This window comes from Bifidobacterium leontopitheci (genome assembly GCF_009193355.1).
GTDB classification, from domain to species: Bacteria; Actinomycetota; Actinomycetes; order Actinomycetales; family Bifidobacteriaceae; genus Bifidobacterium; species Bifidobacterium leontopitheci.
In genome coordinates, this window is sequence record NZ_WBVT01000006.1 from 57,672 (window position 1) to 112,777 (window position 55,106).

General features: G+C 66.1%; 37 protein-coding genes, 4 tRNA genes and 1 pseudogene. 9 read left to right on the top strand and 33 right to left on the bottom strand.

All coding sequences use genetic code 11. From position 1 onward, the window contains the following. Positions 1–228 precede the first annotated feature (228 nt). The gene (gene adhE, locus F7D09_RS03180; RefSeq protein ID WP_152233982.1) at positions 229–2,961 is read right to left on the bottom strand and encodes a bifunctional acetaldehyde-CoA/alcohol dehydrogenase; all 2,733 of its coding nucleotides are present in this window, start codon (positions 2,959–2,961) and stop codon (positions 229–231) included. Positions 2,962–3,390: 429 nt separating this feature from the next. Here adhE and F7D09_RS11355 point away from each other — a divergent pair, with 429 nt between their 5' ends. Both F7D09_RS11355 and glgX read left to right on the top strand, forming a co-directional pair. Continuing rightward, a complete protein-coding gene (locus F7D09_RS11355) occupies positions 3,391–4,800 on the top strand; it encodes an ROK family protein (RefSeq protein WP_226835904.1) in 1,410 nt (469 codons plus the stop codon). A 34-nt stretch (positions 4,801–4,834) separates the two neighbouring features. Beyond that, positions 4,835–7,075: pseudogene (gene glgX / locus F7D09_RS03190) on the top strand (glycogen debranching protein GlgX); the annotation flags it as partial. Positions 7,076–7,775: 700 nt separating this feature from the next. On the opposite strand, the gene rpsI reads toward glgX, so the two are convergent. From rpsI to F7D09_RS03220, 6 genes are all read right to left on the bottom strand, one after another. Then, positions 7,776–8,267 carry a 30S ribosomal protein S9 gene (gene rpsI, locus F7D09_RS03195; RefSeq protein ID WP_152233984.1) on the bottom strand — a complete coding sequence of 164 codons (492 nt, stop codon included), beginning with the start codon at positions 8,265–8,267 and terminating at the stop codon, positions 7,776–7,778. A gap of 21 nt (positions 8,268–8,288) precedes the next feature. Beyond that, on the bottom strand, positions 8,289–8,738 hold the full coding sequence (gene rplM, locus F7D09_RS03200; protein WP_152233985.1) for a 50S ribosomal protein L13: 450 nt from the start codon (positions 8,736–8,738) through the stop codon (positions 8,289–8,291). 238 nt (positions 8,739–8,976) lie between these two features. After that, positions 8,977–11,145 (bottom strand): 4-alpha-glucanotransferase, encoded by a 2,169-nt coding sequence (gene malQ, locus F7D09_RS03205; RefSeq protein WP_152233986.1) that lies wholly within the window; start codon positions 11,143–11,145, stop codon positions 8,977–8,979. A gap of 149 nt (positions 11,146–11,294) precedes the next feature. Continuing rightward, the gene (locus F7D09_RS03210) at positions 11,295–11,969 is read right to left on the bottom strand and encodes an AbrB family transcriptional regulator (protein ID WP_152233987.1); all 675 of its coding nucleotides are present in this window, start codon (positions 11,967–11,969) and stop codon (positions 11,295–11,297) included. Between the two features lie 56 nt (positions 11,970–12,025). After that, on the bottom strand, positions 12,026–12,670 hold the full coding sequence (locus F7D09_RS03215) for an IMPACT family protein (RefSeq protein WP_152233988.1): 645 nt from the start codon (positions 12,668–12,670) through the stop codon (positions 12,026–12,028). Further along, positions 12,651–14,024, bottom strand: coding sequence for a CapA family protein (locus tag F7D09_RS03220; protein ID WP_376863125.1), 1,374 nt, complete (start codon positions 14,022–14,024; stop codon positions 12,651–12,653). Before F7D09_RS03220 ends, F7D09_RS03215 begins: the two co-directional genes overlap by 20 nt. A gap of 985 nt (positions 14,025–15,009) precedes the next feature. Here F7D09_RS03220 and F7D09_RS03225 point away from each other — a divergent pair. Continuing rightward, positions 15,010–15,597 carry a hypothetical protein gene (locus F7D09_RS03225; protein WP_152233989.1) on the top strand — a complete coding sequence of 196 codons (588 nt, stop codon included), beginning with the start codon at positions 15,010–15,012 and terminating at the stop codon, positions 15,595–15,597. Positions 15,598–15,611: 14 nt separating this feature from the next. Then, a complete protein-coding gene (locus tag F7D09_RS03230; RefSeq protein WP_152233990.1) occupies positions 15,612–16,094 on the top strand; it encodes a hypothetical protein in 483 nt (160 codons plus the stop codon). A 1,993-nt stretch (positions 16,095–18,087) separates the two neighbouring features. On the opposite strand, the gene F7D09_RS03235 is transcribed toward F7D09_RS03230, so the two are convergent. The 5 genes from F7D09_RS03235 to F7D09_RS03255 all read right to left on the bottom strand — a co-directional run bounded on the left by F7D09_RS03235 (position 18,088) and on the right by F7D09_RS03255 (position 23,043). After that, the gene (locus F7D09_RS03235; RefSeq protein ID WP_152233991.1) at positions 18,088–19,467 is read right to left on the bottom strand and encodes a YfjI family protein; all 1,380 of its coding nucleotides are present in this window, start codon (positions 19,465–19,467) and stop codon (positions 18,088–18,090) included. Positions 19,468–19,508: 41 nt separating this feature from the next. Then, positions 19,509–19,784, bottom strand: coding sequence for a MerR family transcriptional regulator (locus F7D09_RS03240; protein WP_152233992.1), 276 nt, complete (start codon positions 19,782–19,784; stop codon positions 19,509–19,511). Positions 19,785–20,335: 551 nt separating this feature from the next. Then, complete coding sequence (locus F7D09_RS03245) at positions 20,336–21,667, bottom strand: tyrosine-type recombinase/integrase (protein ID WP_152233993.1); 1,332 nt, start codon at positions 21,665–21,667, stop codon at positions 20,336–20,338. 209 nt (positions 21,668–21,876) lie between these two features. Continuing rightward, positions 21,877–21,964, bottom strand: a tRNA-Ser gene (locus F7D09_RS03250). A gap of 143 nt (positions 21,965–22,107) precedes the next feature. Next, on the bottom strand, positions 22,108–23,043 hold the full coding sequence (locus F7D09_RS03255; protein WP_152233994.1) for an EamA family transporter: 936 nt from the start codon (positions 23,041–23,043) through the stop codon (positions 22,108–22,110). A gap of 136 nt (positions 23,044–23,179) precedes the next feature. Here F7D09_RS03255 and dinB point away from each other — a divergent pair, with 136 nt between their 5' ends. Next, positions 23,180–24,472 carry a DNA polymerase IV gene (gene dinB / locus F7D09_RS03260; RefSeq protein WP_152233995.1) on the top strand — a complete coding sequence of 431 codons (1,293 nt, stop codon included), beginning with the start codon at positions 23,180–23,182 and terminating at the stop codon, positions 24,470–24,472. A 280-nt stretch (positions 24,473–24,752) separates the two neighbouring features. Here dinB and dapC read toward each other — a convergent pair whose 3' ends face one another. The 4 genes from dapC to F7D09_RS03280 form a co-directional block, all read right to left on the bottom strand. After that, positions 24,753–25,949, bottom strand: a complete 1,197-nt coding sequence (gene dapC / locus F7D09_RS03265; protein WP_152233996.1) for a succinyldiaminopimelate transaminase — start codon at positions 25,947–25,949, stop codon at positions 24,753–24,755. Positions 25,950–25,961: 12 nt separating this feature from the next. Beyond that, positions 25,962–26,285, bottom strand: coding sequence for a ferredoxin (gene fdxA, locus F7D09_RS03270; RefSeq protein ID WP_152233997.1), 324 nt, complete (start codon positions 26,283–26,285; stop codon positions 25,962–25,964). A gap of 183 nt (positions 26,286–26,468) precedes the next feature. Then, on the bottom strand, positions 26,469–27,986 hold the full coding sequence (locus F7D09_RS03275) for an amino acid permease (protein WP_152234017.1): 1,518 nt from the start codon (positions 27,984–27,986) through the stop codon (positions 26,469–26,471). 301 nt (positions 27,987–28,287) lie between these two features. Further along, a complete protein-coding gene (locus tag F7D09_RS03280) occupies positions 28,288–29,511 on the bottom strand; it encodes a UDP-N-acetylmuramate dehydrogenase (protein WP_376863128.1) in 1,224 nt (407 codons plus the stop codon). Between the two features lie 87 nt (positions 29,512–29,598). Here F7D09_RS03280 and F7D09_RS03285 point away from each other — a divergent pair, with 87 nt between their 5' ends. Next, complete coding sequence (locus F7D09_RS03285; RefSeq protein ID WP_226835906.1) at positions 29,599–30,291, top strand: HAD family hydrolase; 693 nt, start codon at positions 29,599–29,601, stop codon at positions 30,289–30,291. 435 nt (positions 30,292–30,726) lie between these two features. Here F7D09_RS03285 and rpmG read toward each other — a convergent pair whose 3' ends face one another. The 12 genes from rpmG to F7D09_RS03345 all read right to left on the bottom strand — a co-directional run bounded on the left by rpmG (position 30,727) and on the right by F7D09_RS03345 (position 45,003). Next, complete coding sequence (rpmG, locus tag F7D09_RS03290; protein WP_003814458.1) at positions 30,727–30,897, bottom strand: 50S ribosomal protein L33; 171 nt, start codon at positions 30,895–30,897, stop codon at positions 30,727–30,729. A gap of 49 nt (positions 30,898–30,946) precedes the next feature. After that, positions 30,947–31,020 (bottom strand) — tRNA-Met (locus F7D09_RS03295). Positions 31,021–31,024: 4 nt separating this feature from the next. Next, positions 31,025–31,096, bottom strand: a tRNA-Thr gene (locus tag F7D09_RS03300). A 1-nt stretch (position 31,097) separates the two neighbouring features. Continuing rightward, positions 31,098–31,179 (bottom strand) — tRNA-Tyr (locus tag F7D09_RS03305). Between the two features lie 133 nt (positions 31,180–31,312). Continuing rightward, positions 31,313–32,392 carry a histidinol-phosphate transaminase gene (locus tag F7D09_RS03310; protein WP_152233999.1) on the bottom strand — a complete coding sequence of 360 codons (1,080 nt, stop codon included), beginning with the start codon at positions 32,390–32,392 and terminating at the stop codon, positions 31,313–31,315. A 108-nt stretch (positions 32,393–32,500) separates the two neighbouring features. Next, positions 32,501–37,303 (bottom strand): transglutaminaseTgpA domain-containing protein, encoded by a 4,803-nt coding sequence (locus F7D09_RS03315; protein WP_193312302.1) that lies wholly within the window; start codon positions 37,301–37,303, stop codon positions 32,501–32,503. Positions 37,304–37,611: 308 nt separating this feature from the next. Continuing rightward, on the bottom strand, positions 37,612–38,661 hold the full coding sequence (locus F7D09_RS03320; protein ID WP_152234001.1) for an AAA family ATPase: 1,050 nt from the start codon (positions 38,659–38,661) through the stop codon (positions 37,612–37,614). Positions 38,662–38,916: 255 nt separating this feature from the next. Next, positions 38,917–39,954 carry a serine hydrolase gene (locus F7D09_RS03325; RefSeq protein WP_152234002.1) on the bottom strand — a complete coding sequence of 346 codons (1,038 nt, stop codon included), beginning with the start codon at positions 39,952–39,954 and terminating at the stop codon, positions 38,917–38,919. A gap of 1 nt (position 39,955) precedes the next feature. Then, positions 39,956–42,043, bottom strand: coding sequence for a serine hydrolase (locus F7D09_RS03330; RefSeq protein WP_193312303.1), 2,088 nt, complete (start codon positions 42,041–42,043; stop codon positions 39,956–39,958). A gap of 366 nt (positions 42,044–42,409) precedes the next feature. Beyond that, positions 42,410–42,703: a co-chaperone GroES gene (gene groES / locus F7D09_RS03335; RefSeq protein WP_152234004.1), complete on the bottom strand. Its 294-nt coding sequence runs from the start codon at positions 42,701–42,703 to the stop codon at positions 42,410–42,412. 257 nt (positions 42,704–42,960) lie between these two features. After that, entirely contained in the window at positions 42,961–44,343 is a 1,383-nt protein-coding gene (locus F7D09_RS03340) for a hypothetical protein (RefSeq protein WP_152234005.1), read from the bottom strand. 24 nt (positions 44,344–44,367) lie between these two features. After that, complete coding sequence (locus F7D09_RS03345; RefSeq protein ID WP_376863139.1) at positions 44,368–45,003, bottom strand: GNAT family N-acetyltransferase; 636 nt, start codon at positions 45,001–45,003, stop codon at positions 44,368–44,370. A gap of 132 nt (positions 45,004–45,135) precedes the next feature. On the opposite strand from F7D09_RS03345, the gene F7D09_RS03350 reads away from it, so the two are divergent. The 3 genes from F7D09_RS03350 (at position 45,136) to F7D09_RS03360 (ending at position 47,275) form a co-directional block, all read left to right on the top strand. Then, positions 45,136–45,963, top strand: a complete 828-nt coding sequence (locus F7D09_RS03350; RefSeq protein WP_152234007.1) for a 5-formyltetrahydrofolate cyclo-ligase — start codon at positions 45,136–45,138, stop codon at positions 45,961–45,963. Positions 45,964–46,199: 236 nt separating this feature from the next. Next, entirely contained in the window at positions 46,200–46,397 is a 198-nt protein-coding gene (locus tag F7D09_RS03355) for an FmdB family zinc ribbon protein (protein ID WP_152234008.1), read from the top strand. Between the two features lie 134 nt (positions 46,398–46,531). Next, positions 46,532–47,275 (top strand): flagella basal body P-ring formation protein FlgA, encoded by a 744-nt coding sequence (locus tag F7D09_RS03360; RefSeq protein WP_193312304.1) that lies wholly within the window; start codon positions 46,532–46,534, stop codon positions 47,273–47,275. Positions 47,276–47,381: 106 nt separating this feature from the next. Here F7D09_RS03360 and F7D09_RS03365 read toward each other — a convergent pair whose 3' ends face one another. The 5 genes from F7D09_RS03365 to rplJ all read right to left on the bottom strand — a co-directional run bounded on the left by F7D09_RS03365 (position 47,382) and on the right by rplJ (position 54,591). Next, complete coding sequence (locus F7D09_RS03365; RefSeq protein WP_152234019.1) at positions 47,382–47,576, bottom strand: hypothetical protein; 195 nt, start codon at positions 47,574–47,576, stop codon at positions 47,382–47,384. 80 nt (positions 47,577–47,656) lie between these two features. Continuing rightward, complete coding sequence (locus F7D09_RS03370) at positions 47,657–51,289, bottom strand: helicase (protein WP_152234010.1); 3,633 nt, start codon at positions 51,287–51,289, stop codon at positions 47,657–47,659. Positions 51,290–51,297: 8 nt separating this feature from the next. After that, entirely contained in the window at positions 51,298–53,136 is a 1,839-nt protein-coding gene (locus F7D09_RS03375) for a variant leucine-rich repeat-containing protein (protein WP_152234011.1), read from the bottom strand. Between the two features lie 450 nt (positions 53,137–53,586). Next, the gene (rplL, locus tag F7D09_RS03380; protein ID WP_152234012.1) at positions 53,587–53,970 is read right to left on the bottom strand and encodes a 50S ribosomal protein L7/L12; all 384 of its coding nucleotides are present in this window, start codon (positions 53,968–53,970) and stop codon (positions 53,587–53,589) included. Positions 53,971–54,069: 99 nt separating this feature from the next. Further along, positions 54,070–54,591: a 50S ribosomal protein L10 gene (gene rplJ, locus F7D09_RS03385; RefSeq protein ID WP_152234013.1), complete on the bottom strand. Its 522-nt coding sequence runs from the start codon at positions 54,589–54,591 to the stop codon at positions 54,070–54,072. Positions 54,592–55,106 lie beyond the last annotated feature (515 nt).

Below are 55,106 nucleotides of genomic sequence, written 5' to 3' on the forward strand. Positions count from 1 at the left end.
AAAGACCGGACCGCGGTGTGACGCTCCCCCAGTCAGCCTGCGGCTGACAGCCCCCTCCACCGAGGGGGCCGAGGGCCTACGACAGCCGGGATGTTCAGTTCCACCGCTGAGGGACCGAGAGTGCATGGTTCACGGCGGCGCATATGCGGGTGGGGGTTCCGCACGGTGTGTGCGGAACCCCCACTGGGTGAGTCATCTGCCACCGGCATCAAGCCGGCACGTCAGTCGTCACAGACGCTCGGAAGCCTCCTCGGTGGCCGCCTCGCCCTCACGCTCGACGCGGATCCTGTGGCCCTCTTCCTGGGAGACGCCATAGTATGCGCCGACCGCGATGTCCTTCATGTCGTTGATGAGCGGGATGCGCGGGTTGGCCGGGGTGCACTGGTCCTCGTAGGCGCGCATGCCGTACTGGTCGAGGATGCTCCAGAAGAGATCTTCGTCCACGCCGGCGTCCTGGAAGGACTTGTTCATGCCGAGCTTGTTGTCGCGGTAGTCCTCGACGGCCTTCGCGAGGTTCTCGACGCCTTCGGCCGGGGTCTTGCCCGGGTCCACGCCAAGGTTCTTCGCGAGCTCCTGGTAACGCTCCGGCGCGATGTACTTGTTGTACTTCGGCCAGCTCGTGGGCTCTTCGGGGATGGAGCCGTTGTAGCGGATCACGTACGGCAGCAGGATGGAGTTCGTGCGGCCGTGGGCGATGTGCAGCAGCGCGCCCAGCGTGTGGGCCATGCCGTGGCACATGCCGAGGAACGCGGAGCCGAACGCCATGCCGGCCATGGTGGCGGCGTTGTGCATCTTCTCCTGCGCGTCGGTCTTGGCCAGGCCCGGCTCGCCGTTGACGGACTCGGCGAGGTTGTCCCAGATCAGCTTGGCAGCGTGCAGCGCCATCGCGTCGGTGAAGTCGTTCGCGTAGACGGACACGAACGCCTCGAAGCTGTGGGTCAGGGCGTCGAAGCCGGCGTCGGAGGCCAGCTTGCGCGGCTGCGTGCGGGCGAGCACCGGGTCGACGATGGCCACGGACGGGGTGAGCGCATAGTCGGTGATCGGGTACTTGTAGCCGGTCTTGTGGTCGGTGATGACGGCGAACGGCGTCACCTCGGAACCAGTGCCGGAGGAGGTCGGCACGCACACCAGCTTGGCCTTCTTGCCCAGCGGCGGAATCTTGAACGCGCGCTTGCGGATGTCGAAGAACTTCTCGCGCACGTCGCCGAAGTGGATTTCCGGGTGCTCGTAGAGCAGCCACATGATCTTGGCGGCGTCCATCGGGGAGCCGCCGCCGACCGCGATGATCGTGTCGGGCTCGAACTCCTCGCGCATCATCTCGGCGCCGCGCTCGACGGTCTCGACGCTCGGCTCCGGCTCGACGTAATCGATGATGCGGAAGGTGACGCGGTTGGAGCGGGCGCGCAGCTGGTCGATGACCTTGTCGACGATGCCGAGCTGCTCCATGACCTTATCGCACACGATCACGGCCTTCTCGATGCCGTACATGTCGCGCAGGTAGCGGATCGCGTTCGGCTCGAAGTACGTCTTGGCCGGGATCTTGAACCACTGCATGTTGTTGTTCCTCCGAGCGATGCGCTTGATGTTGATGAGGTTCACTGCCTGGACGTTGCCGGAGACGGAGTTGCCGCCGTAGGAGCCGCAGCCGAGAGTCAGCGACGGGGCGATGGAGTTGTAGATGTCGCCGATGCCACCCAGCGAGCTCGGCTGGTTCCAGATGATGCGGCAGGCATGCATCCGCAGGCCGTACTCGCGCACGAGCGCCTGGTTGTTGGTGTGGATGGCGGCGGTGTGGCCTGCGCCGAGCTTGAGCATGGCCTCGCACATCTCGAACGCCTGCTCCTTGGAGGTGGACTTGAGCACGGCCTGCACCGGGGCGAGCTTCTCGTGGGTGAGCGGCTCGTCGTCGGAGACCTCGGAGCACTCGGCGGCGAGGATCGTGGCGTCCTCGGGGATGTCGAAGCCGGCGGCGTGCGCGATGAACTGCGGCGACTTGCCGGGCACCACGGAGTTGAGCTTCGGGGTCTGGCCGGATCCGGCGGTGCAGCCGAACATGTACTGCTCGAGCTTGGCCTTCTCCTCCTTGTTGACGAAGTAGGCCTTGCGGCGCTTGAGCTCGGCGACCAGACGGTCGTAGACGGCGGCGTCGGCGATGATGGCCTGCTCGGTGGCGCAGATCATGCCGTAGTCGAAGTGCTTGGAGAGGATGAGGTCGTTCGCCGCGCGCACGACGTCCACGTCGGCGTCGACATAGGCGGGGGCGTTGCCGGCGCCCACGCCGAGGGCTGGCTTGCCGGACGAGTACGCGGCCTTGACCATGCCCGGGCCGCCGGTCGCCAGGATGGTGGCGATGCCCGGGTGCTTCATGAGCGCGCCGGTCGCCTCGATGGACGGATGCTCGATCCACTGGATGCAGTTCTCGGGGGCGCCTGCCGCGATGGCGGCGTCGCGCACGATGCGCGCGGCCTCGACGGAGCACTTCTGGGCGCCCGGGTGGAAGCCGAAGATGATCGGGCAGCGGGTCTTGAGCGCGATGAGCGACTTGAAGATCGCGGTGGAGGTCGGGTTGGTGACCGGGGTGACGCCCGCGACCACGCCGACGGGCTCGGCGACCTCGTCGATGCCCATCACGTCGTCTTCGCGGATCAGGCCGACGGTCTTCTGCCCGGCCATGTAGTGGGTCACGTGCTCGCAGGCGAAGATGTTCTTCGTGGCCTTGTCCTCGACGAGGCCACGTCCGGTCTCCTCGACGGCCATCTTCGCGAGCACCAGGTGCTTGTTGAGCGCGGCGACCGACGCCTTGGCGACGATGTGGTCGACCTGCTTCTGGTCGAGCTTCTCGAACTCGTCCAGCGCCTTCAGCCCCTTGGCGACCAGCGCGTCGACTTCGGCCTGAGCGGCCGCGAGCTTCTCCTCGGGGGTCGGCTTGACCGGCTTGTCGTTGTTCTGTTCCTCCGCCATGAATCCTCCTTGACTTGTGGTTGACCGTTGCGTCGGTTTCGTTATCCATATGCCGGCGCACCTTGCGCCGGACGTCTGCGACCGCATGGCCATACGGCCTCGATGTGGTCTACGTCACAGGCTATCGGAAGTACGAGCGCTTCGCACATGAACAAAAACCACGGCGTTTCGTGATTGGTTTCGTGCTGTTTTTGTTATTTTTTGTGTGTTTTATCGCGAAAACAGGCCCTTTTGAGCGGTATTTGTGCTGTTTTGTCATGTTTTTCGCACCATCGCACAGTATTGCGCACACGCACCAAGCATTACTTTTATAAAGTCATTTTATCTAAGTTGTCCAATGAGCCAAACTTATATAAAATCCTTTACCAAAAGTGCTGCAGCATATCACCGCAACACTGCCGCGCACCCCGCTCGGAAAGGACCGTCACCGTGGACGACATCATCCCCGCCACCGCCGGCAGCAACGTACCCGACAGCAACGTACCCGGCAACGTCGCACCCGGCAACGTCGCGCCTAACGGCAACGCCGTGCTCCGGTATCTGCTCGAGCATCGGCAGGCCACCAAGGCACAGCTGGCGCAGGACCTGCACCTGAGCGCGCCGACCATCACATCCACCCTCAACGGCCTCGAACGCGACGGCATCGTGCAGCCCGGCCCACAGCTGAAATCCACCGGCGGCCGCAAGGCACGCACCCACCGGTTCAATCCACGGCACCGCACCGCCGTCTCGGCGACGATACGCCGGCACACGCTGGAGCTCAACGCCCTCGACCTCGACGGCACCGTCGTCGCGACCGTCAGCCGCGCGCTGCCGTACCGTGACGTCCCCGCCTACTGGCAGCGGGCGTACCATGCCATCGATGACTTCACCGAGACGGTCGGCAGACGGCACGGCAAGGTCCTCGGCGTCATGATGACGCACGACGGGACGATGTCAGCCGCCGAAACGGCGCATGCAGACCGCACCGGCGGCACCGGCGGCGACGCAACCAGCGGTCTCACTGCCGGCACAGACCGTCCGGCCAGCGCCGGCAGCGCACCCACCGCAACCGGCAGCGCGACAGCCCTAGCGTCCACCGGCACATCCTTTGCGGCCGGCAACACACCGAGCATCGGCACCAGCGCAACCAGCCCCACCAACCCAACCACCGCAACCGGCACCGCGCCGGCCGACCCCAGCGACATTCTCCGCACGCACTGGCCGATCCTGCACACCCGTCCGTGCGACGCGGCGGCAACCGCCGAACTCTGGCACGACCGGAACCTCGCCAACGCGATCTTCCTGTATCTCGACCGCACACCGAGCTGCGCCATCGCGCTCGACCGGCACACGCTCGGCGGCGACGCCGCTGCCACGGGACTCGCCACGCCGCCGTACGACGCCATCGCCCACATGACGCTCGTGCCGCAGGGACGCCCATGCCGGTGCGGGCGTCTCGGCTGCATGGCGGCATACTGCTCCCCCGAAAGCCTGACCGAGGATTACGAAAGCATCCCCGGCTTCTTCAGCGTGCTCGAGCAGGGCGAGACGCATCACCGCGCGCGCATGGACGAATGGCTTGGATGGGTGGCGCTGTGCATCGCGAACCTGCGGCGCATCATCCCCGCGGACGTCATCATCGCCGGCGAGGCCGCGCAATACCTTGACGACGACGACATGGCCGACCTTCACGCCCGCATCCGGCTGCTGCAGCCGGCCGCACTGCAGGACTTCACGCTGCGCACAGGGCGGTGCGGCGCCAGGGAATGCGGCACGGACCCGGTGGCCGAGGGCGCCGCGCTGCGCCTCGTGCAACGGTATCTGGAGACGATCGCCGGGGGCGGGGCCGGCATCTGAGCCACGACAAAAACGACAACGCTACAATGGGTGTATGAAACACGCGATACCACAACGGTATGCGATACCCCATCGCTACTCGACACGTCCAGGACTCTACTTCACCGAAGATGGCGGCGCCGACGCCGTGGTCCGTTCCGAAACCGCCGATCAGGTCTGGCTGTGCGTCTACGAGGCCGTCGACCAGCCGACCGCGTTCTTCAACGACGCGATCCGCATCTTCGACGACTCCACCACCCCGTTCATCCAGGAAATCCACGAACACGCCGTCTGCACGCGCATCATCGAATCGATGTACGTGCGCGAGACGATCTTCCGCATGGAGGGGCCGAACTACGGCCTGTGGTACGTGCACCTGCCCAAGGCGTGGGACGGCATGCGCTACGCCTACCGCGTGGACGGCGCGTGGGACCCTGCCAAGGGGCTGCGGTTCAACCCGTACAAGCTGCTGCTCGACCCGTACGGCAAGGGCATCGACGGGGCGATGCAGCTGTGCCCGGCCGCGTTCTCGTACGAGTGCGAGATCGGCGACGACGGACGGGTGCACGGCTCGGCGTTCGGCGCGATGAGCACCGTGGACGCGCTCGGCAACATGCCGGTTTCCGTGGCGATCGACGACCGCGACGAGACGAAGCACGACGCTGACCCGGTCCACCCGCACGTGCCGTGGAGCAAGACCGTGCTCTACGAGCTGCACGTCAAGGGGTTCACGGCGAACGCGCCATGGCTGCCGAAGGAACTGCGCGGCACGTACGCGGGGCTCGCGCATCCGACCACGCTCGCCTACCTGCAGGGGCTCGGCGTCACGTCGATCGAACTGCTGCCGATCCAAGCCAAGCAGGACGAGCTGTTCCTGCAGGAGCGCGGACGGCACAACTACTGGGGGTATTCGACGCTCGGCTACTTCGCGCCCGAGCCGTCGTACGCCACCGCGGCCGCCCAGCAGGCGGGCGCAAGGGCGGTGCGCGACGAGGTGATCGACATGGTCCGCGCCCTGCACGAGGCCGGGTTCGAGGTCATCATGGACGTGGTGTACAACCACACGTGCGAAGGCGGCGTGGAGGGGCCGACCGTCTGCTGGCGCGGGCTCGACGCGATCTCGTACTACCGGCGGCAGCGGGGCAACATCGGCCGGCTGGAGGACACGACCGGCTGCGGCAACACGTTCGACTTCACGAACACGCATGTGGTGACGTTCGCCGTGGACTCGCTGCGCTATTGGGCGAAACGCATCGGCATCGACGGGTTCCGCTTCGACCTGGGCGTCTCCCTGGCCCGTCTCGACGGCGAGTTCACCAAGCATCATCCGTTCCTGTACGCGCTGCGTTCCGACCTGCTGCTCGGCAACCTCAAGCTCATCATGGAGCCGTGGGACCTGGGACCGCAGGGATGGCGCACCGGCGGTTTCGGCATGCCATTCAGCGAGTGGAACGACCGGTTCCGGGATGCGACCCGACGGTTCTGGCTGACCGACACGCAGCCCGGCGTTCCCGCAGGCAGCGGCGTCGGCATGCAGGAGATGGCCACCCGACTGTGCGGTTCGGCGGACCTGTTCGCCACCGAACCGGGCCGCGGATGTGTGTCGTCGATCAATTACGTGGCCTGCCACGACGGGTTCACCATCACCGATCTGACACGGTACGCGGTCAAGCACAACGAGGCGAACGGCGAGAACAACAACGACGGCTCGAACGTGAACCATTCGGTCAACTTCGGCGTGGAAGGGCCGAGCAGCGACCCCGCGGTCATCCGCCGCCGCGAGCAGGCCGTGATGAACATGCTGGGCACGCTCATGCTCTCGCTCGGCACGCCGATGATGCTGGCCGGCGACGAGTTCGGCAACACGCAGCACGGCAACAACAACGCCTACGCGCAGGACAACGACATCACCTGGCTGGACTGGGACTGGCTGTACCAAACCCGCAAGACCCTGCAGATGCACCGGCTGGAGACCGTCTCGCGGCTCATCGCCATGCGCAAGTCGCTGGACCTGTACCATCACGAGGAGTTCTTCACCAGGCTGACCCAGCTGGGGCTGTTCAAGCCGTCGAGCCGGGTGCAATGGTATCTGCCGGACGGCACCACGCCGATGGACAGCGACTGGTTCAACCCGGCCGTGCGCAGTTTCGCGATGCGGCTGGTGTCGCAGGGCGAGTCGCGTGACGAGACGGACGTGCTCATCGTGATCAACGGCGTGGATGAGGACAGGCCGTTCCGTCTGCCGCGCGACTGCGATTGGAAGTGCACATGGAGCTCGGCGATGGCGATCGGCAGGTGGCCTGCGGTCGGCGGCGTGCGCGGCATCGGCAGCGCCGGGGCGAACGACAGCAACTGGACGATGTCCGTGACGCCGAAGGACCAGATCAGCGAGGTGGTGCGCTCCGTGCAGGCGACGCTGGCGGCCCAGTCGAAGCTGGACCTGCTCGGCGCCAAGGTCGAGCATGCCGACGTGCTGTTCGAGAACGGGACCGACAATCATGACCGCGTCTCGCGGTGGAGCGCCAGCCGCAGTGCCGGCGCCAACACCGCGGACGCCGGGATCGTGGACGCCGCGGCAGGCGGCGCCGTTGCGAACGGCCCTGCCGGAGCCGGGGCGGTCCAGACGGGAACCGGTGCTGCCGGTGCCACCGCTGCCGCCGCCAGGACAGTCAGCGCATCGCCGGCCGGTCCGCAGGACGCCACGCAGGACGCCACGCAGGACGCCACAGCCGCGACGGCTGAAGCGGATACCGGCGCTGCGCCGGACGGGACCGCAGCCGCCGAACCGCAGGCTCCCAGTGATGACCGCTGGTTCGTCCCCGCGTTGAGCATCAGCGTCATGTGCAAGACGCAGTGAGCGTTGCAGGGGTTGCGTCACTCTGCTCGGGCGAGCAGAGTGACGAGGTGCATGGCTTACGAAAAAGGCTCCCCGTGGAATGGAATCCACGGGGAGCCTTTTTCGTAAGCCATGCACCCGCCATGATGGCGGGACACAATCAACGCTTCGAGAACTGCGGAGCGCGACGTGCCTTGTGCAGACCAGCCTTCTTGCGCTCGACGACACGGGAGTCGCGAGTCAGCATGCCGGCCTTCTTCAGGGTGATGCGGTTGGCGTCACGGTCGATCGCGTTCAGCGCGCGGGCCACGCCGAGGCGGATGGCGCCGGCCTGGCCGGTGGTGCCGCCACCGTCGACGAGGACGACGACGTCGAACTTGCCCTCGAGCTTGAGCAGCACGATCGGGGAGTTGACCTCACGCTGCAGCAGCTTGGAGGGGAAGTACTCCTCCAGGGTGCGGCCGTTGATGGTCCACTTGCCGGAGCCCGGGATCAGACGCACACGGGCGACGGCTTCCTTGCGACGGCCGGTGCCGTAGCCGGGAGCGATCGCGGAGGTGCCGGTGCCGGCACCCGCGTTGGTCTCGGTGGTGTAGGTGGTGAGCTCCTCTTCGGTTGCCTGAACCGCGGAGTCGTTGGTGTTTTCAGCCATGATTCTCTATCTCCCTTCGGTTCACTTGGACTGCTGCGAGATCTGCTTGATCTCGAAGACCTGCGGCTGCTGAGAGGTGTGCGGATGCTCGGCACCACGGAAGATGCGCAGGCGATCCAGCTGCACCTTGGCCAGACGGTTCTTCGGCAGCATGCCCTTGACGGCAGCCTTGATGATGCGCTCCGGCTTGTTCGCCAGAAGCTCCGCGTAGCTGTCGCGACGCAGGCCACCGGGACGACCGGAGTGCGAGTACAGTTCCTTGCCCATCTTGTTGCCGGTCAGAGCGATCTTGTCGGCGTTGATGATGATCACGTAGTTGCCGGAATCGGCATGCGGGGCGTAAGTCGGCTTGTTCTTGCCGCGCAGCAGGTTGGCGACCTGAGTGGACAGGCGGCCCAGCACCACGTCGGTGGCATCGATGATGTACCAGTCATGGGTCAGATCGGCTGGTTTCGGAGTGAAAGTTTTCACTGGTATACCTTTTCTTGATTATTGTGTTCCGGGCCCGAACCGCACGCTGGTTAGACGTGGCTGTTCCGGCCTCATTATCCGTGGGCTCCCTGAAAGTCCTCGATGGCGAGTGGGAAAGCGCTTTGAAGGACCCCTTAGGGAAACACAACAATCCTTTATAATAACGCGGGCGTTGACATTTCGCAACGCCCGCGCGGCATACCATTGCGGCAGGGCCTCCGACGGCCCCGCCGGATGGTCATCGACCCTGCATGACCCTGGTCAGCGAGAGCAGGCGCGGGTTGGAGAACAGCTCCTCCAGCGGCACCACGTTGCCCTTGCCGTCGGCCAGCGGAATGCGCCAGTTCGGGTACTCGTTGTTGGTGCCCGGCTGGTTCTGCGCACGACGCTCGCCGACGCCGTCGACGATGGAGGCCGCAAGCAGCTTGCAGTGCGAGCCGCGAAGGCCGCGGTAGAGCGCCTCCACGATCTGCTGCTCGTTGCCCTTCTCGTCCTCCAGCAGCTCGGGGTCGAGGTAGCCGTTCGCCACGAGCATGTCCATCATGGCCTTGTGCTCGGCGCGCGCATGCTCCTCGAAATCCTCGGTCGACCCTTCGATCAGGCCCAGACGCTCGCGCAGCTGCACATGCTCGTAGGCGAGGTAGCCTGCCGCCGGCGGCAGGTCGTGCGTGTTGACCGAGGCCAGCGCGTACTCGCGCCAGTCCTTCGGCGCGCGGAACTTGCCGTCCATCTGCTCGAACCATTCGACTGCGCAGCCCAGCACGCCGTGCGAGGACAGCGACTCGGCGACGTAGCTCGGTACGACGCCCAGGTCCTCGCCGACGACCACGCCATGCGCGCGCTCCGCCTCGATGGCGAGGACGCCGAGCATGATGTCGGAATCGTAGTGCACGTAGGAACCGTCTTTCGCGGTGTGTCCGGACGGGATCCACCACAGCCGGAACAGGCCGAGGATGTGGTCGATGCGCACGGCGCCCGCGTGGGCGAACATGCCATGCACCATGTGACGGTAGGCCAGATAGCCGGTGTTCTGCAGGTCGATGGGGTTGAGCGGTGGCTGGCTCCAGTCCTGGCCCTGCTGGTTGAAGTAGTCCGGCGGCGCGCCGACCGTGGCGCCCTTGGCGAAACGCTCCGGGTTCCACCACACGTCGGAGCCGGACGGGTGCACGCCGACGGCCATGTCGGCCATGATGCCGATGTGCATGCCGGCGTCCTTCGCGGCGCGCTGGGCGGCGTCGAACTGCTCGTTGGCGATCCATTCCATCCAGCGGTAGAAGTCGAGCGTGTCGGGGAACTGGTTGCGCAGCCCGATCACCTCGTCGGAGTTCTTGTCGAGCCGCTTCTCCCAGCTGTCGGGGGCGCCGGTCGGAGCACCCCACTTGTCGTAGCACAGGCACCAGGTGGCATAGGCTTCCAGCCCCTCGCCCGTGGTGCGCTTGTACTCGTCGAACGCCTGCTGGCGCTCATGGGTGCGGCCGGCCTTGAAGATCAGCCACAGCGCATGCATCTTCACGCGCCACATCGAATCACGGTCGATGATCTGCGCGTCGCCGTTGAGCGGGTCGGCCTGCGCGTGCAGCTCGTCCACCTGGCCGCGCGTGTCGTTGTCGAGCGTCGCATATTCGGGGATGGACTCCGGGCGGATGTACGTGAAGTTGACGAACCTGCGGGAGATCGGCAGGTACGGCGACGGGGTGAGCGGCGCGACCGGCTCGCCCGCGTGCAGCGGGTTGATGAGCATGAAGTCGGCGCCTGTCTTCTTGCGCGACTCGACCAGCAGCGTCTTGAGGTCCTCGAAGTCGCCCACACCCCACGAACCGGAGGAGCGGATGGAGTAGAGCTGGGCCATCCATCCCCACAGCTGATCCTTCTGCATGGCGGGCAGCGTCGGGATGCGCTGCGGCGCGCTGATGAGCGTGGCATCCTCGGTGCGGTCGCCGACGGTGACGTGCAGCGTGTGGTAGCCGACCGGCACGTCGGCGGGGATGATGATGAGCGCTGTGGCGACGAACCGGCCGCCCACCTCGTACGCCTGCGAGCCGTCGCCGGGACCGGGCTCCAGCGTGCCCTCGTACGCCGTGCCGTCCTCAAGCGTCAGCGTGGCCGAGGGGATGTCCATGATGCCGGTGTTGACCAGCACACGATCCTCGGTGTCGGCGATGTGCAGCACGGTGGGCGCGACGAGACGTCCATGGCGCTGGTCCAGAATGCGGACAATTGATGCGTCGATGGCCTCGTCGTCATGCGCATCGACTCCCAGAGCGCCCAGCAATGCCACCAGGACATCATCGTCGATCTCGTGGTAGTCGTTGGTCATTCCCACATAACTCGTGGCCAAACCGACCAGCTGAGCCAGATGGATCAGCGGCCGGGCAAGGCGCTCCGCACTTTCAGTACTCTCTGTCATACCTTCAGTGTAAGCCAGCGTGCACCCGGCACGCTGCCATACGCCGCGAATTTACGTCATTTTTTGCCGCAGATAACGAGCCTGTGACATGACGCCAATGCACTGAGAGCGCTCTCACCGGCCATAGGCGGCGAGCGGCATGCGGGGCGTCAGCTCGCGCTCGCCCGTTTCGCGGCCTTCGCGACCTCCGGCGCCGGGTCGCCGCACAGCTTTTCCAAAGTCTCAGGAGCGACCTGCGGGTTGAGCGCGACGGCCCGGCGGACCATGGTCGCCAGGATCACCGGGGCGTCAGGCTCGCTCGATACGCCGAGATCGGAAAGGAAGTCCAGCGTCTGCGCGTCCACGTCCGGGTTCTGCGCACCCTCCAGCCGCATCTTCCACGACGTGCGCTTGTTGCGCAGCGCCGCGTCGCGCACCTCGGGCACCGCGTCCTTAGTGAGGCGGCCCACCAGCCAGTTCTTGTCGTCCTCGTTGGCGGCGACGGCCCGGCGCACGTCCGCCTCGGGGTCGGACGAGAGCTTCACCAGGATGTTCGGGAACGGCATGGTGCTCGCCAGCATGATGCGGTCCTCCACCGGCGTGTTGAGGTTGCCGGCCACGGCCTCCAGCAGTGCGGTGGCGCGCGAGAACGCCGCCTGGTCGGAACGGTCGGGCAGCGGCCGTCGTGCGAACTCGGACAGTTCGGCGCTGTCAGTCGAGTGCCGCAGCCTCTCGTATGTCGTCGTCAGCGGCTCGAAGTCGGGCGCGGCCTGCTGCCCGGCCGCAGTCGTGTCGGTGGCCTGCGCCGCGTCCGGCGCGGCGTTCTTCTCATTCGTATCAGTCATACCCTCACCTTACCGCGCGTGTGCGGAAGGGAACCATATGTTCCCCTCCGGCGCGCTCACGCCACCGGGACCGGGCGGCTCACCTGCTCGAGCGGCCGCGGCGTGACGGCCGCGTTGAACGACTCGCGCACGCGCCGCAGGAACTCGCCCTCCCTCGCCTGCGGCAACACCACGTCCAACGCGACGCGGTCCGTGTACTGTTCGTTCTCCAGCCGGCCGTCGCAGGACGCCGCGATCTGCTGGAACACGGCGAGCTGCGGATACTGCAGGTCGACCGCATACCTGCGGCAGGCGACGATATCGGCCAGCCGAGCGGCCTTCACCCCCAGCGACGCGGCCGACGAATACGCACGGATCAGGCCGCCGGAGCCGAGCAGGATGCCGCCGAAATACCTGGTGACCGTCACCACGCAGTCGATCAGGTCGCCCTGCCGCAGCACGTCGAGAATCGGCTTGCCTGCGGTGCCGGACGGCTCGCCGTCATCGCTCATGCGCTCGCTGACGCGCCCGTCGCCGTCCACGCACATGGCCGCGTACGCGACGTGCCGGGACTTGGGATGCCGCTCGCGGATGGTCTCGACGAATGCGAGCGCCTCGTCGAGCGTGTCGGCATGGCAGGCGTCGGCGATGAACTCGGACTTCTTCTCGACCAGCGAGTCGTGCGCCGGCGAGTCGGCGGCGTCAAGAACGGTTCGTCTCATCGGTGATGTTCCACTCCCTTACCACGTTACTGTCCGCGCCCATGGCGTAGATGACGTTCCATATCCGCTGGCGCACCTGGGCATCCTGGTCGGCAGACCAGCATGTGCCGTCCGGATGGTCGGACGAGATCGGGCACCAGCGGTATTCGCCCTGCCGCATGTTCGCGGTCGGCACCCAGTCGATGCGGTTCACCCGCCAGCTGCCCGCCTGGCCCTTGCGGCCGGCGAACTGGATGCGCGCGGTGATGCCCTGGTTGTTGACGATGCGGCTGGCGGGCGCGCTCACGGTCACCGCATTGCCGGTGCCGTAGATGATCCACGTGCCATGATAATGCTCGATCGGCTGCACGCAGTGGCATCCCGCGCCGTAGATCACGTCGAACGCGCCCGTGTCGGCAAGCTCGTGCGCCTCGGAGACCTGCCATGAGTCGGCGTAGTCGATGTACTCCTGCACGGAGTGCATGGCCATCGCCACCACGTCGGCGCCCTGCTCGCGGGCCGCCTTGGCCTTGGCGACCGCGCGGTCGATGTCCGACTGGTGATGCGGGTCGCCAGCCTCGCGCAGACGGTCGACGCGCCAGTCATAGTCGGCGACCTCGCCGTTGAGCGAGACGGTGCCGGTGACGATGCCGAGCTTGCCGCCGCCGGTCGGCGAGTCCACGACCAACGGTTTCGTGGAGTCGGCCTCGCTCTTGTATGAGCCGGTCTGCGCGACGCCTTTGGCGGCGAGCGTGTCCCACAGCCGGTTCACGCCGTCGGCGCCCTGGTCCCATGAATGGTTCGTGGCGTGGGTGCAGGCCTGGAACCCGACGTTCGCGGCGGCGTCCGCGACCTCCGGCGGGATGGCGAACACCGGGTAGCCGGCGTACGGGCCGCCGCGCGGAGCGATCGGCGTCTCAAACTCGCATACGGCGATGTCGGAGGCCTGGATGTAGCGCCGCATCGGCTCGAACAGCGGGGCGAAGTCGAACGCGGTACCGTCGGTGGCGGCGGTGTTGGCGGAGGCGAAATGCTTCCACAGGTTCGGATGGAACAGCAGGTCGCCGTTGACGAGCACCGAGATGCAGTCGCGGTCGGGGCAGTCGGGCGAGTTGCCGTGATGTTCGACGACCGGCTCAGGGACGGACTGCGTGCGGTTCAGAGGCTGACTGCTTGTTCCGGTCTGCGGCTGCGCGGTCTGGGACGTCCGCGATTGAGCCGCGCTCCCCCACGGGCTGAACGGCATGCCGGACACATACCAGACAGCCGCCGCGAGTACGAGGATTACGGCGAGCGCCGCCGCGACGATGCGGCCGGGCCATGATGACGATGCCGGAGGGCGGCCATGCTGACCGTACTTGCGAGTATGCCCCATTGGTACTCCTCTCTTTTACCGTGGATTCCCAGTCTAATGCGTTGCCGTTACCGGTGACGCGCGGGGATGCGAAGGGGCGTGGTCCCGTGATGGCGGAGGTGTGTGGCACCATGTGCCAGCAGTCAAATAGTGAAATAAATCTCTTACCATATGAACATCGATGCTGTCGTGTCGGTTGCCCGGCACCGGTACAATGGGAAGCCGGAGGGAAGGACAACGGCGTACCTCCGTTCTCCCCTACCTGTACCGCAGATGAGGATGCAGGTGGCCAAGTCAGGAAACACGGGTCTGAAAGCCGGCGCGAGGAGCTCTCTTGGCCCGGATGCCGGGACGCCGGCCGTGTGCCGCGGCGTGATCGATGGTTCGTCCGTAATTTCTTGCGCTGGGAAGATACGCCATGCGGCATTCCAGGTCCGTGACCCCGGATTGGTGCGATCTTCGCCGCCAGCCGACCGTTGCCGCTCTCGAAGGAGGCCATCAGCGGCCGTTTGCGACCACGACTTGCCGGATCCCATCCGAAAACGGACGCAAATCAACTCGTCGGCGTCCGTTTATGACTAGGATCTGTCGCCTCCTGATAAGAAAAGGCCACGGAAAGGCCATTTCGCGGCCGTTTCCGGTCAAAAGCCATCAGACTCCGGTAGCAGACGACCGTACGACAGACCGCCGGCGGGCCACCCCGCGAGATTCATCGAGGGAAAAGACCGGGGCGGACACCCACGCCAGCTAGTCAGCTTCTCCGCCGACACACGCGGATAAGACCCACGTTTCTTTACTTAACCCAGACCAATAAACAGAAGGGGTCACGCCGTATCGACGTGACCCCGTAGAGCGGAGACAGAGGGATTTGAACAGTACCCCTCGGAAACGTTGGAATTCCAGCGTTCTCGGGGATGACGGCGAGCGCCGTTAGTTAATAAGTTAGTTATCGGCGCTGTTTTCACAATTCCTTTACGGCTCTGCTTGCAAGAATGGGAGGCCATCAATGGCAATCAATTCTCGTATCGACCCCATCCCCGCGCTTGTGCGTGCGGGCGACACGCTTGCGGCGTCGCGCACGCTGGAGGGGCTTGACCGTGGCATTCGCCGCAACCGGTGCATGTATTGTGCGACCGACAGCATGAGCCGCAACAGGATCGCCGCTCTGTTGTGCCGGTTGGCGAACGGCAGGGGATGGAACGTGGCGGCGCTCGCAGACCATGCGGGCCTGAGCGGTGACATGGTGCGCCGTCACTTGGACGGCAGCCGTGACATTGAGGTGGCGGACGTGGAGCGGTACGCGGCGGCGTTCGGGTACACGCTGACCGACTTCGCCGCCATGTGTTCGATGGTTTGCCCGATCACGCGCGACTGTCTGACGTACGACGACTACCGGCGCATGTCTACCAGTCTGCTTGTGTATGAGAACGGGGAGGACTCTACGCGCCCCCTGTACGTGAGTCCGGCAGGACGCGGCAGGGCGCGTGTCAGCGTCGGCGGCATGGAGCGCGGCAGCATCGTCCTTGAGTCGTGGCAGTTGCGGCAGATCGCCGACTATGCGGACACGGCGGGCTGTGGCGTGGTGGAACGATGAGAGGGGCTGGAACGATGACGACGACGAACGATGATCGTTTCATGCTGGACTCTACGGCAGCGCCTTGCGTGCCACGGTGGGCGGGCGATGTCGATATCAGGACTATGGGCGGCGAGCGCCGCACGTCGTTCGTGGGCGGCTGCAACGCGGTGGATGACCCCGGCTATTCGTTGGGCGTGCTGCTCACTGTGAGCGTCACCGACAGCGGGGACGGCGTGCGCACGGCTGACGGCAGCATCATTGTGGCGGACGGCGAGGGCGGGCATGACGTCCCCTTGCAGTTGGCCGACCGTGCCGCCGCGTGCCTCGCCCTCATGGCCGCCGCCTACCGGCAGGACATGCCGGAACCCGACGCGCGGCAGATAGAGGCCATGGCGCGGGCGATACGCGACGCAGCCGAACACGTCACCGGCGAGCGCCGCACGGACTCGCAACGGCAGGACGCCACCACCGGCAGCGCCATGGCAGACACGGCAGACACGGAACAGAAGATCTAGCCGCCCCACGGCAGGAATACAGTCCGTAATGGGGATGGTATCCCGTGACGGCTAGCCGCCCTACAGGGGCGGGCATGGAGCGCCGCAGGCACATGTGATGCTTGCGGCGCTCTCTTGTATCCGCCCTCATGTGCTGCCGTCCTAAGCCCTCTTAAGACCTCTTAAGACCACGGCGCGGGACATCGCAGCGCCGCCGCCACACCGGCAGCGCCACGGCTGCACGCATCCCGCCCCCGGTGGGGAGGGTACCCGCGTACGCGCGTCAAGGCCGCAGCGACTCTAGTTCTGACGCTGGATGCATTCTGGAGCCATTCACGAAAAAACGTTGCAGTCCTCACGGTGCCGTGGCTAGCCGCCGCCGGTGGGGATGCCGCTGTGACACCGGTTCCGCCGCTGGATGCATCCCGTAGCCATGCACTGAAAAAACGTTACCGCCCTCATGCCGTGATCTATGGCCGCCCTCGCAGCGCACACCGGCAGCACGGCAGGGGACGGCATGGCAGCGGCACCGGCAGCGGGGACGGCAACAGGCGCGGCGCTGCACGTGCCCCTTGGCGCTCGCAGGCGATGCCCGGTGATGACGTCTCCAGCGCCTACGGTATCCGGCAGGCCATCCCAGGCGCTGCCGCCCATGGCGTCCCTTCCACCGGCAGGACGTGCCGCCGTCATATAAGGGGGGTCGGGGGAGGGTGCCCCCGGCATGTGCGTCAAGGCCGCTGTGTCTCTGGTTTCGCCCGTGAATGGTGTCCCCGGTTCCTTTTGAGATTAGCGTGACATGGCGGGGTCATACCCCGGAACCGTTGCAATTCCGCCAACTTTACTTAATGTAATGTTGTTCCGCGTCCTTCATGGCAGCGGCGACGCCGCATGTATCGCCATCGTCGCCGCCGTGATCTAACCGCCGATGGTGTCCGGGCGGGCCACGCCCTAAGCCAAGGTCAGGGGCGACAGTCCCGCGTGCGCTGCATGGCATGACGGCCGCGGCGACGGCGGCGGGATTGATAAAGGAACGGCGGCGTGAACCCGTCGCACACGATCACGGAAACGTTGGAATTGCAACGGTTCCGGTTGCGCCGACTCACGCACATTCCGGGCGTGTCGATGCTCGGACGCCTTACGGCAGTAGGGGTCAGGCGGTTGCGCCGACGTTATCGCACGATATGCAAGAACAGAACGGCGACCTACGTAAAGAAACAAGCCGTCCATCTTTATGTCATTTACTACACGCTGATACATGCGGATACACGCAGCGGCAGGACGGACGCGGCCACACAAGCAATGTGGATTAGCAGCCACATTGCAGCGCGTGCAGCCGTGCGGACTCGATGACTTCAGTAATGGTGAACTCATGCCCGCACCTCGGCGCACGCTCGCAGGCGGTGGCGCTCGCCGCCTTCCCGGCATGTCCCGCCTTCCAGCGGTGGCGGCTGACGTTTGCCGCTGCCGCGCGTGGCTGCCGCCACGCTTGCCCCATGACAGCCCTACCGCAGCAGGCGGCGCACACGATAAGGGCGCGGATATCCGGGAACACCTGAAAGCGAATATTGAATCGATACAAGACTTGTATCACCCATGATGCCTAAAGCGGTTCTGAAACTACGTAGCCGATTAGGTAAAGCTACATATCCTGTATCATCCATGACGCACGGACGCCATTATCATGATGTGCGAAACGAACACGATTCATGTTCGCTTCCCTGTTCCCTTTTCTGCTTTTCCCGTGTAGATAGTTGTCTACATGTCTACACCAATGTTTCCAAGGCTTCCGGGGTTATTTCATGACTGTCTACACGGTTGTCTACTTGTCTACAAGCGGTATCCGTGTAGACAAGTAGACAGCCGTGTAGACAGTGCAAAAACATGCCCTTAGCCCTACTGCCGCAACGTGTAGACATGTAGACAACTATCTACACGGGAAAAAACAAAACAAGGGGGTACATCTCATGTGAGAAATACCCCCTTGAAGTGACATTCCTACAGGCGCGTACTCGTCCTACTGCTTCAGGTAGTACAGCGTAGTTTCCCGGTCGTCCAGTGCGACAGTCCCAAGTCTCCCGGCTAGTACAAGATCGTCCAGCACCTTACCGCACACAATCCGGTAGTTGGTGGAAATGCCGTTGCGGATAGTCCGCGAGGTCGTCCCATACCTTCCGTAGCCCTTGGCGCTCGCCGCAGTCGTCACGTCCCGGCGCTTCAGAAACTCGATGATCGCGTCACCGGCGAGCGCCGTTGCCACTGCCTCGCCGTCTTCCGCGCGTTCCTTCATGGTCTTCTTGCGCTGCCTACGCCGTTCCGCAGCGCCCGCCGCGATGCACCGGTCCCGTACCATGCGCGAGTGCCGCACGATGTAGGCGGCACGCTTCCAGTCGTCGCGCGTCACCTCGTATTCGTGGCCGTCCCGCTGCTCCATGACGGCGAGTATGCCCGCCGTGCGAATGCAGGTCAGCACGGTGTGGGCGTCGATTGTCTTCAGCGGCAGTTCCGCGTTCTGCTCTACAAGCGGTTTGACCCCATCGGGGTACGACAGTTCACGGATAGGCAGCGTTACGGAACTGTCGTTGTACACGCGGTCGAGCTGGTCGGCGGACGGGGACGCGTCCCGCAGCTTGGCGACGTCGAAGCCGAAACCGCCTTCAGGCGGCGGCGTGCCCGCAGGCTCGGCGGGCGCTTCCGCTTCGGCGTAAAGGAACCGTTGCGGCAGTCCCTCGTCTTCCTTGCTGACGATGACGCCCAGCTTGGCCAGTTGGGAACCGGCGCACATGCCGATACTGTACGCGCCGTCAGGCACCGACAGCCGTTTCTCCTCGCTCGCAGTCCAGTTGCTAAGATCGCCGCCGCTCCATGCCGTCAGCAGGGTACCCGTGAGCGTGCTCCCCTGACGGCTGGACAACGCGCCCAGTTTGGTGATCTCGTCAATGGCGACGAACGCCCGCATGTTGCGGCAGGCGAGCACGGTACGCCCGCGAGCGCCGCCCGCTTCCTTGGCGGGCAAGGGGACGCGCATGGCGAACATGGCGATGACGCCCTCGCCTGAAGCGGGTTCGGCGATGGTGGCGTTGAGCATGTCGGGGATGATCTCGCCCGCCACCTTCCGCGCCATCGTCTTGCCGCCGCCCGATGGTGCCACCGTGACGGCGTACATGTTCAGCGGACTTTGAGCGCCCCTGAACGCTGGTGTCTTGATGGTCGGGGGGATGCACGCGGCGGCGCGGCAGAGCGTGGCGGCGAGCACCGCCCAAGGGTTCATGCCCCTAGCCAGCGCGTAGTCGTGGATGTACTTCAGTCGCGGGCTTGAGGCCCAGAACTCTGAGTCGTCCCCGTAGTGGGTCATGCCGGGCAGGAGCAGGCGGGGTGCCGTTTCTGCTACGCTCATAGGAGGGGTGCCGTTCTTTCCCATACTTGCGGTGCCCCTCTTCACTCTTCACCCGCAAGCGCCGCAGCAATGCCCGCCGCCTGTTCGTAGGCACGCTGGTTGAGGGGCGCTCCCATCACCTTGAGAACGTCGTCGCGGTTGTACAGGGTCTTGCGGTTGGTCGGCTTATAGACGCGCACCTTGCCCTTGCGTACAAGATCGTTCAGGTAGGCGCGTCCGCAACGGAGCTGTTGCATGGCTTCCACGCTGGTGTACACCGGCAGGGCGATGGCGCTGCCGATTTTGAGATTCGACACGGACGACTTAGTCTGGTTCATCGAAGTTCCTTTCTGCTTAAAGGAGTATGCCCACCGGCGTTGCCGGTGGTTCGGTTTTTCGGGCGGCAGACCGTCGCCCGTGGGAGCTTCAGCGGCGGCGCGGGTATTGCAGTACCCGCGCCGTCTTTTGTCTTCGGCTCGTTTCTCCCGCTGACACGTCCCGTGTATGGGATGTACCGCGTTCGTTCGTTGGTAGTTCAGCACCATAGCACGCATGTACGCGACAATCTAACGACTTGATGCACATGAAACGTTTGGAAACCGGTTAATGCTCATGAAAATAACGAACGTGTGTTCTACTTATCCTCATGTTATCCACCGGCCCACCGGTGCTGCCGTCTGACCATGTGCATAACCGCACGCGGGATTATCCACATTTTCTGCATACATTCTGCAACCGTTGAATAATGCCACGGCATTTTTTGGCGCTCGCCGTCTTCCGCGTGTCGTTTTGGCCTTCCGTAGCCTGTATTTTGCCCTATCCGCTGCCCGATCTGCTGCCCGATCGCATGGTCGGCGGCGGACGGAACCACGGACGGAACCACGCGCGGTTATGCAGCCGTTGCGATGGCGGGGCGCTCGCCGTCCCCGCTAGCATCCTTGGCCGCGTCGATGGGCGCATAGATCTTGTTGGCGAGCGCCCGGCGTTCCTCGATGCTGGAACGCTGGTAGATCTCCACGTTCGTCTTCACGTCCGCGTGGCGCTGCAACGCCATCGAGTCTTTGACGCTAGCGCCCGCGTTCTTCGCCGCCGTCGCCGCCGTGGCCCTGAGCGTGTGGAAATGCAGGTCGGGGCGTCCCGCGTTCTCTGCCGCCTTCTTGAAGTGGTTGCGCAGCGTGTTCGGCTCGATAGGTTCATCGGGGTGCCTGTAATGGAACAGGAACGTCGTCGGTTTGCCGTCCGTGTGCTTGGCGATGTGTTCGCGCAGCAGGGGAACAACGGCGTCGGGTATCGGCTCGCTTGCGTTGCTCGCCCTGTTCTTCGTCGGCCCTAGCCGTAGTTTGCCCCTGTCGCCCTCGCCGCGCCGCAGGCTATGGCGGATATGCACGATTTTCTTGTCAAGGTCGATGTCGCACAGGCGCAGGGCGCACACCTCGCTGATACGCATACCGCCAACGGCGACGGCGAGGATAGGGGCGAGCCGCGTATAGGCGGGCATGTCGTGGTAGATCTTCCATAGCTGCTCATTGGTGACGACGGGTATTTCGGCCTGTTTGCTCGGCGGCACCGGGGGCGCGGCGTACGTGCAGGGCGTGGCGGTGATGTACGGTGCCTCTCCGTCCATCCCCATTTCGGTTGCCTTCCGCATGACGCGCTTCATGTCCTTGTAGGCGTTGCGCCGTACCGTCTCGCCGTTGAAACCGGTGAACCCGCCCATGTGCTCGCCGTCAAGGAACCGGCCCACGTCCCTAGGCTTGATGTCCGTCAGCCGCCGCCCCCTGAACGCGGCGATGGAATAATGCAGATTGTTCTCCAGTTGCCGGACGGAACCGGGCGCGAGCCTGTCGCCGCCGTTCATCCGGTATTCCTCGATGAACTGTTCCGCATACCGGTCATAGGTCATGTCGGCGCGTTCGTCCCGCCGCCGCGCCGCCGTCTTGCGCTCGCTCGGGTTCAGGTACTCGTCAAGGCGTCCCTGACGCTTCAGCGTCTCGATGTAGTCGCGCTCGTTGTCCAGCCATGCGCGGGCTAAGCGTTCCGCGCCGTCGCCCCTGAACTTGTTCGTCACCTTGCGCCCGTCGATGGGACTGGAGTATTGCGCCGTCCAGCCGATCACAGCACGCTTTTGCACCGGCTTGCGCAGTTCCGACTTCGCCTGTGACCTCGTGGGGAACACGCTGCCGAACTCGGAGCGCCGCGACGTCCTTGCCTTTCTTCCCATACTTGCCGTCCTTTCCACTGGGATAGGTGGTGTTGTTGCAGACGACTATAACCGACATGCCGTTAGTCAGGAAGTTAGCTACAACGCGCAATAACGCGCCGAAACACGGCGCTCACGGGGGTGTATCATAGGGCGTGGGAACGGCTTAATACCGGGCCTGAGACCAATAAACAGAAGGGGTCACGCCGTATCGACGTGACCCCGTAGAGCGGAGACAGAGGGATTCGAACCCTCGAGCCGCTAAACGCGACTAACACCTTAGCAGGGTGCCCCTATCGGCCACTCAGGCATGTCTCCATGTCACGCTTTCACGCAACAGCATGTAATCTTAGCATCATCCCCCGGACTAAAGCAACACGGTGTGCCGCGGCGGACGGCAGCGGCACGTCGGCAGCCGCCACGCGCCGGGCGGAACGTACGCCGCGAGCGCCGGCACCCCCTTATTTCGCCGGGTTCGTATCGCCGGTGAACGTGACGATGACCGCAAGAATCACCAGCGCCACGCCGATGCAATCCCAAACGGTCGGGAACTCGCCGAACAGCAGGCCGATGAACACGGCGACCGCCGGATTGATCGACTGCATCACCGAGAACGCCCCCGACGTCGTCCGGCGCATGACCACCTGGTCGACCACATACGGCATGAACGAGGCGAACAGCGCCACGACCAGCAGCAGGCCGACCAGTTTCAGCTCGCCCTGCGCGCCGACCGCCCACGTGGCCTGCGCTTTCGGCTCGATCGTATGCCGCACCGCCGGGACGGCCAGCACCACCGACTGCAGCGCCCAGCCAATCAGCATGCCGACGCTCAGGTTGTCAAGCGAATTGCCGCGCGCCGCCACCTTGCGTCCCATGACGATGTACACGCCCCACATCGATCCGCCGCACAGGATCGCGACCAGGCCGACCAGGAACCGGCTGCCCGACGGCTGGGAGAGCGACATGCCGGCAAGCAGCACCACACCACACGCCGCGATGGCGATGCCGAGCCGCTCACGCCACGACCGGCCGGCGATCACCGCCACGGTGAGCGGTCCGACGAACTCGATGGCGACCGCGATGCCGACGTTCATGTTGCTGATGGCCAGATAGAACATCGTGTTCATCAGCATGATGGATGTTCCGCAGGCCGCCACGACCACCCAGTCGCGCCCCGTGTGCGGCAGGCCGCCGCGTCGGGACGCACGCCACGGCCGTCGCCAGGCGAGCAGCATCAGCGCGGTGAACCCCACGCGGTACCACACCGCGTACAGGGGATCGAGTTGGGTGAACGCCAGTTTCGCGACCAGTGTCGCGGCATACATGAACACCGCCTCGCCGACGACGATCAGGAACACCGGCACACGGTTGAGCACCTCAAGAACGACCTTCTTCATACTGTCACGGTAGCACCGTGGCGGCTGCGCGGCCGTCGGGCGATTCGCCGGACCGCGACGCCGCAACGGCATCACGGACGCAACGTCACCGCCCGACCGGCCGCCGACCACCACCCCTGCGGCTAGGATGGGCACCATGAGCAACGCACCGAGACTGGCCGCCGCCAAGCGTGACTGGGGGCATGACGAGACCGGCTGCACGGTGCTGCACATCGACATGGACGCCTTCTACGCCTCGCTTGAGGTGGCCCGGCATCCCGAGCTCAGGGGACGGCCGGTAATCATCGGCACGGGGCCGCGTTCGGTGGTCTCGGCGGCGAGCTACGAGGCACGCCGGTACGGCATCAATTCGGCGATGCCGTCCGCCCGCGCCCGGCAGCTGTGCCCTGACGGCGTGTTCCTGCCGGTGGACATGCGCTACTACCGGATGATGTCGCACCGCATCGTGGACGAGGTGTTCAGCCGTGTGACCGACCGGTTCGAGCAGGTTTCGGTGGATGAGGCGTATATGGACGTCTCCGGCGCGCTGCTGGCGTGGGGTCGGCCGAGCGCGATCGGCGCGTGGATGCGGCAGGAGGTGTCCGCACGGTTCCATGTGACCTGTTCGGTGGGCATCGCGACGAACAAGCTGGTGGCGAAGATGGCGTCGACGAACGCGAAGCCGGACGGGATGCTGCTCATTCCGCGCGCACGGCAGGCCGAGTTCGTGCAGATGATGCCGTTGCGCGGCATTCCGGGCATCGGGCCGTCGCTGGAGCGGCGGCTGGCCGCGTGGGGCGTGCGGTCCGTGGCCGACCTAGCCGCGTTGGACGAGGCGACGCTCGCGCAGGCGTGCGGCTCGGCGAAGGCGGCGCATGGGCTGTATCTCGCCTCGCGAGGTTTGGATTCGCGCGAGGTGACGCCGTACACGCCGGAGAAGTCGGTCGGCGCGGAGCGCACGTTCGTCACGGATACGCGAGACGCCCGGCAGGTCATGGACCTGCTGCGGCGGTGCTGCGACGAGGTGGCAAGCTCGCTGCGGCGTCGCGGGCTGACGGCGCGCACGGTGACGGTGAAGCTGCGGTTCGCCGACCTGAGCTACCGCACGATGTCGCACACGATGGAGCGGCCGACGGATACGGCATCGGCGTTGTATCCGCAGACGGTCATGCTGCTGCGGCGCATGATGGGGATACCGGACGAGCGTGCAGCGACGGGCGGCGACATGCCCCGACTGCCCTTCGAGATTCGTCTGGCCGGCATGAGCGCGAGCGGATTGGCGCAGAAATCCGGATCCTCAGTGCAGCCGACGCTGGATGACGTGTTGGAGGAGTCGGCCGCGCAATCGGCCGGGACAGGCACGCGCTCCGCACGTCAGCGTGGCGCCGAGCAGGCGTTGGACGCGGTGCGCCGCAAATACGGCAACAATGCGGCCCGGCTGGGGCTGTGAGCTCCGCGGAGCACCATGGGAGCACTGTTATTGCCGTCATATATACGACAAAATGGACATATTCGCATGTCGCTTTGCCTGCACAAGATGCATTTCGTGAGATGTGGGTGTTTCATGCGCGGCAATCCAGCATGACCCGATTGACTGCTCACGTCCAAATCGGCTTCATTCCAACGATGCAACGGTTCCGACACCGATACGGCGACGTCATCATCACACCACAAAACACCCACATCTCACACACCGGGCTGTTTCGGGGCCAGAAAAGCCCGTGGAAGGCTCAGGCCGCGGAACGCTTCAACCGCTCAGCCGCAGCTTCGATTGCCTCGTCGGTGGCGGTGGCGGAGAACCGCAGGTATGCCGGTTCGCCATAGAATTCGCCGGGACTCGGCACGATACCGAGCTTGGCCAGCGCAGCCATGTCCTGCCAGCAGTCGCCGCCGCGGGCGCGCACCCACACGTAGAGCGCACCTTGCGGCATGCGGGCGTCATAACCGGCCGCCTGCAGCGCATCGACCAGCGTGGCGAGACGGTCATGGTAGCGCCGCCACTGCGCATGGACGGCGGCGACGTCGCGCAATCCCGCGGCCATGGCCGCCTGCACGGGACCGGGGATGATCTCGCCGATCTGCTTGCGGTAGGAGGTCATCTCGGTCACCAGTCGGTAGTCGCCGGCGATGAATGCGGTGCGATAGCCGGCCATGTTGCTTTGCTTCGAGAGCGAATACAGCACCAGCACACCGTCGGCGCTGTTCTCGCATACGCGCGGCGACAGGGCGCACGGCGTGGCGGACAGGCTGAACGCTTCAGCCGCGGCGGGCTCGTTCGATTCGGCGACCGCGGAACGGTCGGAGAACCTGGCCGACTGCCAATCCATCAGCGCATAGCATTCGTCGGACAGCACCACGGCGCCGATGGACCGCGCCGCCGCGATGACCCCGGCAAGCCAGTCCGCGCCCATCACGTCACCGGTCGGATTGCACGGCGAGTTGACCCATACGGCCTTGACTCCGGGAACGTTGCGCCACGAGTCCACGTCGGCCACGTCACGCACCTTGAGCACCGTGGCCCCGGCAAGCTGGGTGCCGATCTCATACGTGGGATACGAGACCTGCGGCTGTACGACCACATCGCCGGGCCCCAGATGCAGCAGCGAAGCCATCAACGCCACGGCCTCCTTGGAACCGACCGTCGGCACGACCGCGGCGTTGACCGCACGCAGGTCCACGCCGCGCAGATGCAGGAACCATTCGCGAATCGCGGCCTGAAGGTCGGCGGTGCCGACTGTCACCGGATAGCCGTGCGCGTTCGGCGCGTCCGCGGCCACGGCAAGCGCCGCCCGGACACTGTCCGGCACGGGGTCGACCGGAGAGCCGACGGACAGGTCAATCATGCCGCCGTCAACCGTCTGCGCGGTCTTCTTGTACGCGGCGATGCGCGACCAATCATAGGGCGATGAGAACGTATGGAAGCCCATGGCGGCGAACCGTCAGTCCTGGTTCTGCGGGGGCAGCGCGGCGACCTGCTCGGGGTCCTTGCCGATCGGGCCGTGGGCGGAGGCGCCGCCGAAATCGCCCACCTCGGCGAAGAAGTTCGCCGCGGCGTCCTTGTACCAGGCCCACTCCTCCGGCAAATCATCCTCGTAGAAGATGGCCTCAGTGGGGCACACCGGCTCGCATGCGCCGCAGTCGACGCATTCGTTCGGGTTGATGTACAGGGAACGGGAACCCTCATAGATGCAGTCGACGGGGCATTCGTCGACGCAGGCCTTGTCCTTGACGTCCACGCAGGGCTGTGCGACAACATACGGCATGGCAAGTCTCCTTCAATTCCGCTACGACAACCGCCGTAGCGCATCATGGTCACTTATCTCATCATCATCCGCAACCGCCGCGACGCTGGCGACGGCTGCGACGCTGATTTCGCTGCACTTAAGAATAGTCCCGGCTTGCGACGCTCGGCGCGGGACGCAATCCGGCCGCACCGCGCGCGGCAGTCAGTCGGCGGCGAGCGCCACGCCGTCGCCGCCCTCCCCCAGCTGGCCGGAGCCCAGCCGCGAGTGACGGTAGCCGTAGCCGAAGTACACGGCGAAACCGACGACCAGCCACACGAGGAACCGCAGCCAGGTCAGCACGGACAGGTTGAGCATCAGCCACAGGTTCGCCAGCGCGATCAGCACCGGAACCCACGGGTTGCCGGGCATGCGGAACGCGCGCGGCAGCTCGGGGCGCTTCGCCCGCATGATCGGCACGGAGACGGCGACCAGCGTGAACGCGGAGAGCGTGCCGATGTTGACCATGTCGGACAGCACGCCGATGTCGAAGCAGGCGGCGACCAACGCCATGACCACGCCCACCACGATCTGCAGCACCGCGGGAGTGCCGTGCTTGCCGGTGCGGCTGAGCGAGCGCGGCAGCAGGCCGTCGCGGCTCATCGCGAACACGACGCGGGTCAGGCCCAGCAGCAGCACCATGACCACGGTCGCCAGGCCCAGCACGATGCCGAAGCTGATGATCTTCGCGGCCCAGCCGGCGCCCACCAGCTCGAAGGCGGTGGACAGCGACGGGTTCGGCTGCGCGGCGAGGTCCTTGTACGAGACCATGCCGGTGGTGACGATGGCGACCAGCATGTACATGACGATGATGAGCGCCATGCCTACGCCGATGCCGAGCGGCACGTTGCGGTGCGGGTCCTTCGTCTCCTCGGAGGCGGTGGCGACCACGTCGAAGCCGATGAACGCGAAGAAGACGAGCGCCGCGCCGGACAGGATGCCCGGAATGCCGTACACGCTCGGCGTCATGCCGGTCATGAACTGCCACAGCGGCTGCTCCCACGAGCCGGTGACGGTCGATCCGGGCACCGCGGAGGCGGGTTCGGCCGGCGGGATGAACGGCGTGAAGTTGGACGCCTTGACATAGAAGAAGCCGACGATGACCACGAAGAACACGATGGCGATCTTGAGCACGGTCATCGCACCGTCCACGCGCGCGCCGATCTTCGTGCCGAAGACGAGCAGCGTGGTGAAGAACGCGACGATGATGAGCGGCGCAACGTCAAGGTGGAACGAGCCGATGGCGATGTTCGTGTCCGCATTCCAGCCCATGAGGTGCATGAAGTCGTTGAGGTAGACGCCCCAGTACTTGGAGATGACCGAGCCGGCCATGAGCATCTCCAGGATGAGGTCCCAGCCGATGACCCAGGCCACGATCTCGCCGATCGTCGTGTATGTGAACGTGTAGGCGGAGCCTGCCACCGGGATCATCGACGCGAACTCGGCGTAGCACATGACCGCCGCGCCGCACACGACGCCGGCGATGAGGAAGCTGATGATGACCGCGGGGCCCGCGTGGAAGGCGGCCGCCTGCGCGCCCACCGAGAAGATGCCCGCGCCGACCGCGACCGCGACGCCCATGATGGACAGGTCCCACCAGGTGAGGTTGCGTTTCAGCGAGCGCCCCTCCTCACCGGTTTCGGCGATGGTCTGCTCCACCGACTTCTTGCGGAATATGTGCATGGACATGGTTGTGCTCCCGATTGCGCGCCGTTGACGGCGGTGCCGTGTCGTTCTGTATTGCTGTGTCGGTGTCGTCGCGGTGCGCGGCCGGCAGGGCCGTCACCGCGATCGCCGCCGTCCGGGCCGCTGTTGTCGTCACCGTTGATGGGCGCCGCGACCGGACTGCGTTTGCCGACGTCACGACATTAGCCGCGGTCGATGACAAGGGCGGCTGCCGGGTGGGTGAGCCGGTTCGCCTGTTTGGCGGACGCCGACGGATGCGGCCGGGCAAGTGCGTTGCCGGCCGGACGCACGCCGCGGCTCAGCGCAGGTCCAGGCCGACGACGACGGGTTCGGGGACGAGCCGGATGCCGAAGGCCTGCTCGACGCCGTCCTGCACGGCTTTGGCAAGGGCGGCGATGTCGGCGGCGGATGCGCTCCCACGGTTGGTGAGGGCGAGGGTGTGCAGCGTGGACAGACTCGCCGGCGCGTCCGGCGCGATCCGGTATCCCTTGTGGAAGCCGGCATGGTCGATGAGCCAGGCCGCGGACGTCTTGACCCCCGGCGTGCCGTCCGGCAGGGTGGCGGCGAACCGCGGCGCGTCCGGCGGCAACGCGGCCGCGGCGGCGGGGTGGAGGATCGGGTTCATGAAGAAGCTGCCGCAGCTGTGGCGGTCATAGTCAGGTGCGGGGGCTGCGTCCGGCTGCGTTGCCGAAGCGTCCGCCTGAGCCGCCTGCGCATTCATCGCGATGGCCACCTGGTCGGTGCGTTTCGTGCCGGCCATCGCCGGATTGCCGTACCGCGTGGCGTCCTCCAGCATGCCTTTCGCCGCACGCACCTGCAGCACGGCGTTGCGGATGACCGTGGTCGCCATGCGGTCGCCGACCTCGACGCCGAGCGCCTTCGCCAGCTGGCCGTAGCCGACCGTGCCCTGTGCGCTGTGGCGGAGCACGAACGTCACCGACAGCACTACGTAGCGCGGCGTGGGGAAGAATCGGTCGGCAGGCACCGCGGGCGCCTGGTACATGCTCGCTTTGAGCGCGCTCATGCGGTAGCCGAACCCCATGTCGGCGGCGGGGATGTCGCGTGTGGTCTTGGTCTTGCGGTCCCACACCTCCACGGATTCGACGCTGGAGGCGACCTCCTGGCCGTATGCGCCGATGTTCTGCACGACGGACGCGCCAACCGTGCCGGGGATGCCGGACAGTCCTTCCACGCCTTCCAAGCCCAGCTCGACGGTGAAGGCGACGAAATCGTCCCAGTTCGCGCCGGCTTCGGCGTTCACGTGCACGATGCGTTCGCCGTTCTCGACCGGCGCCGCCTCGTCGGGCACGGTGATGCGACGGCGTGCGTCGCGGATCACGACGCCGTCGAACGGCTCGTCGGACACGAGCAGGTTGGAGCCGCCGCCGATCACGCACAACGGCAGTCCCTTGCTGTCGGCGTCCTCGACGGCTTCGATGACGCCGACGCGTGAGGTGGGCTCGACGAACCGCGCGATGCGTCCGCCGACTGCGATGGTGGTGAGGTCTGCAAAACTCGTCATGCGCTCCAGCGTACACGCGCCCCGTGAGTGTGCGGGCGTACGCCGCCGCCGGCGCATTGCGTCCGACGGCGTACTACAGTGGCCGGTATGGGATTGCTGGGAAAAGACGGCGTGTCGGATGCTGCGGCCATGCCGGACGCCGCGTCCGCGTCGGGCACTGTGCCGCCGGTCACTGTGCTGCCGGTCACCGACGTGATTTTCGACTATTGTGACGTGCTGCTGGACTGGCGGCCGCGGCTCGCGTTGGAGGATGTGGCCGACCGTGACACACTCGACGGGTTCTTCGCGGCCGACGCCGCGTACGGGTTCTGGCATTATGACGCCTTGTCGGACAGCGGCTGGAGCGAGGAGCGGATCATCGACGACTATGCGGCCCATCACGGTGGCGACGGGCTGATCATGCGCACGTATTTCTCACGCCAGCGGCTGGCGCTCTACGACATGATCGACGGGATGCCGATGCTGCTGCGCGACTTGGACCGTGCGGGCGTGCGGCTGTGGGGGCTGACGAACTTCACGACGGCATTCGTGCAGGCGGCGCACCGCAAGTTCGGCTGGCTTGGACTGCTGCGCGATACGGTCGTCTCGTCCGAGGAGCGGCTGCGCAAGCCGGACGCGGAGATTTATCGTCGCGCGATACGACGGTTCGGCGTCGACCCGGCGACCACCGCGTTCGTGGACGACAAGGCGCGCAACGCCGACGCCGCGACGGCCATGGGCCTGCACGGCATACGGTTCACGAGCGCCCGGCAGGTGCGTTCGGCGCTCGGCGTTGACTGACGTGCGGGCCGGCATGTGGGCCGGCGCATGGACCGGACGGCGCAATCGGATACGGTTGGTTGTTCTTTCATGACGAACCGTACTCGGAACGGTCCGTTCGAGTACGGTCGGTTTGTATTTCCAGACGGACCGTACTCGAAGAGGTCTGTTTGAGTACGGTCGGTTGCTTTTCCGTGACGGAACGTACTCGAAGAGGTCTGTTTGAGTACGGTCGGTTTATTTTTCGTGACGAAACGTACTCAAAACACACCGTTTGAGTACGGTCGGTTGTGAGGATTGCGGGTGTGACGCTCCCCCAGTCAGCTACGCTGACAGTCCCCTCCACCGAGAGGGCCAAGGACAACGGACCGTACCCGGAGCGGCCTAGCGTTTTGGGTATAACGCAAAGAACCCGACCGGTTGGGGTCGGGTTCTTTGTACAAGATGGTAACGCGCTCAGCGGGTCTCGCGATGCACGGTCTGCTTGCCGCAGCGCGGGCAGAACTTCTTGAGCTCAAGACGATCCGGCGTGTTGCGACGGTTCTTCGTCGTGATGTAGTTACGCTCCTTGCACTCGGTGCATGCCAGCGTGATGCCCGGACGGATGTCGGCGCTCTTGCTTGCCATTTGGTTCACCTCTTGTGTTCGTTGTCCACCGACGTTGTGTCGGCCTTTGTAGCGAGAAAGAGACTCGAACTCTTGACCTTACGATTATGAGTCGTACGCTCTAGCCAGCTGAGCTATCCCGCCAGAGAGCCCCGAGTGAGAATTGGACTCACGACCTCTTCCTTACCAAGGAAGTGCTCTACCACTGAGCTATCGGGGCGTGGCGGATAGTGGATTCGAACCACTGAAGCACGAGGCGACTGATTTACAGTCAGTTCCCTTTGACCGCTTGGGAAATCCGCCATGTCGCTTGTTGGGGCTTAGCCTCAACCGGCAACTTGACTATCTAAACATGGAACACCGACTTTTGCAAATCGAGGCCCCTCATCGGCGTGTCGCACACGCCCGCGCAGCCCTGAAAACCCCTGCAAAACCGCTAGAATCCAGCCTTTTTCAGCTTGGCGCACACCTCGATCACCGCATCGTTGGCACTGGCCTCGCCGATCGAGATGCGGATGCCGTCGCCGCTGAACGCACGCACCGACAGCCCCGCCTGCTCGAATTCAGCGGCCGCCTCGTCGGTACGCTCCCCCAGCGGCAGCCAGAAGAAGTTCGCGTACGGGTCGGGGAACGCCCACCCCTGCCGCACCAGCGCCGTGACCACGCGGTTGCGTTCGGAGATGATCGACTTGACCCTGTCGGACAGCTCGTCGTAGGCGTCGAGCGAGGCGAGCGCCGCCTCCTGCGCCACGTCGGTGACGCCGAACGGCAACGCCACCTTGCGCATCCCCTCGATCACGTCCTCGGGCGCGATGCCGTAGCCGATGCGCAGGCCGGCCAGGCCATACGCCTTGGAGAACGTGTGGGCGACCACCACGTTCGGATAGTCGCGGAACAGGTCCATCGCGACGTTCGTGTCGGCGTACGTGTTGAACTGGAAGTACGCCTCGTCGAACAGCACGAGCACGTCGGAGGGCACGGCGTTCATGAGGCGGCGCGCATCGGTGTCGCTGACGCTGGTGGCGGTCGGGTTGTTCGGATTGTTGACGATGACCAGCCGGGTGCGCTCGTTGATGGCGGCGATCATGCCGTCGATGTCATGCCGTCCGTTCGACAGGTTCGGCACCTGCACACTGGTCGCTCCGGCGCCGGCGACGATGATCGGGTACGCCTCGAAGCTGCGCCACGGGTAGACCACCTCGTCGCCAGGTCCGGCCACAAGCTGCACGAGCTGGGTGATGACCTCCGTGGAGCCGCAGCCGAGCACGATGTTCTCCGGCTTGACGCCGATCTCGCGCGACAGCCGCTCCACGACCGGCCAGCCACGCATGTCGGGGTAGCGGTTCAGGTGGGGCAGCGCGCGCTTCTTGATGGCCTTGACCACGCTGGGCAGCGGCTCGAACGGGTTTTCATTGCTGGACACCTTGTAGGTGCGCTTGTCGTCGGACTTCGGCGCGGGCTTGCCCTGCTTGTACGCCGGTATGGTGTCGATGATGGTGCGATGTTTGAAGCTCATTCCCTCATGATAGTCCCCGCTTACCGCCATTTTCCTAGGGTTTGCGCCATGTTTGAGTGAACCTGCGGCGAACGTTCGGTAACGTTACGGCGATGCGTGCCGCAAGGGTCACCTGCGCCGGCGCAGCAGCGACGGCGGCAGCAGCCTGCGCCGCATCCGCTGCGGGAACGTAAGCCGCCGCCGCACCATCGCGTCGTAGTGCAGGCAGAAGGTGCGGAGCCGCTCCGCGAGCGCCTCATCGGGAACTGCGGGGCGTCCGCCGAACGCGATGGCGGTCACCTGACGGCAGGCCTGCATGATCAGTTCACGGTCCTCTTGCGGCAGATTCCGAGTCGGCTCTCCGGAGTTTCCGAAAGGCGCCGTTTCGACATCATGGCGTTCGTGCCGTACCGTCTTCGGCCCGGCGGTCACAAGCTCGGCGATGGCCCGTTCGGTGTCCGAATCGTTCCAGCGTACCCGGGCGTCGTATGCCGTGTCGAGGATCTCCTGCCATGCGGCGAACCATGCGCGGCGCGTCTTGCCTCCGGTGCTGCCCCCAGTGCTGTTGCCAGCGTTGCCACCGGTCTTGCGGGAGCCTGCGCGACGGCCGCGACGGGAACCGCCTCCGACCGCGGACGCCGCATCAGGTCCAGAGTCCGGGCCGGGCGGCTCGCTGCCGGCGCCATTCCGGCTCTTCCCCGCCGCCGCGATCAACGCGAGCGCCCGTCTGCGCCGGCGTCGACGCAGCAGTGCCGGCGTCGCGGCCAGCAGACCGGTCAGCAGCATGGCGAACGCCGTCCACAACGCCACGGCCGCCCATCGCGGCAGCACCGGCATGGTCGCGCCCGTTTTCGGCGTGGCGGCCGAGGCCGTGTTCTTGGCGGTGGTCTTCGTGGACTGCTGTGTGGTGGTCTTCTTCTGGGCGTTCTGCTGCTGCGTCGTCTGGGACTGTTCGGCCTGCTGCTTGGCCTGCGTGTTCGTGGACGTCGTGCTACTGGAGGATGAGGCGCTTTCTGCGCTGCCGTTGCTGGTGGATGCCGGGGTCACGTCGAACGGCACCCAGCCGACGCCGTCGATGTACGCTTCGACCCAGGCGTGCAGCTGTTTGGCGGCCACATCGTAGCGGTTTTCGGATGCGGAGCCATACCAGAAGTCCTCTGTGGTCGAAACGGTCGACGTCGGATTGCCGACCCCCTTGTGATAGCCCATCACCATGCGCGTGGGCACGCCCATGGCGCGGCCCAGCACGGCCAGGGCCGAAGCGTAATGCGCGCAGTAGCCGGCATGCTGGTCGAGGAACGTGTCGATCATGGCCATGTTGTCGCGCCCGTTGCCGTCAGGAGCGTCCAGTGAATAGACGAAGTTGTTCGCCTTGTTCGTGAAGTAGTCGACCAGCCAGCGCATGGCCGCGATCTGCTGGTCCGCATCGTCGCCGGTGGTTGGAGTCCCCTCGCGTTTGGCACGGGCGACCAGGCTGCGCACGTTCTGCGGCAGGTCATCGGGCAGTGACAGGTAATGGCTGCGGATGGTCTTTTCGTTGGCCGCTATCCGGGCGAACGCCTTATTGAGGTCGTTTTCAGTGAACGGCGCCCATTGCCTGCTCGTTCCGGATCTGGTGGAGAATCCGCTGTCGCCGTACCCCATGCCGGTGGCCACAGCCTCCATGTCGTCATAAATCGACTGGTATGCGTCCGCATCATCCTCGGACATCAAGCGGTCCAAGGCATCGGTCTCGCTTACGGGGATCAGCATCAGGAATCCCTTGGGCGAGCTGGCCAACGCGATGACGTCGTCGTCGCTGATGCCGAGCCGCTCACGGGACATGTCGCTGAACGTGTCGATGTCATACGAGTCGTAGGAGGAGTCTTCGACACTGGTCAGGCTGCGGTGTCCCATGCCGATGATGGTGCCGTCGGACGCCTTGGCGGTGCCGTACTGGGACACGTCGAGCGGGATGGCCAGCCAGTTGCCGTGGATCTCGCCCAGGCCTTGCGCCGCCCACTGCCGGCGCAGCGATGTCCGTTCGCTCCACGGAGTCGTCTCGCTCACCGTCATGTCGATCAGCTTCTGGCGCGTGTCCGTCACACCGGTGATCTGGTCGAACCCCTTGTCGGAGGTTATCGGCTCGTAGTACAGTCCGGCGGCCGTGTAGCGTTGTTCCGCCTGCGTGGTCGCATCCGGACTGTATATCGTGCCGTCGCTGTACTGCTTCCACCCGTTTTTGACGATGGTGGCCACCGGCAGCCCTGACACCGGCAGGAAGCGGGTGCGCAGCCCTTCGATGGTCACCTGCGCGGAGGCCATCCACGGGCTGTCATCCGACGAGTCGCTGAAAGTGTACGTCAACGCGGATGGGTCGTCGGATCCCAGATTGCCCCCGCCCGACATCAGCCACGGGTAATACAGTGCGGGGTTGTTGACCAGCAGCTGCTGCAGCTGCCGTCTGCTCACCTGCCAGTCCGTGTCGTTGGCGTCCTTGTTCCGCCCGAGCTGGATACCCGACCCGTATAGGCCGGCTTTTTTGGTGAGGTCCTTGTCGAAGCTCCACGTGTCGCCGTTGAAGTCGTCGAGCGTGGTCATGCGCAGGTACAGGCGCTGCGATGCGACGTAGCTCAATACGGTCGAGTCTGAGCCGGATGTCACCGACCGTTTGAGGTCGATCATCGGGTTGATGGTGTTGCTGCTGAGCAGGCCTTTGGATTCGCCGAGCGACAGTGGCACGTCAAGCGCCAGGTTCACCGCCGAGGGGGTGAGCGACAGCACCATCGCGGTCACCACGGCGGATGCGCCCAGCGGCAGCGGAACGCGCACCGGCAGCGTGCTCGACGACCAGAGCAGCAGCACGAACGCCGCCACCAGCACGCCAAGCTGCCACCATGGGGTGACCGTGCCGACGAACGCGAACCGTGCGGCGAATCCGAACGCCGGGAGCAGCGCCATGAGCGGGGCGACACGTCGCGAGCAGAGCATGAGCCGTACCGCTATGACGGCGAGCGCCGTCACCATCATGAGGTCGACGTCACCGGCGGCGTCGACCTGCACCGGCGGCAGTTGAACCAGCAACGCGTCGAGTCCTTGCGAGGCGACGCCTGTCAGCACCGCCCACGGCGAGCTTCCCGCCCATGGGGATACGTCGGCCAGGGATTGCGCCGACGTCGCGATGCTCACTCCGCTCGCCGTCTGCGATTGCACGTCGGGGGCGGCGGGCACGGCGAACAGCCAGAAGCCGAGTTCGCCGTGCAGCCGGATCAGCACCAATACGGCGAGCGCCACGACCTGCGCGACTATGAACGCCGCGATGCGCACGGCCAGCATGCGTGGTCGGCGAACGGGTATCGCGCACGCGATGGAGGCGAGCGCCAATGAGGCCGCGGCGAGCCACGTCCACCAGCCGACGGACACGATTGCGGTGAGCGGTTGCAGCGCGAGCGCGAAGCAGACCATCAGACAGACCGCGAGCATGCCGGATGCGAGCGGGGATGGCGACGACGACACACCGGACGACGACACACCCAGCGCCGTCCTGCCCGGTGACGACTCGCCGGACAATGCCGATGCGGGTGACGACGTACCAGGCCGCGTCGCATCCGCACGCCCCGTCTTCGGCAGTCGCTGCGGCACAAACCGCCTCCACGCATTCCGTCGTGTCGTACCGGGCGACGCCGACCTGTATGCGGCTGCTTTCGCCGGCATTTCGGATGGCTCGCACACTGCAGTCTCCGGCATGACCGTGACGGCATAGCGTTGCGGCGGTTCGGCTGGCGTCTCGACCTGCACGACGCGCAGCCGTTCGGGCACGCTTGCGCGCAGCGCCTGCGCCAGGTCGCCCTGCGGCTGTGCGGTCAGCAGCAACACGGTGACCGCGCCGGAGCGTTCGCTGCACAGTCCGGCGACGGCGTGCGCATACCGTGACGCCTGCGTGTGACGGGTTTCGTCATTATTCACGCGCCGGGTTTCGTCGTCCGTCTCGCCGCCGGTCGTCCTTGCGCGTGGATCATTCGCCACGCCTGTGTTGTCCGCCGGGCCGTCATCGGCGATTGGCCGGCAGGCCGCCAACAGGCGCATCGCCGAACCGGTGTCGTTCGCCACGTGCACGCCGTCGGTGACGATCACCGTGCGCCCGCGAGCGCCGCCGAGCGACGGTTCCAGCAGGGGCGCCGCCTCGCGCGCCTGCGCATCCGCCTGCGTCTGCGTGGTTCCGGGGTCGCGCACGTCGAGCACGACGACCAGTGTGGAGCGCACGTCGCGTCCGGTTTCGCGGACCATGAGATGACCACGATGCGCGCTCTGGCTCCACGAGATGAGTCGCGGCGAATCCCCGGGCGCATATTCGCGTACGGTTCCGGCGTTTTCGGTCTGCGCCTGGCCTTTCAGACGTTTGTCGGCAACCACCGCGCGCACGCCGGAGGACGGTTGGGTCGCCTCCGGCAGTACGGCGACACCCGTGCCGTCGGGGATGATGCGGGTGGCAGCGAACAGGGAGAACGGGCCGTGCCAGCGTGCCGTCACCGACACGCACCGATACCAGCCGCGCATCCGCGGCAACGTCGACCGGTGAATGCCGACCGGCGTGTCGTCCTGGTCAAGCTGGACGAACTGACGGCATGCCCTCACGCCCCGTGGCAACAGCCATCGGCGGATCCGCCCGTGCGCCGCGACCGGCGTCCATCGGCTTTCGGCACGCCGGGCCGCCACCGACGCCATCAGCCGTCCGAGTCGGCGTCTGCCGGTCTGCCCCTGATCGTCGGCGTCGGCGCAGGCGATGCCCTGCAGCGCAAGATCGTCAAGACGCAGCATCACGGATTGCGCCATCGTGCACAGGAGCGCCAGACCCCAGACGATGCACAGCGTCAACGCGACGGCCATGAGCGAACGGTCGTCCAGCAGCAGGCCGGCATACCAGGCCACACCGTCGAGCAGCGCGACCGCCATGCCGGCAAGACTCGGACGGATCAGACCATGGCGTTGCAACTTCCAACGCCGCAACTTCCAACGCCGCGCCTCCCCATGTCGCAGCTCCCCGCGCCGCGACCCACGCGGCTGTGCACCACGACGCTGCACCATGTGCGGCAGCCGCAAGTGCCTCCTCTCACGCGCACGACGGTCACGATTCCTCTGTGGCACGCGGCCGCGCCCCGGACCGTGACCGCTCCCCCGGTTGCGCCCCGCACCCGCTCCGTCCGCGGCGCCGTCCTTCGGCTGCCGCATGCCGTTGATTCCGCCGTACATATGGCATCACGTCACTTCGCTCTGCGGCGGCGGGCGCCTGCAGCCTCGTCCGCCCGCGGCACCGGCGTGCGGGCGACCAGATCGGCAATCACGGACCGGGCCCGTTCCATGGACGACACGCCGCCGCCCGCCCCGTCCATGACGAGACGATGCGACAGCACAGGTACCGCCGCGGCCTGCACGTCGTCCGGCGTCACGAATCCGCGCCCGTCCATCATCGCGTGCGCCCGAGCGAACGCCGCCACATTCAGGCTGCCTCGCGGCGAGGCGCCGAACCGCACGCCGTCAGTCTCGCGGGTCTGCGCAACCAGCGAGACGATGTAGTCGGCGAGCGGCCCGACGAGCGTGATCCGCCGGCAGGCCTCGCGGACCGACCGCATCCGTTCCACGCCGCACACCGGCTGCAGCCCCTCCAACGGCCGGAACATGCGCTCCCCGGTCAGCATCGCAGCCTCCGCCCGCGCCTGCGGGTACCCGAAGCTCGCGCAGGTCATGAACCGATCGAGCTGCGCTTCGGGCAACGGGTACGTGCCTTCCAATTCAATCGGATTCTGCGTGGCGACCACGAAATACGGGTCCGGCAGCTGGTACGTGGCCCCGTCCACGCTGATCTGTCCCTCCCCCATGGCCTCCAGCATGGCCGACTGCGCTTTCGGATTGGCGCGGTTCACCTCGTCGGCGATCACGATGTTGGCGAACAGCGGGCCGGGATGAAAGTCGAATTCACCGGTGCGCTGCGAATAGACGCTGACGCCCGTCAGGTCGCTGGGCAGCATGTCCGGCGTGAACTGGATGCGCCTCGCCTCGCCTCCCATGACCATGCTCATCGCCCGCGCGAGCGTGGTCTTGCCGACGCCGGGAACATCCTCCAACAGCAGATGCCCGCCTGCGACGAACGTGGCGACCGCGGTCTCGATCACCTCCCGCGAGCATGAGAGCACACCGGCGAGCGCCTCGACGACCGCGTGAATGGTCTCGGATGCCTCGGCTGCCCCCTCATCGGGCGTCACCGTCCATGGGGTGCCGTTCGTCGCGCTCCCCTCACGTGCAACGTCCTCCATGCCGTCTCCTTCCGTATGCGGCCACGGCGGTCATAGGACCGCCATCGGCCTTCGTCGCCGGCGCAGGACCTTCATCCGTCCATGCCGCAACGCATCCGCTTATGCTGTTCAGCATAACCCACGTTGCTGTGAGGGGGAAGATATCTTCCTCTTATGCCGTAACGATGGTGCATAACACGTCTTATCGTCCAGCTACAGCATCCAAGAATCGTTGGAATTCCAACCGACACGCCGTACCGCCGAAAGCGGCCGCAATCAGCCCTGCGATGCGCCCCACACCGCGGCGGACAGGTCGGCGATGAGACCTGCCGCATCGGCCGATACATCGTTGCTCATGACCGTCAGCACATACGGGTGCGGCCCGTAGACCACCGCCGCGTCGTTCTGCACGGCCGCCAGCTCGCCGGTCTTGTTGGCCACCTTGGTTCCCGCGGGCACGCCGGCCGGTATCTTCGAGCGTCGCGTCTGGCCGAGCAGCAGCGTCATCATGCGCGCGCTCGCGTCCTTCGAGACCAGCGTGCCGGCGTACGCCTGCGCGAGGAAGCCGGCGCAGTCGCGCGTGGACGTCCAGTTTTCCACCGTGTTGCCGGATGCCATGCCCGTCAGCGTGCGCAGTTCGTCGCTGGACGTGAACCCGTACCGGTGCGCGGTGTCCGTGACCGTCGAAATCGCCGTGGCGTCGTCGCCGTTGCCGATGCGGCTGAGCAATCCGTTCGCCGCGTCGTTGGAGCTGACGGTGATCATCTGGGTGAGCAGCGCGTCGACGGTCGAGTCGTCCTGCATCGCGCCGTGTTCGATGCGGTCGAACACGGTGAGCATGATGTACAGCTTGACCAGCGACGCGGCGACGAGCTTGCGGTCGTTGACCGTGGTCTCGCGGCCGCTTTCCAGGTCGATGTAGGTGACCGACCATGTGCCTGCATAGCCGGCGAGCCGTTCGTCCAGAGCCTTGCGCACGGCGGCCGTACGGGCCTCGCCGGCGGCCGTCTTGACGGCCTCGGCGGACTGCTGCGCCGCCGCGGTTGCGCTGTCGTCCCCGTCGTCCGCCGTTTTGGGCTCCGGCACGGCTGCGGCGTCATGGTCGCCGTCCGCCGTCGTCGCGGAGGTGCCGGAACCGCTGGTGGCGAGCGGCGTCGGCCGATCTGCCGGCTGTCCGCCGCCGAAGCGGCCCGCCCCCAGAAGGCCGCCGACCGTCGCCGACAGGACGACGACCAGCACCGCCGCCAGACCGGCGACGATCCAGTGCCGACGCCGCGCCCGTCCGGCGTCCCTGACCGCGCGATGCCGCGCCATGTCAGTCCCTCGCCTTGAGTTCGGCGTCCATCTCGGCGAGCACCTTGCTGGCGATCTCGGCCGCCTTCTCCTTGCCCTGGTTCTGCGTGGCCACCGCGATGGCGGCCTTGCCGTGGCTGGTCTCGGCGATGATGAAGTAGTTCCACGTGTTCTTGATGCCTTGGCCGCGGTGGGCGTGCACGGTCATGCCGGACGGCACCTTGACGCCCTCCTTGGCGATGTCGGTGGTCATCAGGCCCGTGCCGCCAGCCTGGTCGACGGCGGCGAGCATGCGGACGGCATCGTAGGTGGAGCTGTAGTTCTCATGTCCGTCGTTGCTGGCCTGCACGTCGCCGAAGTGCCGGTCGAACGACGTGTCGTCGTAGCCGTGCTCGCTCAGCCAGCCGTTGACCTTATCGAAGCCGCCCATGCCGAGTATCGCCTGGTTGCCGGCGTCGTTGTCCATCTTGCTCATCATCGTGCGCGCGTTCGTCTGCACGGACGAGTCGTAATCCTGCGCGGCCAGATAGACGGGCAGATAGAGTCCGGCGGAGACGAAACGGCTGCGCGCGGCGTTGGTGTTGGCGACGGCGTCATCCGACGTGCCGCTGTCCGAATCGTTCGACGTGGACGAGCCGTCCAGGAACATGGCCGACACGGCGACCTCGTCGGAGGAGTATGCGTCGGTGATCTTGCTCAGCTTGGTGTCGTCCGGCGCGGCGGCCGCGGTGTCATCGGACTTCTTGCCGCTCTTCTTGCTTGGCTTCTCGTCGTCGCCGTTGCGGCTGGCGGTGGCACCGGAGATGATCTCGCCGGCAGCGTCGACCTGGTCGTAGCCGGATCCGCTCGCGTAGACGAAGAACACCGGCTGCACGGCGGCGTCGGAACCGTCGCCGCTCTGCCCGACGCTTGGTATGCCGGTGGTCGCGCTCACCTGGAACGCGCCGGCGGCGTCCGGACCGACCTGGTACACGCCCGGCCATGTCCACAGCCGGCACACCGTGAAGTCGGTGCCGTACTTGTCGGTGAAATCAGGATAGTCGTCGTCGCCGATGGCGCTGCATGCGCCGGAACCGTCACCGAACCGGTACGCGCCGGCATTGATGTCCACTGCTTGGATGTCGTTCGGCACGACCACGACGAGCTGCTCGGCGACGCTCTGGTCGTGGCTTTGATCGTCGCCGGATACCGTCCACTCGCCCCGTACCGCGGCGATCGGGTTCGCCGCATGCAGGGTCAGCGTGCGACTGCGAGCGACTCCGTTGACCGAATAATGGACATTCACACGATAGCCAGTCGGCCACTGGTTGATGCTTGCGGGCGATCCGTCGACACCGTAGTCGGTGATCGACGTGACGCCGTCCAGCAGGTCGTCGTTGTCCGTGCCGGTGAGCAGGTCGCCCGACGAATCCGATGCTCCGGTCACAGCGTCCATCGCCGCGGCGTAATCGCCGTCCGCGATGTCCTGCAGATACGATTGCGCGAACCGTGACGCCGAGTTGGCCGCCGCGCCCATGCTCCACGCCCAGAGGCCTGCGGCAGCGGCGATCAGCGCCACGAACACGCAGCCGATGACAATGGCGACGATCCTGCCGCGTTTGCCGTGGCTGTTCGCCGGTGACGCGGCTGACGGCGGCGTGGTCGGCGAGCCGGGTACGCCTGCCGGAGCCGGAGCGGCCGCCATGGGCGCGCCGGCTGCAGACGGCATGGCGACGGCCGGCTGTGCGGCGGCCGCGACCGGAGCGGGCATCGGCGTCTGGGATGGCGATGGACCGTACGCCAGCGCGGCCATCTGGGACGCTGGCTGCTGCGGCGATGGCATCGGCGCGGTCGGCTGGGATGCGGCAGCCTGCAACGGCGCGCCCGGTTGCGGCACGCCCGGCACACCGGGTTTCGTGACGGTCGCCCCGTCCGCCGGGTATGCGCCGGCTGCCGGACCGCCGCCCGGCATGGCGATGGGGACGATGGTGGTCCCGTCGTAATACTGTTGCGGCACGCCTTGCGCGGCCGCACCCGATGCGGCGTCGTCGCCGTGCAGCTTCTGCCCGCAGACCATGCAGAACTTGTCCGCGGCGCTGACCGGATTGCCGCAGTTCGGACACACCATCATGACGGTCTCCCTCTCCCGAAGGCTCTGTTGACGTCCAGTGTAATGCGACCGGACGGCGACCCGCCCGACATTCCCGCGCCAGGATGCAGGCATTCCTGCGCCGTTCCGCCTGCCGCCGCGACTCTCTTTGCCGTCACTCTGCTCGCCCTGGCACGGTGACGCACGCCCCGAACCCTTTGCAATATCAGGGTTTTCGGCGCTGCGTCACCGTGCGAGGGCTGGCAGCGTGACGTGATCCGGCTACGAATACAGCGAGGCCCCGGCGCACAATCACGATTGCGATCATGCGCCGGGGCCTCGCCTGCAATATCATCCATCGGCCGGGAAGGGCCGCAGGACAGTCTACTACGCTTTTCGGCGAATCACTCAGCCAAGGATGGCGAGCACGTCACGGGACGAGACGATCAGGTAGTCCTCGCCCTCGTAGTGCACCTCGGTGCCGCCGTACTTGGAGTACAGCACCTTGTCGCCGACCTTGACGTCCATCGGGATACGCTCGCCCTTGTCGTCGCGACGGCCCGGGCCGACGGCCAGGACTTCGCCCTGCTGCGGCTTCTCCTTGGCGTTGTCCGGAATGTACAGGCCGGAAGCGGTCTGCGTCTCGGCAGCAGCCTGCTTGACGATGATCTTGTCCTCCAACGGTGTGAGCTTGATCGACACTGTAGGTCACCTCGTGTTTCTCGAAAATCCGATCAAATGGTCCCGCGCCGGGATACCGCCGTACAGAGGCTGACGATCACTGCGGGTGCCATCCCTTCGCGCTAGGTCTTATGGTAGCGCGATTGTTAGCACTCTGCCAACTTGAGTGCTAACGCTGTGAGTGAACATCGCCGAAAACGCACATGCGCCGCGTGGCTCCCGCTTAAGGAACCACGCGGCGCATGGATGCAGGCTCACGCTCGAGCCATTGGAACGTCTCAGTTGGAACGCCGGGCCAGGATGGCCTCAAGATCGTTGCCGAGCGATTCGGACGACACCGCCGGCGCGGCCACGGACGAGACCATCTCCGACTGGTGGAAGGCGGCCGTGTCGTTCACCTGATCGTCGTCCATCACCGCCGCGACGCTCGCGTCGGCGGCATGCTCGACGGCAGTGGCATTGTCATCGACGGCGGCGTCGCGATCGGCGGCGGAGCCGTCGGACTGCGCTTTCGCATCGTCCTGCGCCGGGGCGTCCGGCTTGACGGCGGCCTGCGGGGGCACCGCCTTGGCGACCTGCCTGGTCGACTGGATCTCGCGGCTCTCCGGCTCCGGTGCGTGATGCTCCACGCCGTTGCGCGGCTCGCCGAGCGAGAAGGAGATGAGGTCCTGGGAGGCGGCGACCGCGAACGCGTCCAGCGCGGCGGCCGGATGCACGCGGTCGAGCTCGGTGGTCATGTCACGGGCGGCCGCGGAGTCGGCGCTCGTGGACTGCTCGTCCGCGTGCGGCTGCGGTTCGGCGACGGTCTGCTGTGCCGGCTCAGCATGTTTCACGGACTGTTTCACAGCGGCCTGCACGTCCCTGCGACCGTCGGCCTGCGTGCTCGACGGTGCGGCGACCGCCTGAGCGTCCGCCTCGACGGACTCCTCACGCGCCTGCCGCGCCGCCCGTTCGGCGGCCTGAGCGTATTCGCGGGCCTTGATGCGCGCCTGACGTGCGGCGATCGCGTAATCCTGCTCGATGCGGGCGCGCTGCAACACCTGACGAATCTCCTGGCCTTCCATCACGTCGGTCTTCTCGTCAGCCGGGGAGGCCGCACTCTGAGCCGGCTTGCGGGAGCCGCTGGCCACGTTGACCGCCGTGACCTGCTCGTTCATCTTGAGCTGGGCCGCGCGCTCCTTGCGCCGCGCCACGGCAAGATCATGCTCCCACTGACGGGCGTGACGGGACGCCCGCGCCCCCAGCGCGAGCACCAACGTCAGGAGGCCGGCGGGAATCAGCGCGAACAGCGGGCTGAAATGCAACGGGAACGCGATGGCCGCCACGACGACGGTGATGAGCAGCAGCGACACGGCGAGGATGCGGCGACGACGAATCGCCGCACGGCGAAGCTCCCGAATATGCGCGACCCTCGCGCGTGTCAGCTTCGCGCCGCCGGTCTGCGTCCGCTGCATGATAGCCCCTTTCGGCTGCGGCGTGTGCTCGTCGGAGAACCGTGTGCCGCTGTCCGCATCCACCAGATGCAGCGACGACGAGTAACGGTCCTGACGGTGCTCGGCCACCCTTTTCATACTGTTGACCGTCCGCCGAGGCAGCCAGCCAACCACGATAATCATCAGAATCACCAACACCACGATGGTGCTGAGTGATTCATAACCCATGTCCTTAAGAATAGGAGACTCCCCTTACGATTGCACTGATTGCGTCTTGGCGTGTCGAGACGTGAGACGGGCGGCCATCAGCCGGTCCGCGAAACCACCGTCCCGATCCTCGGCAAGCAGGCTGTATGTCTCATGGTCACGCCACCTGCCGTTCACGAACATGTACTTGCGTCGTATCCCCTCATAATGGCAGCCCACTTTGCGCGCCACGCTGCGGGAACGCTCGTTCTCCGGCAGCAGCGCTATCTCCAGACGGTGCAGGCGCGGGCCGCTCGGATCGGCGAACGCCCAGTCGGCCAGCAGCGACACCGCCATGGGGGCGAAGCCGCGCCCCGCATACCGACGGTCGACCCAGTAGCCGACCACGCCGGTACGCATCGACCCCAGATCGATCGCGCCAAGGGAGATCTGCCCGACGATGCGCATCTGATATTCCATGACGAACACCATGCCGCGCCCCTCCTGGGCGTTGCGCCGCTGCTGCTGCATCCACTGGTTATAGCTCGGCGCGGCGCCGTGCATGGGGTCCCCTGCCTCCCACGGCCGGAGCCACTCGTCGTTACGCCAGCGGACCTCGTTCCACTCCTCCTCGTCGTCCGCGCCTATCGGGCGCAGGCGCAGAGGGCACGACGGCACGCTGATATACCGCGGGGCGTGCAGCCCGCGGTCACCTTGCTGCCGGAGTGCGGCGTACAACGATTGAAAAACAGACACCCACCTATTGTGCCATCGTCGCGGACACGACACGGCCGGGCGTGCCGACACGTCCACAACCGTGATACAACGTGGAACATGACCATCGCAGCATCGTCCAGCACTCCGGCAACCGCCGCACCGGCCGCGAGCGACATCGACTTGCGCAAACGGACCCTGCGCAAGGCCGCCATCGCCAGACGCAAGACCGTGCCGCAGTCGGAACGCGAGCGGGCCGCGCAGTCGTTGGGTCGTTACGGTGCGGCGCTGTTCGCGCTGGCCGCGCCGGGAGCCGGCACCGAGACGGGCGACGACGAGAAGCCGGGCCGCACGGCGGTCGGCAACGCGGCGGCAGGCAACACGACACCGGACGACTCGACACCTGGCAACACGTCACTCACCGTGGCCGCCTACGTCTCGATGGGCAGCGAGATCCCCACCCTGCCGTTGCTCGCCGCACTGCTGGACGACGGCGCACGCCTGCTGGTGCCCCGGCTCGGCAGCGGACTGGACATCGGCTGGAGCGAACTGCCCGACCTCACCCGGCTGCACGACGTGACCACCGGCGGCTGCACACGCCGTGCGGACGCCGGCATTGCTCGGGCTGTCACCGCCACGCAGACGGCTGTCGCAAGGCCGTCGCACCGCCCGCAGGAACCGGATACCGTCACATTGCCGGCCGAAGCGCTGCTCGGCGCCGACCTCATTCTGGTGCCGGCGTTCGCCGTCGACGGCAACGGCACCCGGCTGGGACGCGGCGGCGGCTGGTACGACCGCGCACTGACCTTTCGACGGCCGGACGTGCCGGTCATCGCCGTCTGCTGGCCGTGGGAGTGCGCCGCCGGGCCGTTGCCGCGCCTGCCGCATGACCGTCCGGTCGACGGCATGCTGACACCGGACGGATTCCGGATGTTGAGACGGGGCTGAGACGGGACGTCCGCTGCGGCAAGCCGTTTGACGCGTGCGCCACACCGCGGCTGTCACTGCGGCAACGTCCGCTGCGGCAGCCGCACCGCCGCCCGTCGCGAACGTTCGCCGTCCGCGTTACCGCAGACGGCCACTGTCCGCGTGGCGACTAGGATATGAACGGATTGACTTCTGCGCGGCACGCCGGATGCGTTCCGCGCGCACGGACACTGAAACCAGCTGTTGAGGAGGAACCGTTGCCTACGTATCATTACCGTTGCAAGAACTGCGGATACGATTTCACCGAACATCAGTCGTTCGACGACGACCCCATCACCGTCTGCCCCGAGTGCGGCCAGGAGCAGGTGCGCAAGGTGTATTCCGCCGTGCCGATCGAGTTCAAGGGCCATGGCTTCTACCGTACCGACCGCGGCGGCAGCTCGTCCGGCAAGTGATGGCGGCGCCGTTCGGCGCGGCGCGTCCGGCCAGCCGGCGCGACACGCCCGGGAATGTGGATAACCCCGAAGCTCCGACCACATGACCCCGTTCGGCTTGCGACCGCGCTCACAGTTCAGTCACCATGCGATGCATGGTGACTTTTTCTGTATTCGGGGCCGTTCGCTCGGCTCTGCGGCCGACGACCTTGCGGCAACGCCGCGCGATGGCGTCGCTGCGCCGCACGATGGCCGCACTGTGCGCCGGATTCGCCGTGTTCGCCGTACTGCAGGCCGTATCGGCTTCCGTGGCGATGCGGCCCGTGGTGGTGACGACGAGGGCGGTTTCTCGTGGCACGCTGCTGCGCGAGGCGGACGTGACGGTGACGATGATGCCGGATTGGCAGGGTTGGCGGGGGGTATTGGCTGATGCCGGCCAGGCGGTAGGCAATGTCGTGCAGATCGACGTCGACGTAGGGCAGCCGTTGTTCCCGTCCTCATTGGGGAGCCTGCCCGCCGTGCCGAAGGGACATACGGTGGTCGGCGTGCAGCTGGCGAGCTCCGGCGACCAGTTCGTCGCCGGCGATCTGGTGACGCTGGTCGCCGGTTCGGGGTGTGCCGCCGATGCGGTGCGGGAACGGTCCGGCATGTGCGTGCTCGCCGACCGCGCGATGGTGATGGTCGGCGGTTCGGCGCGCGATCCTCCCGATTCGGCCGGCGACGGCAACTCCGGTTCGCTGAGCGGCGGTCTTGCCGGCTACGGTGACGAGGACGACGGCACGGTGTCGTTGGCCATGCCGCCCGACGACGCGCTTGCCGTCATGGCGGCGCAGCGCGAGGGGCCGATCATGGCTGTGGAGGCCGAGGCAACGGCGGAAGCCGAGACCGAGACCGACTAGGGCAGGACGCAGTCAGCCGTGCGGTCCGGCTACAGTGCAACCGCGCGGTTCAAGTGCGGCTGTGCTGCGCGGTGCGGCTGTGACTCGGCCGTGCCCCGGCCGCAGCTCAGCCGCGCTCGCTGAAGATGCCCCAGTGCGGCGGCAGTTCGCCGAGGATGCGGCGGTCATCGTCGGCGTCACGCTGCTGTGCGGTGCGCATGTCGCCGGGCTCAAGCTTCACGCCGTCGGCGTCGAACCGTTCGGTGCCGTGGAACACCACTCGCTTGTGCCTGCGCGGGGTGCGGCGGGCCGGATTGTACATCTGCCCGGCCTGCGCGCCGTCGTTCTGCGAATCCGAGCCGTCACGCGACGTCGGCTGCCGCTGCTCCTCGCCGGTTCCGCTCATCGCATGTCCCCGTAGATCTCACCGATGCGCGCGACGATCTGGTCGACCTCCTTGTCGGGGTTGACGAATGCGCCGACGCTCCACACGGTCATGACCGACCAGCCGAGCGACGCGAGATCCTGAGCAAGGCCGCGGTGGCGTTCGCGCGTGGACTGCACGCTCATGAACTGGGCGTCGTCGGTGAGCACGGCCAGCGAGAACGGCTTGTCAGGCAGGCCCACGACCATCGGGATGCGCATGCCGCGCTCGAACCCGTAGTTCACGGCCGCGTTGAGCCCACGGGCGCGTACGCGCTCGGCCAGATCGTTGAACAGCACGTTGTCGCCGCGGGTGACGCTCATCGGCCGCACCGGCTGCGACGCCGACTTGTCGTCCAGCGCCTCCACCCAGCGCAGCATCTCATGCAGCAGCTTGGGGCCGGCCTGATGCAGGCGTTCGTCGTCAAGGTCGGCCTGCGAGAACGCCGAAACGATGTCAAGGTGACGGTCGGCGAGCGCCAGCGCGTCGAGCAGCATGGCGCGGCCGCCATCGCGCTCCAGCACGCCGAACTGCTGCAGCAGCCGGCCGTGGACGGTCTTCGCATAGCACAGCGAGAGGATCACGTCCGTCGCCTGCGCGCCGGCGACCTCCGGCAGGCCGACGATGCGCACGTGCCGCAGGAACTGCCCCATGCTCGCGTTGCGCGAGGCCAGCGACTTGAGTTCGGCGCCCAATCGTGCGCGGAACACGTCGGTCAGCGTGACGACGGTGAGGATGTACCCGACCGGCACGATGTTGAAGCTGGAGGCGCGCTCGGTGATGAGGCGCACCACCTCGTCGATCTCCTGCTGGCTGCTTTCGACCAGTCCGGTGGCCATGACGGGCGTGCCGTTGGCTTCGACCTTGTGGAAGGCGACCCGTCCCTGCGCCGGTTCGGTGGCGATGTCGTACCGCACCTCGCCGTAACCGTGCGATTCGAGAAACGAGGTGAGCTTCGGCGCGCGGCGCACCGGATGCGAACGGACCTTGACGACCGGCAGCAGGTCCATGAGCTCCTTGACGCTGGGCGAGGTGACCGTGGAGCGGTGTGCGAGCACCACGACCTGACGCGCACGGCAGATGATGGTGAGCAGCTGGACGGCCGGTAGGTGCGCGGCGGCGTCGACGATGGCGACGTCGGCCAGCGTGGTCGGCTCGGTGAGCGCGGCGAGCGTGGCGGGGGTGGCCATGATGATCGGCTTCGCCGCGGCGAGGATCTCCGCATGGTCGCGCCGGATGCGGCTGAGCGGCACGCGCGTGCGCCCGGCGAGCACTGTGTGCAGCTGGTTGGCTTCCTGTGTGCGGGAGAACAGCATGTCGCACAGCCGGCGCATGGACTCCTGAGCCACCATGGGGCCGACGGAGCGCACATGCTCGACGTCGACCTGGACGAACCGGTCGGCGGCCGACTGCAGTGCGGACCCGTCCTGGTTCGAGATGATCGCCGACGAGCGGACGATGTTCTCGAACACGGTCGTCCACCATGCGAGCTGCAGTTCGCCGTCCACCGAGCCGACGTCGATCCTGCGCGAACGCAGGTCGTCCACCAGGCCGGACAGGCCGGCCGTCTGGAACTCCTGCTCCAGGCGGCAGCGCTCGGGTAGTGTGTCAAGCGCGAGATGGTCGTCGAACAGCGCCTTGAGCCGCGCCTCGACATGCACGAAGTCGAGGGTCTCCAGATCGCCGCCCTGCACGGTCGTGGCGAGCACCGCGTCCAATGCGGTCAGGTCGCGGGCGAGCTCCTCCTGCGTAGCGATGATGTCGTCCAGCTTGGACGGCAGCACCGGCCAGCCGCCATGCGGCACGAACATGCGCCACTGGGCGGCCTGCTTGGCCACGACCTGCAGCGCATCATGCAGGTTCTCGACCTGAGCGCCCACGCGCAGCAGGCTCTTCGCCTCCTTGACGTGGCGGCGGCGCTCCCAGAAGCCGATGGTCGTGCCCTCCTTCTTGCGCAGGGCCTTCGGCTTGCTGGATTCGATCATCGCGTCGATGTCGCGTTCGAAGATCTCAGGCTGGAACACGTCCAGCACACGGCGCAGGTTCTTCAGCACCTGCACCTGACGGCCCCATTCGCGGGCGGTCTCGGGAATCGGGAACCCGCAGGTCTGCACGGTGGACGCCACCTGTTCGCGGGTGAGCGGCAGCAGCTTGCGCAGCAGGTCGACCACGCGCTGGTAGACGGCCACCGCCTCGTCTTCGGAGGTGATGGACGCCTTGTACCATGCGGTGTCGTCGGGGCCGAGCGTGTATTCGCCGAGTTCGCCGGCGCGCTTGAGCTTGCCCGCCCACTCGTCGAGGTGACCGCCGATCTCGCGCGCGGTGTCGGGGCTCAGTCGCACGCGCGTCGCCGGATGCGTGGGCAGCGTGGCGATCTGCGCGAGGTTCTGGATGGTCTGGTAGGCGGAGACGCCCCACGTCTTGTCGACGCAGTGCAGGTCGCCGAGGTATCGGGTCAGGCGCGACCGCACGCCGACCAGCTCGTCGGCGATCTGGTCGAAGCGAGAGCTGGCCACGCCCGGCTGGAAGCTGACGGCCGCGATGAGCTGTCGGTCGATGTTCGCGTTGCACCGTTCGTCGGCCACGTCCAGCACCTGTCCGTTCAGCTCGTTCGCGTTGACGGCGATGCGGAACCGCCGCTTCTGGTCGGCCACGCAGGGCACATACAGGACGCTGCGCCCGTTCATCACGCAACGCGAGGCGATGGCCGCCGCATAGTCGGCGGTGTCGCGTCCGGAGATCACATCCACGCCGATCGAACGGCCGGAGGCGACCATGTCGGCCGCATAGCGCACCTCGTTGTCCACGTCGCCGATCTCGAACTCGTTGTGCGGATCGGCGTCGAACGGGCTGAACGCCGGCGCGTTCTCGTCCTTCAGCGCCTTGCGGGCGTCCTCGTTGCCGGCGAGCGCGTCGAGCACGGTGTTGCCGGTCGGCTCCTCCTGGCCGAGCGTGTCGATCACATGCTGGGTTTCGGCCAGAATCAGCGAGTCGGGCGACATGAAGCAGCCGAGGATGATCTGCCGTTCGATGGTGAAGTCGGGGAACGCCGTCACGGCGCGCTTGCTGATGGCCGCGAACACGGCGGACGTCTCCGGCGTGCCGCTCTCGTAGTTCGCACCGTTGAACAGTTCGCGCTCGTCGAATTCGACGTCGTGCTCGCGCATCACCGACACGAACGCCGGGTTGAGCCGCACATGGCCGACGAACCGGATGACCGCCGCCTCGCCGTCCTCCTCCTTGGCGGAGGTCACCGCCACCGGGTACAGCAGCACGGGCATGGCGCCGCCCTCCCAGGTGGCCACGCCGACGGTCAGCGACAGTTCGGCCACGCCGCTGACGCGCAGCTTGGCGGCCTTGTCGTCCAGCACGCGTTCGAGCCGGCGGTTCGCCGCCCGGTACATGCCGTTGTCGCGGAACAGCAGGTCCAATGAGGCGCGTCCGCCGGCGAACAGCTGCGCGATGCCGGAGGGGTGCGCGTGGGTCAGGTCGAGTTTCGCGCCGAGCTGGTTGATGTCCTCCAGCGCGGAGGGCACCAGATCCGCACGGTACCGCTCATGCCACTGCCGCAGGCTCTCCAATGCGTTCGTCTGCTGCGTGCGTTCGCTCATGACTCGGCTCACTTCCCTACCGCTTTGCGGTAATCCTTATAGCCTTCGTTGTTCTCCAACGCGGCGTCGACGTCCGCGTTGCCCTGCGCTTCCAGCCATGAGTACATCTCGTCGTACAGTGACGTGTTCATGGCGAGGAACGGCAGCAGTTCGCGGCGATTGGCGATCTCGAACTGCTCATTATAGTCGTCGGTGGTCTTCGCCTGCTCCGAGGTGTATCCGTCGACTTCGATGATCTGCTCGCGGCGGTTGAGCGCCCCCTTGGAGACCAGGTCGAACACGGATCCGGGCTCGAACGCCGGCTTGAACGCGGTCGGGTCCTCTTCGGGGGCGGATGCTTCAGCGGCGTCCGCCTGCGTGGGCTGCCATGCCGTGTCGTCGCGTGCGACGGTCTGGTTGTGCGGCATGAACCGCTCGTGGTCCTGCGGGACTTCGGCCTGTTCGCGGAGCTGGGTGTCAGGCTGCACGATGTCGGACGGAACAGTGTCAGATGGTACAGTGCCGGACGGCATCGCGTCGACGACGGTGACGCCGGCGGCATACTGTGCCGCCTCCTGCACCGCCTGACGGACGGTCCCCTCGTCGGCCGCCGGCGAGACGGCCGTATCGGCCGTGCCGCGACCGTCAGCCTGCGCAACGGCTGCACGACGTTCGTCCTCCTGCTGCTGCCGTGCCGCGCGTTCGGCCTCGTCGTGCGCGGCGGCGTCGGCGAACAGGTCACGCGGCAACGCCACGGCCGGCTTGGCGTCGGTGCCGTTCACGTTGAGCGCGACCGACGGTTCGGTCTTGACGGGCAGCACGACCGGAGCGGCCGGCTCCGCGGTCTGCGGCGGCTCCTGGGCGGCAGTGGCGGTTTGCGGCTGCGCGGCGGCGGGTTGCGACGGCGACTGGCTGCCGGCTTCGGCTTGTACGGACGGCTGGGATGCGCCGGTCGGCGCCGGCTGTGCTACGGCAGGTTGTGCTGCGGCCGGCTGCGCTGCGGATTGCTGGACGACAGATGGCTGTGCTGCGTTCTGCGGATTGCGCTCGGCGGCAGTGACGGACGGCTGCGCTGAAGGCTGCACTGCGACAGCGGCAGACACAGTCTCGCCGCCAGCGGTCTGCGCGGCGGAATCAGGCTGCACAGGGGCATCAGGCTGTACGGCGGCATCAGCTTGCGCAGTGGCACCGGGTTGCGCTACGGCGACGGCCTGCGCGCCAGCGTCTGGCTGGACAGTGGCGCCGGACTGCACGGCACCGGCCGTTTGCGCGGCGGAATCAGGCTGTACGGCCGACGTGAGACCGCCCGTCCCCTGGCGTGCCGCCGCGGCGTTCAGCTCGCCGACACGTTTGCGCACGTTCGCCGCACTGATTGCGGCGGTCGGCTCTCCGGCGCGCAGGTCGAGGATGTCGTCGACGGACATGTCGGCGACGTCAGGCTCCTGCTTGACGGTGTTCAACGCGTATCCGAACAGATCGGGCACGACGAACGTGTCGCTGACAGGCCGCTCCACGCGGATGAAATCGGCAGGCACGTCGCCGAACTGCAGCCGCATCGGCGACGTGGGCAGCAGGAAGTCGGTCTGTGGGGGCAGCCGCATGAGGTCGCCGTTGCCGCGCACCACGTACGAGCCGTTCGTGGAACCGAGGTCGCGCACGACGCCGGCGCCGGACTGGTTCACAGTGAACGTCGCGTGACGTTTCGACATGGAACGGGTGCCGTCGGCGATCTCCACGCGCCGCGTCCCGTCGTCGGGCAGCGGACGCAACGGCTTGCGGCCGATCTCGATGCTCTCCCCCGGCTTCACCTGCTGATCGACGCCATCGATTCTCACAGTCCATTGCAGCTGTGTACGCTCGCCAGTCACGTGTCGCCCTTCCTTTCACGCTGTTCACACACTACCTGCCATTGTGTCATGTTCAACGGCGTTTTGGCGGATTACGACCGCCGAATTGACAACTTTATCGCATTACCGCGAGTCACGCCCACACTGTACGTCACGGTAGGACACCCCGATGCGTCCGACTGTGCGCCATCGATCATCGAAGCGACACCCACGCCGTCACCCTGCTCGCCCACGCACAGTGACGCATCGATGAAACCCGTTGCGAACACTGGGTTTTCAGACTTGCGTCACTATGCACGGGCGAGCAGGGTGACGCAGGCGTCACGCGACACGGACCGCCGCACATACGGCAAGGACCCCGCGGCCATGCGATGTGCACGACAACGGGGTCCTTGCGACGTTCAAGCTGCGGTGCCGTACGCGATCACGCACAGCATCCGAGACATACCGCGGGCTTCACTCCCGCATGTATTACTTGAGCTCGACGGTGGCGCCAGCCTCTTCCAGCTGAGCCTTGGCCTTCTCGGCGTCTTCCTTCTTGGCCTTCTCAAGGATGGCCTTCGGAGCGCCGTCGACCATGGCCTTGGCGTCGGCCAGGCCGGCGTTGGTGATGGCCTTGACAGCCTTGATGACCTGGATCTTCTTGTCGCCGACAGCGGTCAGGACGACATCGAACTCGGTCTTCTCCTCTTCCTCGGCAGCAGCGCCGGCGGCCGGAGCAGCGGCGACAGCGGCGACCGGAGCGGCAGCCTTGACGTCGAACTTCTCCTCGAAGGCCTTGACGAACTCGGAGAGCTCGACGAGGGTCATTTCACCGAAAGCTTCCAGCAGCTCTTCGTTGGTGTACTTAGCCATGATGGCTTCCTTTCGTGTTCGGCCGACGTTCACGTTCATGCCGCCAGCCAATGTTTGTTTGTTTTCCGATTATGATTCACGCGGCAAGCCGCATGAGGATCAAGCAGCCTTTTCCTGCTTCTCGCGCAGCGCGTCGACCGTACGGACCAGCTTGGTGGGCAGTGCGGTGAACAGGTACGCAGCCTTCGCCGTGGTGGCCTTGAGGTCGCCGGCGAACTTGGAGAGCAGCTGCGGACGGGACATGAGGTCCGCAAGCTTCTTGGCGCCCTCGGCGTCATAGACGGTGCCATCGGCATAGCCGCCCGTGATCACGAGAGCCTTGTTGGTCTTGGCAAAGTCACGCAGCGTCTTCGCAGCCTCGATGAAGTCGCCCTTCACGAAGGTGATGGCGGTCGGGCCCTTGAGCAGGTCGTCAAGACCCTCAATGCCCGCTTCCTTGGCGGCGATGCGCGCCAGCGTGTTCTTAGCCACAGTGTAGGAAGTATCGCGGCCTAGCTTGTCACGCAGTTCGGAAACCTGCGGAACGGTAAGCCCGCGGTACTCGGTCAGGTAGACAGCGTCGGCGTTACGGAATTGTTCCGTAAGCTCGGCGACCACCGCTTCCTTTTCGGGCCTCTTCATGGCGTTCCTTCCTAGATCGGCCATTGATCGGGAAATCCATTCCGCCTGCCCGGGCAATAAAAAAGCCCTGCGCACAGGCAGAGCAACATAAGGCCGTTTCCGGCAGCCCGATAGCGGGCTTATATCTCTCAACCTGCGCTGGCTTGGCGAACCAAACTTCGTGAGCGCTTGCGCACTCCAACCAACGGTCTGTGGTTTACAAGATTGATAGAGTACGGCTCCCCCGCGACAGCCGCCGCAGGCATCGCCACCCCGGCGTGTCGCGAGGCTATGGGCAACCGGCCCACAACGGACCGTACTCATAGCTCACCTACGGGTACGTTCCGTCAAGAATATGCAACGGACCGTACTCGAACCGGACGCTACGAGTACGGTCCGTCGAACAAACCTGACGTTGATAATGGTTATGCCGGTTAATCCGATCGGCGATAATGGGAGTGGCGGCCTGGCGGTGACCCTGATTCTGACTGACGGCCTCGGTGATCGTGGCCTGTCCTTGTTCCGATTTGTCCCGC

What these genes read in the sequence shown, in the direction of transcription:
- adhE (WP_152233982.1), bottom strand. Translation starts at nt 2,961, where the DNA reads ATGGCGGAGGAACAGAACAACGACAAGCCGGTCAAGCCGACCCCCGAG.
- rpsI (WP_152233984.1), bottom strand. Translation starts at nt 8,267, where the DNA reads ATGGCTGAAAACACCAACGACTCCGCGGTTCAGGCAACCGAAGAGGAG.
- malQ (WP_152233986.1), bottom strand. Translation starts at nt 11,145, where the DNA reads ATGACAGAGAGTACTGAAAGTGCGGAGCGCCTTGCCCGGCCGCTGATC.
- F7D09_RS03210 (WP_152233987.1), bottom strand. Translation starts at nt 11,969, where the DNA reads ATGACTGATACGAATGAGAAGAACGCCGCGCCGGACGCGGCGCAGGCC.
- F7D09_RS03215 (WP_152233988.1), bottom strand. Translation starts at nt 12,670, where the DNA reads ATGAGACGAACCGTTCTTGACGCCGCCGACTCGCCGGCGCACGACTCG.
- F7D09_RS03220 (WP_376863125.1), bottom strand. Translation starts at nt 14,024, where the DNA reads ATGGGGCATACTCGCAAGTACGGTCAGCATGGCCGCCCTCCGGCATCG.
- F7D09_RS03225 (WP_152233989.1), top strand. Translation starts at nt 15,010, where the DNA reads ATGGCAATCAATTCTCGTATCGACCCCATCCCCGCGCTTGTGCGTGCG.
- F7D09_RS03230 (WP_152233990.1), top strand. Translation starts at nt 15,612, where the DNA reads ATGACGACGACGAACGATGATCGTTTCATGCTGGACTCTACGGCAGCG.
- F7D09_RS03235 (WP_152233991.1), bottom strand. Translation starts at nt 19,467, where the DNA reads ATGAGCGTAGCAGAAACGGCACCCCGCCTGCTCCTGCCCGGCATGACC.
- F7D09_RS03240 (WP_152233992.1), bottom strand. Translation starts at nt 19,784, where the DNA reads ATGAACCAGACTAAGTCGTCCGTGTCGAATCTCAAAATCGGCAGCGCC.
- F7D09_RS03245 (WP_152233993.1), bottom strand. Translation starts at nt 21,667, where the DNA reads ATGGGAAGAAAGGCAAGGACGTCGCGGCGCTCCGAGTTCGGCAGCGTG.
- F7D09_RS03255 (WP_152233994.1), bottom strand. Translation starts at nt 23,043, where the DNA reads ATGAAGAAGGTCGTTCTTGAGGTGCTCAACCGTGTGCCGGTGTTCCTG.
- dinB (WP_152233995.1), top strand. Translation starts at nt 23,180, where the DNA reads ATGAGCAACGCACCGAGACTGGCCGCCGCCAAGCGTGACTGGGGGCAT.
- dapC (WP_152233996.1), bottom strand. Translation starts at nt 25,949, where the DNA reads ATGGGCTTCCATACGTTCTCATCGCCCTATGATTGGTCGCGCATCGCC.
- fdxA (WP_152233997.1), bottom strand. Translation starts at nt 26,285, where the DNA reads ATGCCGTATGTTGTCGCACAGCCCTGCGTGGACGTCAAGGACAAGGCC.
- F7D09_RS03275 (WP_152234017.1), bottom strand. Translation starts at nt 27,986, where the DNA reads ATGCACATATTCCGCAAGAAGTCGGTGGAGCAGACCATCGCCGAAACC.
- F7D09_RS03280 (WP_376863128.1), bottom strand. Translation starts at nt 29,511, where the DNA reads ATGACGAGTTTTGCAGACCTCACCACCATCGCAGTCGGCGGACGCATC.
- F7D09_RS03285 (WP_226835906.1), top strand. Translation starts at nt 29,599, where the DNA reads ATGGGATTGCTGGGAAAAGACGGCGTGTCGGATGCTGCGGCCATGCCG.
- rpmG (WP_003814458.1), bottom strand. Translation starts at nt 30,897, where the DNA reads ATGGCAAGCAAGAGCGCCGACATCCGTCCGGGCATCACGCTGGCATGC.
- F7D09_RS03310 (WP_152233999.1), bottom strand. Translation starts at nt 32,392, where the DNA reads ATGAGCTTCAAACATCGCACCATCATCGACACCATACCGGCGTACAAG.
- F7D09_RS03315 (WP_193312302.1), bottom strand. Translation starts at nt 37,303, where the DNA reads ATGGCGGTCGCGCTGCTCGACGGTGTGGCCTGGTATGCCGGCCTGCTG.
- F7D09_RS03320 (WP_152234001.1), bottom strand. Translation starts at nt 38,661, where the DNA reads ATGGAGGACGTTGCACGTGAGGGGAGCGCGACGAACGGCACCCCATGG.
- F7D09_RS03325 (WP_152234002.1), bottom strand. Translation starts at nt 39,954, where the DNA reads ATGGCGCGGCATCGCGCGGTCAGGGACGCCGGACGGGCGCGGCGTCGG.
- F7D09_RS03330 (WP_193312303.1), bottom strand. Translation starts at nt 42,043, where the DNA reads ATGATGGTGTGTCCGAACTGCGGCAATCCGGTCAGCGCCGCGGACAAG.
- F7D09_RS03340 (WP_152234005.1), bottom strand. Translation starts at nt 44,343, where the DNA reads ATGGGTTATGAATCACTCAGCACCATCGTGGTGTTGGTGATTCTGATG.
- F7D09_RS03350 (WP_152234007.1), top strand. Translation starts at nt 45,136, where the DNA reads ATGACCATCGCAGCATCGTCCAGCACTCCGGCAACCGCCGCACCGGCC.
- F7D09_RS03360 (WP_193312304.1), top strand. Translation starts at nt 46,532, where the DNA reads ATGGTGACTTTTTCTGTATTCGGGGCCGTTCGCTCGGCTCTGCGGCCG.
- F7D09_RS03365 (WP_152234019.1), bottom strand. Translation starts at nt 47,576, where the DNA reads ATGTACAATCCGGCCCGCCGCACCCCGCGCAGGCACAAGCGAGTGGTG.
- F7D09_RS03370 (WP_152234010.1), bottom strand. Translation starts at nt 51,289, where the DNA reads ATGAGCGAACGCACGCAGCAGACGAACGCATTGGAGAGCCTGCGGCAG.
- rplL (WP_152234012.1), bottom strand. Translation starts at nt 53,970, where the DNA reads ATGGCTAAGTACACCAACGAAGAGCTGCTGGAAGCTTTCGGTGAAATG.
- rplJ (WP_152234013.1), bottom strand. Translation starts at nt 54,591, where the DNA reads ATGAAGAGGCCCGAAAAGGAAGCGGTGGTCGCCGAGCTTACGGAACAA.